Annotated in this window: 49 protein-coding genes (1 of these 49 cut by a window edge); 32 read left to right on the top strand and 17 right to left on the bottom strand. The window is 52.1% G+C overall.

The window, feature by feature from the left end; translation table 11 throughout:
* Nucleotides 1–192: 192 nt before the first annotated feature.
* A complete protein-coding gene (locus PsW74_RS03750) occupies nucleotides 193–1176 on the bottom strand; it encodes an aldo/keto reductase (RefSeq protein WP_063286283.1) in 984 nt (327 codons plus the stop codon).
* A gap of 46 nt (nucleotides 1177–1222) precedes the next feature.
* Between PsW74_RS03750 and PsW74_RS03745 the strand changes: the two genes are divergently transcribed.
* Nucleotides 1223–2173, top strand: a complete 951-nt coding sequence (locus PsW74_RS03745) for a LysR family transcriptional regulator (protein WP_063286478.1) — start codon at nucleotides 1223–1225, stop codon at nucleotides 2171–2173.
* 10 nt (nucleotides 2174–2183) lie between these two features.
* Here the strand turns inward: PsW74_RS03745 and PsW74_RS03740 are convergent, their stop codons facing one another.
* From PsW74_RS03740 to PsW74_RS03730, 3 genes are all read right to left on the bottom strand, one after another.
* Nucleotides 2184–3368, bottom strand: coding sequence for an FAD-binding oxidoreductase (locus PsW74_RS03740; RefSeq protein ID WP_063286284.1), 1185 nt, complete (start codon nucleotides 3366–3368; stop codon nucleotides 2184–2186).
* Nucleotides 3369–3543: 175 nt separating this feature from the next.
* Entirely contained in the window at nucleotides 3544–4743 is a 1200-nt protein-coding gene (locus PsW74_RS03735) for an acyl-CoA dehydrogenase (protein ID WP_057463143.1), read from the bottom strand.
* Between the two features lie 12 nt (nucleotides 4744–4755).
* On the bottom strand, nucleotides 4756–6294 hold the full coding sequence (locus tag PsW74_RS03730; protein WP_063286285.1) for an aldehyde dehydrogenase family protein: 1539 nt from the start codon (nucleotides 6292–6294) through the stop codon (nucleotides 4756–4758).
* 310 nt (nucleotides 6295–6604) lie between these two features.
* Between PsW74_RS03730 and PsW74_RS03725 the strand changes: the two genes are divergently transcribed.
* On the top strand, nucleotides 6605–7528 hold the full coding sequence (locus PsW74_RS03725; protein WP_063305815.1) for a LysR substrate-binding domain-containing protein: 924 nt from the start codon (nucleotides 6605–6607) through the stop codon (nucleotides 7526–7528).
* Between the two features lie 73 nt (nucleotides 7529–7601).
* Here the strand turns inward: PsW74_RS03725 and PsW74_RS03720 are convergent, their stop codons facing one another.
* The 3 genes from PsW74_RS03720 to PsW74_RS03710 all read right to left on the bottom strand — a co-directional run bounded on the left by PsW74_RS03720 (nucleotide 7602) and on the right by PsW74_RS03710 (nucleotide 10126).
* Entirely contained in the window at nucleotides 7602–8456 is an 855-nt protein-coding gene (locus tag PsW74_RS03720) for a hypothetical protein (RefSeq protein ID WP_063286287.1), read from the bottom strand.
* 88 nt (nucleotides 8457–8544) lie between these two features.
* Complete coding sequence (locus PsW74_RS03715; RefSeq protein WP_153041640.1) at nucleotides 8545–9192, bottom strand: NUDIX hydrolase; 648 nt, start codon at nucleotides 9190–9192, stop codon at nucleotides 8545–8547.
* A gap of 79 nt (nucleotides 9193–9271) precedes the next feature.
* The gene (locus PsW74_RS03710; protein ID WP_063286288.1) at nucleotides 9272–10126 is read right to left on the bottom strand and encodes a GNAT family N-acetyltransferase; all 855 of its coding nucleotides are present in this window, start codon (nucleotides 10124–10126) and stop codon (nucleotides 9272–9274) included.
* Between the two features lie 237 nt (nucleotides 10127–10363).
* On the opposite strand from PsW74_RS03710, the gene mtnA reads away from it, so the two are divergent.
* The 11 genes from mtnA to gyrB all read left to right on the top strand — a co-directional run bounded on the left by mtnA (nucleotide 10364) and on the right by gyrB (nucleotide 23100).
* On the top strand, nucleotides 10364–11470 hold the full coding sequence (gene mtnA / locus PsW74_RS03705) for an S-methyl-5-thioribose-1-phosphate isomerase (RefSeq protein WP_063286289.1): 1107 nt from the start codon (nucleotides 10364–10366) through the stop codon (nucleotides 11468–11470).
* A 90-nt stretch (nucleotides 11471–11560) separates the two neighbouring features.
* Entirely contained in the window at nucleotides 11561–12334 is a 774-nt protein-coding gene (locus tag PsW74_RS03700; protein ID WP_057463137.1) for an enoyl-CoA hydratase, read from the top strand.
* 178 nt (nucleotides 12335–12512) lie between these two features.
* Complete coding sequence (gene rpsT / locus PsW74_RS03695) at nucleotides 12513–12779, top strand: 30S ribosomal protein S20 (protein WP_057463136.1); 267 nt, start codon at nucleotides 12513–12515, stop codon at nucleotides 12777–12779.
* Nucleotides 12780–13458: 679 nt separating this feature from the next.
* Nucleotides 13459–13893: a rhodanese-like domain-containing protein gene (locus tag PsW74_RS03690; RefSeq protein WP_057463135.1), complete on the top strand. Its 435-nt coding sequence runs from the start codon at nucleotides 13459–13461 to the stop codon at nucleotides 13891–13893.
* Nucleotides 13894–14069: 176 nt separating this feature from the next.
* Nucleotides 14070–15536 carry a chromosomal replication initiator protein DnaA gene (gene dnaA / locus PsW74_RS03685; protein WP_057463134.1) on the top strand — a complete coding sequence of 489 codons (1467 nt, stop codon included), beginning with the start codon at nucleotides 14070–14072 and terminating at the stop codon, nucleotides 15534–15536.
* A 347-nt stretch (nucleotides 15537–15883) separates the two neighbouring features.
* Entirely contained in the window at nucleotides 15884–17002 is a 1119-nt protein-coding gene (dnaN, locus tag PsW74_RS03680) for a DNA polymerase III subunit beta (RefSeq protein WP_063286480.1), read from the top strand.
* Between the two features lie 120 nt (nucleotides 17003–17122).
* Nucleotides 17123–18253: a DNA replication/repair protein RecF gene (gene recF, locus PsW74_RS03675; RefSeq protein ID WP_063286290.1), complete on the top strand. Its 1131-nt coding sequence runs from the start codon at nucleotides 17123–17125 to the stop codon at nucleotides 18251–18253.
* A 167-nt stretch (nucleotides 18254–18420) separates the two neighbouring features.
* Nucleotides 18421–19053 (top strand): LysE family translocator, encoded by a 633-nt coding sequence (locus tag PsW74_RS03670; RefSeq protein ID WP_063286291.1) that lies wholly within the window; start codon nucleotides 18421–18423, stop codon nucleotides 19051–19053.
* 13 nt (nucleotides 19054–19066) lie between these two features.
* Entirely contained in the window at nucleotides 19067–19687 is a 621-nt protein-coding gene (locus tag PsW74_RS03665; RefSeq protein ID WP_063286292.1) for a LysE family translocator, read from the top strand.
* A 91-nt stretch (nucleotides 19688–19778) separates the two neighbouring features.
* Nucleotides 19779–20402, top strand: coding sequence for a LysE family translocator (locus tag PsW74_RS03660; RefSeq protein ID WP_063286293.1), 624 nt, complete (start codon nucleotides 19779–19781; stop codon nucleotides 20400–20402).
* A gap of 244 nt (nucleotides 20403–20646) precedes the next feature.
* On the top strand, nucleotides 20647–23100 hold the full coding sequence (gene gyrB / locus PsW74_RS03655) for a DNA topoisomerase (ATP-hydrolyzing) subunit B (protein WP_063286294.1): 2454 nt from the start codon (nucleotides 20647–20649) through the stop codon (nucleotides 23098–23100).
* Between the two features lie 90 nt (nucleotides 23101–23190).
* Here gyrB and PsW74_RS03650 read toward each other — a convergent pair whose 3' ends face one another.
* The 4 genes from PsW74_RS03650 to PsW74_RS03635 all read right to left on the bottom strand — a co-directional run bounded on the left by PsW74_RS03650 (nucleotide 23191) and on the right by PsW74_RS03635 (nucleotide 25679).
* On the bottom strand, nucleotides 23191–23907 hold the full coding sequence (locus PsW74_RS03650; protein WP_057463128.1) for a GntR family transcriptional regulator: 717 nt from the start codon (nucleotides 23905–23907) through the stop codon (nucleotides 23191–23193).
* 366 nt (nucleotides 23908–24273) lie between these two features.
* On the bottom strand, nucleotides 24274–24711 hold the full coding sequence (locus PsW74_RS03645) for a PaaI family thioesterase (protein WP_057463127.1): 438 nt from the start codon (nucleotides 24709–24711) through the stop codon (nucleotides 24274–24276).
* Between the two features lie 118 nt (nucleotides 24712–24829).
* Nucleotides 24830–25234 (bottom strand): MarR family transcriptional regulator, encoded by a 405-nt coding sequence (locus PsW74_RS03640; protein WP_057463126.1) that lies wholly within the window; start codon nucleotides 25232–25234, stop codon nucleotides 24830–24832.
* A gap of 121 nt (nucleotides 25235–25355) precedes the next feature.
* Nucleotides 25356–25679, bottom strand: a complete 324-nt coding sequence (locus PsW74_RS03635) for an antibiotic biosynthesis monooxygenase (protein WP_057463125.1) — start codon at nucleotides 25677–25679, stop codon at nucleotides 25356–25358.
* 412 nt (nucleotides 25680–26091) lie between these two features.
* On the opposite strand from PsW74_RS03635, the gene PsW74_RS03630 reads away from it, so the two are divergent.
* The 3 genes from PsW74_RS03630 to PsW74_RS03620 are packed head-to-tail and all read left to right on the top strand — an operon-like array spanning nucleotide 26092 to nucleotide 28944.
* The gene (locus PsW74_RS03630) at nucleotides 26092–27006 is read left to right on the top strand and encodes an ABC transporter substrate-binding protein (RefSeq protein WP_244271702.1); all 915 of its coding nucleotides are present in this window, start codon (nucleotides 26092–26094) and stop codon (nucleotides 27004–27006) included.
* Nucleotides 27007–27018: 12 nt separating this feature from the next.
* The gene (locus PsW74_RS03625) at nucleotides 27019–28122 is read left to right on the top strand and encodes an iron ABC transporter permease (protein WP_063286295.1); all 1104 of its coding nucleotides are present in this window, start codon (nucleotides 27019–27021) and stop codon (nucleotides 28120–28122) included.
* Between the two features lie 9 nt (nucleotides 28123–28131).
* Complete coding sequence (locus PsW74_RS03620) at nucleotides 28132–28944, top strand: heme ABC transporter ATP-binding protein (RefSeq protein ID WP_063286296.1); 813 nt, start codon at nucleotides 28132–28134, stop codon at nucleotides 28942–28944.
* 92 nt (nucleotides 28945–29036) lie between these two features.
* Here PsW74_RS03620 and PsW74_RS03615 read toward each other — a convergent pair whose 3' ends face one another.
* A complete protein-coding gene (locus PsW74_RS03615) occupies nucleotides 29037–29252 on the bottom strand; it encodes a hypothetical protein (RefSeq protein WP_063286297.1) in 216 nt (71 codons plus the stop codon).
* A gap of 625 nt (nucleotides 29253–29877) precedes the next feature.
* Here PsW74_RS03615 and PsW74_RS03610 point away from each other — a divergent pair.
* The 3 genes from PsW74_RS03610 to PsW74_RS03600 all read left to right on the top strand — a co-directional run bounded on the left by PsW74_RS03610 (nucleotide 29878) and on the right by PsW74_RS03600 (nucleotide 36631).
* Nucleotides 29878–33471 (top strand): hypothetical protein, encoded by a 3594-nt coding sequence (locus PsW74_RS03610; protein WP_063286298.1) that lies wholly within the window; start codon nucleotides 29878–29880, stop codon nucleotides 33469–33471.
* Between the two features lie 92 nt (nucleotides 33472–33563).
* Complete coding sequence (locus PsW74_RS03605) at nucleotides 33564–35318, top strand: type I secretion system permease/ATPase (protein WP_063286299.1); 1755 nt, start codon at nucleotides 33564–33566, stop codon at nucleotides 35316–35318.
* Complete coding sequence (locus PsW74_RS03600; protein ID WP_057463121.1) at nucleotides 35318–36631, top strand: HlyD family type I secretion periplasmic adaptor subunit; 1314 nt, start codon at nucleotides 35318–35320, stop codon at nucleotides 36629–36631. Before PsW74_RS03605 ends, PsW74_RS03600 begins: the two co-directional genes overlap by 1 nt.
* A 99-nt stretch (nucleotides 36632–36730) precedes the next feature.
* On the opposite strand, the gene betB is transcribed toward PsW74_RS03600, so the two are convergent.
* Genes betB through betI form a run of 3 tightly spaced genes read right to left on the bottom strand, consistent with a single transcriptional unit; the run spans nucleotide 36731 to nucleotide 40530 of the window.
* Nucleotides 36731–38194 (bottom strand): betaine-aldehyde dehydrogenase, encoded by a 1464-nt coding sequence (gene betB / locus PsW74_RS03595; protein WP_193775898.1) that lies wholly within the window; start codon nucleotides 38192–38194, stop codon nucleotides 36731–36733.
* Between the two features lie 48 nt (nucleotides 38195–38242).
* Nucleotides 38243–39892, bottom strand: a complete 1650-nt coding sequence (gene betA, locus PsW74_RS03590; protein ID WP_063286300.1) for a choline dehydrogenase — start codon at nucleotides 39890–39892, stop codon at nucleotides 38243–38245.
* A gap of 35 nt (nucleotides 39893–39927) precedes the next feature.
* Complete coding sequence (betI, locus tag PsW74_RS03585; protein WP_063286301.1) at nucleotides 39928–40530, bottom strand: transcriptional regulator BetI; 603 nt, start codon at nucleotides 40528–40530, stop codon at nucleotides 39928–39930.
* 272 nt (nucleotides 40531–40802) lie between these two features.
* Between betI and PsW74_RS03580 the strand changes: the two genes are divergently transcribed.
* The 5 genes from PsW74_RS03580 to PsW74_RS03560 all read left to right on the top strand — a co-directional run bounded on the left by PsW74_RS03580 (nucleotide 40803) and on the right by PsW74_RS03560 (nucleotide 46324).
* Entirely contained in the window at nucleotides 40803–41759 is a 957-nt protein-coding gene (locus PsW74_RS03580; protein WP_063286302.1) for a choline ABC transporter substrate-binding protein, read from the top strand.
* 206 nt (nucleotides 41760–41965) lie between these two features.
* Nucleotides 41966–42814, top strand: a complete 849-nt coding sequence (choW, locus tag PsW74_RS03575) for a choline ABC transporter permease subunit (RefSeq protein WP_057463116.1) — start codon at nucleotides 41966–41968, stop codon at nucleotides 42812–42814.
* The gene (gene choV, locus PsW74_RS03570; RefSeq protein ID WP_063286303.1) at nucleotides 42811–43854 is read left to right on the top strand and encodes a choline ABC transporter ATP-binding protein; all 1044 of its coding nucleotides are present in this window, start codon (nucleotides 42811–42813) and stop codon (nucleotides 43852–43854) included. The genes choW and choV overlap by 4 nt, the downstream gene beginning before the upstream one ends.
* A 200-nt stretch (nucleotides 43855–44054) precedes the next feature.
* Nucleotides 44055–45203: a DUF898 family protein gene (locus tag PsW74_RS03565; RefSeq protein ID WP_063286304.1), complete on the top strand. Its 1149-nt coding sequence runs from the start codon at nucleotides 44055–44057 to the stop codon at nucleotides 45201–45203.
* A gap of 2 nt (nucleotides 45204–45205) precedes the next feature.
* A complete protein-coding gene (locus PsW74_RS03560) occupies nucleotides 45206–46324 on the top strand; it encodes a M48 family metallopeptidase (RefSeq protein ID WP_063286305.1) in 1119 nt (372 codons plus the stop codon).
* A 41-nt stretch (nucleotides 46325–46365) separates the two neighbouring features.
* Here the strand turns inward: PsW74_RS03560 and PsW74_RS03555 are convergent, their stop codons facing one another.
* Nucleotides 46366–47328, bottom strand: a complete 963-nt coding sequence (locus PsW74_RS03555; protein ID WP_063286306.1) for a M14 family metallopeptidase — start codon at nucleotides 47326–47328, stop codon at nucleotides 46366–46368.
* A gap of 48 nt (nucleotides 47329–47376) precedes the next feature.
* Nucleotides 47377–48303 (bottom strand): LysR family transcriptional regulator, encoded by a 927-nt coding sequence (locus PsW74_RS03550; protein WP_063286307.1) that lies wholly within the window; start codon nucleotides 48301–48303, stop codon nucleotides 47377–47379.
* Nucleotides 48304–48500: 197 nt separating this feature from the next.
* Between PsW74_RS03550 and PsW74_RS03545 the strand changes: the two genes are divergently transcribed.
* The 8 genes from PsW74_RS03545 to PsW74_RS03510 form a co-directional block, all read left to right on the top strand.
* Nucleotides 48501–50084 (top strand): ABC transporter substrate-binding protein, encoded by a 1584-nt coding sequence (locus tag PsW74_RS03545; RefSeq protein WP_063286308.1) that lies wholly within the window; start codon nucleotides 48501–48503, stop codon nucleotides 50082–50084.
* Between the two features lie 115 nt (nucleotides 50085–50199).
* Nucleotides 50200–51177 (top strand): ABC transporter permease, encoded by a 978-nt coding sequence (locus PsW74_RS03540; RefSeq protein WP_063286309.1) that lies wholly within the window; start codon nucleotides 50200–50202, stop codon nucleotides 51175–51177.
* A 10-nt stretch (nucleotides 51178–51187) separates the two neighbouring features.
* Nucleotides 51188–52108 (top strand): ABC transporter permease, encoded by a 921-nt coding sequence (locus tag PsW74_RS03535; RefSeq protein ID WP_063286310.1) that lies wholly within the window; start codon nucleotides 51188–51190, stop codon nucleotides 52106–52108.
* Between the two features lie 7 nt (nucleotides 52109–52115).
* Complete coding sequence (locus PsW74_RS03530) at nucleotides 52116–53102, top strand: ABC transporter ATP-binding protein (RefSeq protein ID WP_063286311.1); 987 nt, start codon at nucleotides 52116–52118, stop codon at nucleotides 53100–53102.
* Nucleotides 53099–54103 carry an ABC transporter ATP-binding protein gene (locus PsW74_RS03525; RefSeq protein ID WP_063286312.1) on the top strand — a complete coding sequence of 335 codons (1005 nt, stop codon included), beginning with the start codon at nucleotides 53099–53101 and terminating at the stop codon, nucleotides 54101–54103. The genes PsW74_RS03530 and PsW74_RS03525 overlap by 4 nt, the downstream gene beginning before the upstream one ends.
* Before the next feature lie 29 nt (nucleotides 54104–54132).
* Nucleotides 54133–55002 (top strand): N-formylglutamate amidohydrolase, encoded by an 870-nt coding sequence (locus tag PsW74_RS03520; protein ID WP_208987814.1) that lies wholly within the window; start codon nucleotides 54133–54135, stop codon nucleotides 55000–55002.
* Between the two features lie 456 nt (nucleotides 55003–55458).
* Entirely contained in the window at nucleotides 55459–56481 is a 1023-nt protein-coding gene (locus PsW74_RS03515) for a substrate-binding domain-containing protein (protein ID WP_063286313.1), read from the top strand.
* A gap of 88 nt (nucleotides 56482–56569) precedes the next feature.
* A protein-coding gene (locus tag PsW74_RS03510) for a sugar ABC transporter ATP-binding protein (protein ID WP_063286314.1) crosses the window boundary here: on the top strand, nucleotides 56570–57671 show its 5' portion. 419 nt of this gene lie beyond the right edge of the window; the window shows 1102 of its 1521 coding nt (coding positions 1–1102); it begins with the start codon at nucleotides 56570–56572; the stop codon falls past the right edge of the window.

Genomic DNA, 57671 nt, shown 5'->3' with positions numbered 1-57671 from the left:
CCTCAAACCATGCGGTCACGTTTGAAGTTCGGTTCACCGGACCACCAGAAAGATGCGTTACCTCTTCTGATAGCCCCACCCAGCCCACGCCTCACTGACGGACGGTCCGCCAGCAGCCCGTTGCGTGGGCATGTCTCTCAGAATATGGGAGAAAACTGGGAGGGGAATAAGTTTTATAGATCACTCAGCTGCTTACGCATTAAGGCCTTTCATGCCCTCAGGCGTGTACCGCTCACCCACAACAGGAATGTGAGCAATTTCGGCTTCCAGTGCAAGTCCCTCTTCAGCGGTCAACTCAATCTCAGTGGCAGCAGCGTTCTCTTCCAGATACTTCAGTCTCTTCGTACCCGGAATTGGCACGATATCGTTTCCCTTTGCCAGCAACCAGGCAAGGGAGAGCTGGGCAGGCGTGCATTTCTTCTGGTGTGCGGCCGCTGTAATCACTTTCGCGATACCCTCGTTGATGAGCAGGGCTTCTTTCGAAAATCTCGGCAGATTGGCGCGAAAATCGCCCTCTTCAAACTCCGTTTTCGAGTTGAAACTGCCCGTCAAAAACCCTCTCCCCAATGGAGAATAAGGGACAAATCCAATGCCAAGCTCACGGCATGCAGGCAGGATTGTGCTTTCGACATCACGTGACCACAGCGAGTATTCTGTCTGTACAGCCGCAATTGGATGAACCGCATGAGCCCGGCGCAGTGTTGTCTCGTTGATCTCACAAAGCCCGATATTGCCGATCTTCCCTTCATCAACCAACCGCGAAAGCTCGCCCATCACATCCTCAACGGGTTGTTCCGGGTTCACACGATGAACGTAGTAAAGGTCAATGTAATCAAGGCCCAAGCGCTTCAGAGAAGATTCACAGGCCTGCCGCGCATATTGCCGACTATTCTCGATTGTCCGCTTGTATTCGCCGGGTTTCCGATTGATGCCGAATTTCGTTGCGATTTTGAGAGGCGCTTTCGTTTCCTTCAAAAAACGGCCAATCAACTCCTCATTGTGATGAGGGCCATACATGTCTGCCGTGTCAAAGAAATCTATGCCCAGTTCAACGGCTCGTGCCATCACCCCCAAGGACACGCTGTCATCGTGTGAGCCATAAAACTCACTCATCCCCATGCAGCCCAGACCAAGCGCTGAGACGTTAAGTTTAGATCCAAGTTGGCGCGTTTTCATCAGAAGCTTCCTTGTGTTGCTGCTGAATACTTGCCATGTTTCAAAAATGGAAAATACGAGTAGAAATGGAAAGCTGATTTCCGAATTTGGAAATGAAGTTCTGCGCGACCTTGTATGGGATGACACCAAAGCCTTTCTGGCTGTCGCCAGAACAGGAACACTCAGCGCGGCTGCTCAACACCTGCAGATCGGTGTGGCGACGCTGTCGAGAAAGATTGATCGTCTCGAAGAAACGCTGAAAATCCCTTTGTTCGTCAGGCACCAGTCCGGCTATCAGCTCACAGAGGATGGCCGTGAGTTGCTGGCAAAAGCAGAGGCGCTGGAAGCCGCAGCCGCAGCATTCTCCTCCGGCGCAAAGGCTCAGGCAGGCATTTCCGGAAAATTGCGCCTCGCCACAGCAGAAAATCTCGCCACTCACCTGATTTTGCCTGCACTGCCCGAGCTGCGCACCAGCTATCCGGACCTGCACATCGAAATTCTAACCGACGTAAGCTCAGTGAACCTGCACCGCCGTGATGCAGATCTTGCCATACGGATGGTGAAACCGGAAAGCGGCAACGTCACGCTTCGTCGCTTGGGAACGCTCGGCTTCGGCCTTTATGCAAGCAAAGAATATCTGCTCAAGCGGACCGAACTCGAAAAGCCTGAGAGCTATGAGGACGACGACTGCATATCCTGGAGTGAAGCGCAGGCCCACCTTGCCGCAGCACAATGGATTCGACGTGCTTTAAAAGGCCGCGAGCCCGCAGTTTTAACCTCATCACTCGCGACGCAAGTGGTCGCTGCCAAAGCCGGGCTCGGTCTGGCAGTCCTCCCTCACTTCCTTGCAGCAGAAGCCGGGCTTGTCTGCGTGGAAGCCAACATCGGCGTTGATCAACAAATTTATCTGGTCATGCACTCTGATCTCGCCCACTCCCCCCGAATGCGCGTCATGGCAGACTTCCTCGCCGACCTGATCATCAAAAATCGAGCCAGATTAAGCGGCCCACCTCAGTAGGCCGCTCTTCTTAAACCACATTCCGCTCAATCAGCGGATTGTTTGCGGTCAGGCGCTCAACACCAAGCTCGGAAAGGTCCAGCGTCTCATAGCGGCCTGTTACGATATGTTCGGCAAGACCGCGCCCCACCGCCGGGCTTTGCTGAAGGCCGTGACCGGAGAAGCCCAGCGCGATGTAGAAGTCTTCTATGCCGGGTACCGGACCGGTAAATGCGTTGTGATCAAACAGGTTCACATCATAATGTCCTGCCCACGCCGCACCGGGCTTGATGGCTTCAAATGCAGGAATACGATTGGCGAGTGTTGGCCAAAGGTGTTCCTCAAAGAAGGAATAATCGACATCATAGTCAAAGGAATCCGGGTCTTGCTCTTCATCTGGTGAGCTGCCGCAGATAAAGCCTGTCCCTTCAGGGCGCACATAGGTGCCATTTGGATCAACCAGCAACGGCAGGCCCGGAACCTCATCGCGGCATTCAAAGGTGAAAATCATGCGTTTTTTAGAGTGCACCGGAGCATCAAAGCCAGCTTCCATGCAAATCTGAGCACCACCTGACGCGCCTGCAGCATTCACCACAACACCAGCTTCCACCTGTTCTCCGTTGGAGAGCGTCAAAATCCAGCTGCCCCCCATGATCTTTTCAAGATGAACCACTTGATACGGCTCATAAGGCACGTTCAGGGAGCGCGCTTTGCGGCGGAAAGCCTGCATCAGGCCATATCCATCAAACCAGCCTTCGCCAGAAAGACCGTGACAGCCAGCAGAAAGATCAGAGACGTTGAGCCACGGAAATTTGGCTTTCAGCGCATCAGTATCCAAAAACCCAATGTCCGCACCCATCTTCTGTTGAAGTGCGTGGTTCTCTTCCAAAATGCTGCGCTTGTCTGGTGTTGCGAGAAAAAGATAACCGCCCTCAACCAGATCAATGCGTGGCTGTTCGCCATCAACTTCCAGAAGACTGCCAATATTGCGCAGGAAATCGATGCCATAGAGCGAAATGTCGATGTTCACGGCAGAGGAGAACTGTTGGCGAATAGAAGCGGCAGAAAGCGCCGAAGCGCAGTGTTGGTAAGACGGGTCTTTCTCAAAGACCGCAATGCTACCCTTGAAGTCGTCGCGTTGTGCAAGATGGTACGCCACCGATGACCCGATGACAGCCCCCCCAATAATAGCAACATCCACTGAAGCTATCGCCATAGTCACACCTGAATACTGAGAAATGGAAAAGAGTAAGAACCGACGCCCGAAACAATTAGGCGGGTATTTGCGAGCGCCGGTCTAAAAGGGAGGCGAAACGCCTCCCAAGAGCATCAAGCGTAATCTCAAAAAAGGCCTCCCAGCACTTTCATGAGACTACGATGCTGATCAGGGCTTAAAAGAAAGCCTGAAGGCCAGTCTGCGCACGACCCAGAATAAGGGCGTGAACGTCATGTGTACCTTCATAAGTGTTGACGGTCTCAAGGTTCTGAGCATGGCGCATCACCATGAATTCCTCAGAGATGCCGTTACCGCCGTGCATGTCACGTGCCTGACGCGCAATATCCAGCGCCTTGCCGCAGTTGTTGCGCTTCACGATGGAAATCATCTCAGGAGCAACGCGGCCTTCGTCAAACAGACGACCAACACGCAGGGAAGCCTGAAGGCCGAGAGTAATCTCGGTCTGCATGTCTGCCAGCTTCTTCTGGAACAGCTGTGTCTGTGCCAGAGGACGGTTGAACTGCTTGCGGTCCATGCCGTACTGGCGAGCACGCATCCAGCAATCTTCCGCAGCGCCCAGCGCACCCCAGGAGATGCCGTAGCGAGCGCGGTTCAGACAGCCGAACGGACCTTTCAGGCCAGAAACGTTAGGCAGCAGCGCGTCTTCACCCACTTCAACGTTGTCCATCACAATTTCACCGGTGATGGAAGCACGCAGAGACAGCTTGCCTTCGATCTTAGGGGCGGAAAGACCTTCCATACCCTTTTCAAGAACGAAACCACGGATCTGGTTGTCATGCGCTTCAGACTTCGCCCAAACCACAAACACGTCTGCGATTGGAGAGTTGGAAATCCACATCTTGGAACCTGTGATGCGGTACCCGCTCTCGGTCTTCACAGCGCGGGTGCGCATGCCAGCTGGGTCAGACCCTGCATCCGGCTCGGTCAGACCAAAACAGCCAACGTATTCGCCAGAAGCAAGCTTCGGCAGATACTTCATGCGCTGCTCTTCAGAGCCGTAGGCGTAGATTGGGTACATCACCAAAGAGGACTGCACACTCATCATGGAGCGGTAGCCACTGTCCACACGCTCAACCTCGCGGGCAACAAGGCCGTAAGCCACATAAGACGCACCTGAACCACCGTATTGCTCTGGAAGTGTCACACCAAGCAGGCCCTGCTCGCCCATCTCGTTAAAGATGGAGCGATCAGTCTTCTCTTCGCGGTAGGCTTCCATCACACGTGGCAGAAGCTTTTCTTGAGCGTAGGCACGCGCGCTTTCCATGATGAGGACTTCGTCTTCATTCAACTGGTCGCGCATGAGGAACGGGTCTTCCCAATTGAAGACGCCTCCGCCGGTTGGATCACTACTCATGCTCAAAATTCCTTATTCAACGTCAAACTTCACACCCTGCGCCAATGGAAGAGCGCCAGAGTAGTTGATGGTATTGGTCGCGCGGCGCATGTATGCCTTCCAGGCATCAGAGCCAGCTTCACGGCCACCACCAGTTTCTTTTTCACCACCAAATGCGCCGCCAATTTCAGCACCGGATGGGCCAATATTGACGTTTGCAATGCCGCAATCAGAGCCGACAACAGAAACGAAGGTTTCAGCTTCACCCATGTCTTTGGTGAAGACGGAAGAAGACAGACCAGCGCCAACACCGTTCTGAATTTCAATCGCTTCATCAAAGTCGCTGTAGCGAACGACGTAGAGGATCGGAGCAAAAGTCTCTTCCAGTACAGGACCAACCTGACCTGGCATTTCAACAACAGCAGGCTGAACGTAATAGGCATCCGGATACTCATCCGCCATCACGCGCTGGCCACCATGCACGGTGCCGCCGGCAGCTTTCGCAGCTTCCAGAGACTTCTGCATGTTGTCATAAGCGTCTTTGTCGATAAGCGGACCGATCAGCGTGCCTTCTTCGGTCGGAATGCCGATCTTCACAGAGGCATACGCCTTGATCAGACGTGGGATCAGCGCATCATAAACGCTGTCATGCGTGATCAGGCGGCGCAGAGTAGTACAACGCTGGCCACAAGTACCCATTGCAGAGAAGGCCACGCCGCGCAGGGTCAGGTCCAGATCAGCAGATGGAGTCACGATCGCTGCGTTGTTGCCACCCAGCTCAAGGATAGACTTGCCGAAGCGCTGTGCAACACGTGGACCAACCTGACGACCCATGCGAGTAGAACCGGTTGCGGAGATAACAGGCACGCGCTTGTCATCGACCAGCGTCTCACCGATTTCACGGCCACCCACGATGACTTCCAGCAAGCCCTTCGGCGCATCATCACCAAACTTGGCAACCGCACGCTCAAACAGCGCAGCACATGCCATTGCTGTCAGTGGTGACTTCTCAGATGGCTTCCAAACAACGGAGTCACCACAAACAAAGGCGAGTGCTGCGTTCCAGGACCAGACCGCGACTGGGAAGTTGAACGCGGAGATCACACCAATAACACCGGATGAGTGCCAGGTTTCCATCATACGGTGACCCGGACGCTCGGTCGCGATGGTCAGGCCGTACAGCTGACGGGAAAGCCCAACTGCAAAATCACAGATGTCGATCATTTCCTGAACTTCACCCAGACCTTCAGAGGTGATCTTGCCTGCTTCAAGGCTCACCAGTTTGCCGAGATCATCTTTATAAGTGCGAAGCTCTTCACCCAGCAGGCGAACCAGTTCGCCACGACGAGGGGCTGGCAGCTTGCGCCACTCTTTGAAAGCATCGTGAGCACGACCAATCGCAGCGGAGGTTTCCGCGGCGCTGTCTTCTTTGATCATCGCCAGCGTTTCACCGGAGTTTGGAGAAGTTGCAGCAAGTGTGCCACCTTCCAAAGCAGCGCGGGCAACACCCATACGCTCCATGAGTTCAATTGTTTCTTTTGCGAATTGCGCGGTATCCAGACCTACGGTCATTGAAGCCCCCAAAGAGTGAGAAACAGTCAGTTCGAAATTTGAGCAGAGTTTCTCTTGTCCTGTTCACTGGTAAAAGCTACGTCTTTTCCATTATTCATTCGCATATGGAATGACTGATAATTTCGCTTGGATCTTGCACTAGTGAGAAAACTGCTTAAAATCAGTAGGATAATAATGGGTATCGGCCTATTTGAGATTCTGTTTTAAGAAGGAGATGATGCCAGATAGAACGAAATTTAATCGTGTTGGGTGTGCCTAACCTCGCGATTTCAGGAGTTTCGAGCTGTTCACGGCATCATGAGAGGTCAGGATGAAGCGTGGTTTTATCCCCCCGATAGACTGTTTGATCGCATTCGAAAGCGCAGCGCGGCACGGCAGTTTCACGCGTGCAGCTGAAGAATTGTTCCTGACGCAAGGCGCAGTCAGCAAACAGGTGCGCCTTTTGGAAGGCCGCTTGGGTGTTGAGCTGTTCAAACGGATTCGCCAGCGCATTGTTCTGACGGATGCCGGGCGTATCTACCTGCATGACATCCGCGGCACGCTGGAAAAGATGACCAGCGCCACCCGTCAGGTGATGTCCTTTGCCGGCAGTGAGGATGTGCTCAACGTCGCCGTGCTCCCAACCTTCGGCACCCGTTGGCTCGCCCGCCGCCTCCCCCGTTTCCACGAGCGCTACCCGGAAGCCAGCTTCAACCTCTCCGTCCGTCTGCGCCCCTTCGATTTCTCGGTAGAACCGTTTGATGGAGCGATCCACTACGGAGAACCTGTCTGGGCAGGAGCCATCGCAGAGCCACTGTTTCAGGAAGAAGTCATTCCAGTCGCCTCCAGAGCATTCCGCGACAGACACAGCCTGCGCACACCGGAAGACCTGATTGACGTTATGCGCCTGCACCAGTCAACACGGCCAGATGCATGGCAAAAATGGTTCTCTCTGGCGGGTGTAGAAACAGATGGCGCCTTTCAGGGCCCGCGTTTCGATCAGTTCACCATGATCTCACAAGCCGCCGCCTCCGGTTTGGGTGTGGCTCTGGTACCAAAGTTCTTTATTGAGGAAGAGCTCGCCGCAGGCACACTGGTCCGCCTGTTTGACATCAGCCTGAAACTCTCCTCCGCCTACCACTTCGTCTACCCCGAAAACCGCACCCTGCGCCCAGTCGTAAAATCCTTCAAAGCATGGCTCCAGGAAGAAGCCCACGAACAGCAGTTGGACCGGGAGACATTGTTGCCGGGGTAAGGGTGAGTGGTTCAAATACTAGTAAAAGGGAAGCTTCTCTCCCTGCGCTATAGTTAGGCGACAAAGTGTGATTTTAAGAAGGTCCATCGCGTAAATAAGCAGGAGCCCCATATGCTTTAAAGATTGAAGCGCTATATTTGAACTCTCCTGATCGTTGAGCGAAAATTACAACATCAATTGCCCTGTCGTACATTTTTATATGACCGAACTGCTCATCTAGCAGGCAGACTGCAACTCCCCACAACGCTGCTGCTGGTATTTGGGTGAAGAACTTATTCAGGTAAAATCGTTCACCTTCTTCGCGTGTTTCGAAACCCAAAGCGCAAAAATCAGTATCGAGTAGAAATTCTAGAACAAAGCCAAAGTGCCATGCATAATTTGAAAAACTGTTTTTATGGTCTGTATAAAAGTGTACCCAACTACGCAGATTATTAGTTGAGTTCACCGTTTCTAAATATTGCCGCAAGGCCGAGTCAAAAGCGTTGTGGCCGTGAATAGTGCGAATGCCGCTACCTTGCAGTGTGCATTGATCCAAAATGTCAGCATTGTTTTTTTGGAGTTCAAAGAGATTATTCTCAAAAGCCATCTTTCGATTTGCTTTGTTCTGCTCGTTTAGTGCTTTTCTTTGCTCCTCAAGCATGTGCTTTGTGCCCTGCGCTTCTTGAAGAGCAGTCCGCAGTTCTATGCGTGCAATTCTCAAGGCTTCCTGCTGCTGCAAAATACCGAAAACTAGCCCTGCCAATGCGAACCCAGAAAAAAGTGCGTTTATCGCACCAAACTGGTCTCCAAATGTGCCTCGTTGTTCGAGAGGCAGATATGATCCAAGAGCAACTGTAAAAAACCAGAAAAAGATAACGCCAATAATTGCAAACTTCAGCCATTGCTTATGCGTTAGCCTTGCTACCTTTGGCTCACTCTCAAAATCCATTGATAAAATCCTTTTGCATTGTGCATGCTTGATATGGTCATTCCTTATCTGATTAGGATCAATGTGGGTAGCTGCTCAGAGGCTATCTTCAATCAAAAATAGTAGGATGATCGGGGTCCATAGCAAGTGAGTAAATGCGGTGGATTTGCTCTTTCGTGACGCGATGCGTGGAAAGTGGAGGGAGTTCCGTCATTGGAATAAATTGGACTGCGCTGGTTTCAGTGGTGCTTTGTTCCAGTGAACCACCAACAACCTCACAGAGAAAAAAGCACTTATATGAATGCGGTACCTGAGGCGGATGATCATGCTTGTGCTTATCAAAAAAGGCAAGTAACCGGGTGGCTTGCACCTTTAGCCCTGTCTCCTCAAATACCTCTTTCTCTATAGCTTCCTTGGGTGATTCATTGACTTCACACCACCCTCCGGGAAGTGTCCACCGCGCATCGCATCGCTCCTTCACGAGCAGTATTTCGCCCTCTTGTATAACGAGACCGCGAACGTCCATCTTGGGTGTTGCATAGTGGGTATCAACAGCGAGCCACTCTGCTATCTCATCGCTTGGTAGGCCAGAGGTAAGGCTCATCATCTCACCGGAGATACTTTTAAGCCGCTCGTAGCGTTCAATATCAAACGTGTCTTTTGAAAAGAGGAGCCCATTGTTGGCAATGGCGCCAACTTCTTCTGCATATCGAAGCAACTGGGAGATATTGTCTGATTGCTCTTTGGAAGCTGCCACGGGGTAATCCTTTTAAAAACTGGAAAGTGAAAAAGGGAGAACTAAAAGTGGCATTATGCCTTCAAACGAGTGGCTAGGGCTACCCCAGCTCATAGCTTGCAAAGCTGTAGATCTTGTCGAGGGGGAGGTTGGGGTCTTGGCCCTTATACATTCTGGCGGTAGCGAACACGGGTGATAGGTCGTAGCGCTCTGCCAGTTCCACGGCTTGTTCATTAGGCAAAGGCAGATCAATGTTGACCATCTGCCCTTTGGCGCTGCCAGCAAGGGCGCGGAACAGCAGATCAGCCCCTTCAGGAGTTTCAGCGGCCATTGGGCCAATACGATACCCATCACGAGCCGCACGGATAACGCCGTAACCGCGAACAATACCCTCTTCAACCAGATAGAGGCCCCGGCGCATAGGGTTCATTGGCTCCATCCAGCGTTCCAGAAAAGCGGAGCGTTCTGCGGGAAAGTAGTTGCGATCATATTCTATAATGCTCGGCAAAATGCCCTTGCCAATGATGGAAATACGCTGATCCATAGGCATAGTGACATCAGACAGACCGCTGTAACGCATATTCTGATGAACGAGCCTGAAGCCGGACTTCGCGTAATTGTCTTGCTCTTCCACTACGCCATCAAGGCCAATCGTCCGCCCTTCCAGCCGTTTCATGGCGGCATTCCATATAACGGCCCCGAGGCCTTGCCTGCGAAACTCCGGATGACAGATGTAAAAGCCGAGAAAGCCATAGGCCTCACCGTATTGAACGGCAGACACCATAGAAACCAGCTGATTGTTTAGATAGCAGCCAAGAAAACCGCCGGGATCCGCCGCATAATAGGATTGTGCATCATCTTCACCCGGATTCCAGCCCTCTTGGGCGGCCCAATCCAGCATGGTCAAAATGCCATCTTCATCCATAACGCGAATTTCAGTGTCCAGCGGAGCCATCGGAAGCCTCTTTCATCAACCCGGCAAAGTTATGTGTAAACTGACGTAAGAGAGTCAGCGTAGCGCAGTATGGTTAAAGAGGAGATGAAAGGCTTTCATCTAATTGGACCATGCAGAAACTGCGGACTGCAGAACTTTATGAGGAAAAGAAACCGGACGCGATAAAATGCAGATGGAGCCACGGAAAAATCCGATAATCTGACGCACAAACCGCATACATGGGTAGGAGACGTCGCGATGAAGGTTCATGGTAAAGCATACCGTTCCATTTGGCCGCTGGAAGCTGGAAAATCTGTCGGGATCATCGACCAGACCTGCCTCCCTCATCGTTTTGTCGAGGTTGAACTGCGTAATCTGGAAGATGCAGCGGTTTCCATCAAGGACATGTGGGTTCGAGGCGCCCCACTGATTGGCGCAACAGCTGCCTTTGGTGTTGCACTGGAAATGGCGCGGGACCCAAGCGATGCAGCACTAAGCAATGCGTGGCAGGTGCTCCATGCAACCCGCCCCACCGCAATCAACCTGCGTTGGGCGTTGAATGACATGCAAAGCCTGCTCTCAGAGCTGCCATTGGAGCAAAGAGCGGCAGCTGCGTGGAAGCGGGCCGTCGAGATTTCTGATGAAGACGTGGCCTGCAACGAATCCATCGGCAAGCACGGCCTTAAGCTGATTGAAGAGATCGCCGCGCAAAAGAGTCCGGGCGAGACCATCAACATCCTGACTCACTGCAATGCGGGCTGGCTGGCGACCGTGGACTGGGGGACAGCCACCTCTCCGATCTATCAGGCCCACAACAAAGGCATCAAGGTCCATGTCTGGGTTGATGAAACCCGTCCGCGCAATCAGGGCGCTGGCCTGACTGTATGGGAGCTGGGAGAGCACGGCGTGCCTCATACGTTGCTTGTCGACAATGCAGGTGGCCACCTCATGCAACATGGCATGGTGGATCTTTGCATCGTGGGAACAGACAGAACAACTGCACACGGCGATGTCTGCAACAAAATCGGCACCTACCTCAAAGCGCTGGCAGCCCATGACAATGGCGTCCCATTCTACGTGGCTCTGCCTTCCTCAACCATCGACTGGACCGTTGCTGATGGCCTGAAGGAAATTCCGATTGAAGAGCGCGGCGGCGAAGAGGTCGCGTGGATCTCGGGTGAAAACGCGGAGGGCAAGGTTGAGAAGGTGCGCATTTGCCCGCCAGAGACCCCTTTGTCCAACTTCGCGTTTGATGTGACGCCATCAAAGTACGTTACCGCCCTGATCACCGAGCGCGGTGCCTGTGCAGCTAGCAAAGAAGGGCTCGCAGCGCTGTTTCCAGAGCGGGCAAACACAGACGCCTGATAGAACTAAGACAAACGGATACCTTGCCGCTAAGCCATCACTCTTCAATGTTAGGGCAGAAATCCAAGTTGATTTTATTGGGAGGGACATATGTCCTACGAGAATATTCTGGTTGAGACACGCGGCAAGATTGGCCTGATTACGCTAAATCGCCCGAAAGTATTGAATGCATTGAACAGCGACCTGATCGCTGAGCTTGATGAAGCGCTGAACGTATTTGATCGTGACCCTGAAATTGGCGCGACAGTCATCACCGGCTCCGAGAAAGCCTTCGCGGCGGGCGCTGACATTAAAGTGATGGCAGAATACGACTATCCGCAGACCTATCTGATGGACTTCATCACCAGCTGGGATCAGATCGCGCAAAAGCGTAAACCAATCATCGCAGCGGTCGCAGGCTTCGCGCTGGGCGGCGGATGTGAGCTTGCCATGATGTGTGATTTCATTCTGGCAGCAGAATCTGCGCAATTCGGTCAGCCAGAGATCAAACTTGGCGTTATGCCAGGTGCAGGTGGTACACAGAGATTAACAAGGCTTGTTGGCAAGTCAAAAGCAATGGAAATGTGCTTGACAGGCCGTATGATGGATGCATCAGAGGCTGAGCGCGCTGGCCTGGTTTCTCGTGTTATCGCAAATGAAGATTTGGTTGCTGAAGCAATCAAAGCTGCTGAAAAGATTGCAAGTTTCTCGACTCCAATTGTTATGATGACGAAGGAAAGTGTAAACCGTTCTTACGAAGTAACACTTGCTGAAGGCATTCGTTTTGAGCGTCGTTTGTTCCATTCTATGTTTGCAACCAGCGATCAAAAAGAAGGTATGAAGGCATTCATTGAAAAGAGAAAACCTGAATTCGAAGACGGATAAGCCGTTTTTAGGCAGGTCTACACCTTTTTTCGTTGACGAGGCTCAGACTCCCAACTATAAGCGCTCCACAACCAGAGGCGGATTTTGTTCGTCACTGAATTCGTTTGATCGGGGCGGCTTTGGGCGGTCTCGTTCGCGATTTGAAAACAGTTCTTACTGACAGATCAGGACAGAGCCCATGGCCAACACTCCTTCGGCCAAGAAGGCGGCACGTAAAATTGCTCGCCAGACGGCCACTAATAAGGCTCGCCGTAGCCGCGTACGTACATACGTTCGTAAAGTGGAAGAAGCAATTGTCGCGGGTGACCAGACAGCTGCTAACGAAGCATTCAAAGTTGCACAGCCTGAGATCATGCGTGCATCTACTAAAGGCGTTATGCATGCGAACACTGCGTCTCGCAAAGTATCCCGCATGAATGCCCGCATTAAGGCACTCGGCGCCTAATCCAATTTTTTTGGACTAAAAAAGCCCGGTCGTATGGCCGGGCTTTTTTGTTAGCTGGATAAGCTTACCCTAGGATAAAACTGGGGCATTTTCACGGCGGATAGCCTGTGGACTAGTCTCGGAGCCTGTCAAGGAAAATCCTTAAAAAACAATGGATTGGCTCTAGGTTAAAATTGTCACAGTTGAAATAAGCAGATTCTTGGTGAGTCAAGAGATGGCCGGATAAATTTTTTTTATTCGCTTCCCGGGCCCACCATTAACCAAGCGCATATCGAGAAAGTTGTTGAGTTCACTGCTTTTTGCCGAACTTAGCCGTTGACGACATATGAGCTTGACCTTGCGTCACAGAAAGGGCATTTGCGTTTTGTAAACTTTCCGCTATTGCGGGACCAAAATCGGCTGTGTATGGTCAAGAAGAAGTCGGGTTGCTACCCGATCCCAGCATACAAGTTAGAAGAATCGAACCAGGGTCGGGCAAAGCTGGTCAGATGGCGTAAAGTCTAGGCGTTGCATTTTATAGTAATTGCAATTTAGACTACTAGAGTTATTGCGTCATTTTGCTGCTATTGTTGCTTTTCCTTCTGATTTTTCTTGAATTTCGATTTTGAGTCTTTTTATAGTGGCTTACTCATTTGGGTGAGCAAACGTAATGCGTCTAGGTTAGTAAATGGAAGTATCTATGCATGAGTCCTATGCAGGTGATCGAAGCGTAACGGAAGTTTTCGAGAGCCTTAAAGCTGATGGTTCTGCAATTCTTGTAGATGTAAGAACCAACGCTGAATGGACCTTCGTAGGCATTCCGGATCTTTCCAAATTGGAGAAGGAAGTCATCCTTGCTGAATGGCAGGGTTTCCCATCCAATGGCCCTCATGAGGGCTTTGCGAGTCAACTTTCTGACGCATTGACGCAAAAAGGACTTGACCAAAACGCTGCAATCTTCTTTTTGTGCCGCTCTGGAGTTCGGAGTAAGGCAGCAGCGATCGCGATGACAGCCCTTGGCTATAAAAACTGCTACAACGTGGCAGACGGCTTTGAAGGCGGTCATGATGCTGAAGGTCATCGAGGCTCGGTTTCTGGGTGGAAGGCTCAAGGTCTTCCGTGGAGCCAAGGATAGCTCCCAAGAAATATTAGAATTTAGCAACGGTGTGTGGGCGCCACACCGATGTGATGTTTTTGTCTAATGGCAACGAAATAAAAAAGCGTCTGGTTCAACAAAGCTCGAAATGAGCGCAATAGATTTGATGGTTGAGTATCTGTGGCGGAATACTCAACGGCTGCAAGGAGGCGAGCATGCACGTTCAGGAAGCTCCAGGGCCGGAGCAATGGGATCGCGTTAAGAAACGTCTACGTGTTGAGTTGGGTGAAGATGTATTCTCCAGCTGGTTTGCACGTGTAGACATGGAAGGGCACACCAACGGCACCGTTCGTTTGTCTGTTCCTACGCGGTTTTTGAAGCAATGGATTCAGTCTCATTATTCAGAGCGTCTGATGGGACTTTGGAAAAATGAATGTGATGACATTCATAAGATCGAGCTCACCGTTCGCGGTGCCGTTCGTCCCCGTCCTGCAGCGGCTAAGCCAGCTGCACGCCCAGCACTGGGTGGCAAGACTGATATGCGCCCAATTCAGGTAAATGATCCTGTTGGTCTGCGCGCAACGTCCCCAATGCCATCCATGATGGGCGGTCGAGGTGGTCGTTCCGACCTTTCCTCTAAAGACGTACTCGAGGGGGCATCCCTCGATCCGAAATACGTCTTCGAAAGTTTTGTTGAAGGTGAATCCAACGTTCTGGCTCTTGCAGCAGCAAAGCAAGTTGCAGGCGGCGGTGTCGTAACCTTTAACCCGCTTTACCTCCATGCTTCTGTAGGTCTTGGTAAGACCCACTTGATGCAGGCGATTGCAAATCAGGCCCGTATGGCTGGTCGCCGTGTTCTGTACCTCACCGCAGAGCATTTCATGTACCGCTTCGTTGCCGCGCTTCAGGCGCAGTCTGCAATGTCCTTCAAGGAAACTCTACGTTCTATCGATCTTCTTTTGATCGATGACATGCAGTTCCTTCACGGCAAGCAGGTGCAGCAGGAGTTCTGCCACACTCTTAATGCATTGATTGATGGTGCTCGTCAGGTTGTTGTTGCAGCTGACCGCGCTCCGGCTGAATTGGAAAGCCTGGATGATCGCGTTCGCTCCCGCCTGGCAGGTGGTTTGGTCGTAAATATCTCCGAACCAGATTTTCAGCTTCGTCGCGCTATCATTGAAGATCGTATGCGTGCTCAGCAGCGCTCATACCCGAACTTCACTGTGCCGGAGGCCGTTCTGGACTACGTTGCACGCAATGTAACCTCTTCAGGTCGTGATCTGGAAGGTGCTCTGAACCGTCTCGTTGCACATAACCAGCTGACAAACTCTCCGGTAACTCTGGAAATGGCTGAAATCACTCTGCGTGATCTCATCCGTGCAGCTGAACCACGCCGCGTTAAAATCGAAGACATTCAGCGCGTTGTGTCAAAACATTATAACGTCACAAAAGCAGATCTGCTTTCTGCACGCCGGACACGCACCATCGTGCGTCCTCGTCAAATCGCTATGTATCTCGCTAAGATGATGACCCCACGTTCTCTGCCAGAGATCGGTCGTCGCTTCGGCAATCGTGACCACACAACAGTACTCCATGCAGTTCGTAAAATCGAAGAGCTCTCCAAGGCAGATAACGGTCTTGCGCAGGAGCTGGAGCTGCTGAAGCGTATGCTGGACGCCTAGAGCGCATTCCATTTGATTGGCTTCAATCAAATGATCTGAATGAGCTCAAGGAAAGAACTTAGAGCACGATGCGTGAATGCAGCGTGCTCTGATAAGCGTCCTCTACACGGAGCCATCTGGACTCCATGCAGGAATTTGGTGATTATTGGGGCGCTGCTTGCAGCGCCCCTCTTGCATTTTGCGAGCTAAACGTGCAGTTTGAACGACCCTGCACGAGGTTAAACTCGGCATAGTGGGCAAGTGCAGACCAAGTGGGCCTCTGCACTGAAACTGGGCAATTTGTATTAGTAATTCGCGGAGTTCGCTGCACCGGCGCGATGCTCCGCCCAGAAGAATGGACGTTTCGCATGAAAGTGACACTTGAGCGGACCGAGCTTTTGAAGTCTCTGACCCACGTACACCGTGTGGTGGAACGGCGGAACACCATTCCGATCCTCTCCAACGTGATGCTGCAGGCTGAAGGTGGCAACCTCAAGCTTAAGGCAACCGATTTGGATCTTGAGGTCGTGGAAAGCATCGCGGCAATGGTCGAAACGCCAGGTGGAACCACAGTGCCAGCTCACATGATCTACGAGATCGTGCGCAAGTTGCCAGATGGTTCTCAGGTTGTTTTGGAAACGTCTGGTGATGACAGCACTATGGAAATTCGCGCCGGGCGCTCCCGCTTCGCGCTGCAGATCCTGCCAGTCACTGACTTCCCTGACCTGACTGCTGGTGAGTTCACTCACAGCTTCACCATGACCGCCGGCGGCATCCGCAAGTTGATCAACAGCACTCAGTTTGCGATCTCTACGGAAGAAACCCGCTACTACCTCAATGGTATCTACATGCACTCTCTGGATATCGGAGAAGGCCTGCGTTTCCGCGCTGTCGCAACTGACGGACACCGCCTCGCTCAGGCTGAGCTTGAGGCGCCGGAAGGCTCCGAGGGTATGCCTGGTATCATTGTACCGCGTAAAACCGTTGGCGAAATTCAGAAGCTGCTGGATGATCCGGAAGTTGAGATCAAAGTTGAGATCTCTGAAACCAAAATCCGTTTCACCATTGGTGATATCATCCTGACCTCAAAACTCATCGACGGAACCTTCCCGGATTATGAGCGCGTCATTCCAAAAGGAAACGACAAGGAACTGCGCGTTGATCGTGATGCCTTCAAGGAAGCAGTTGATCGCGTGTCCACCATCGCATCTGATCGTGGCCGTGCAGTCAAAATGTCCCTGAGCGAAGGCAAGATCGTTCTGACGGTCACCAACCCGGACTCTGGTTCTGCGACTGAAGAAGTTGCAGTTGAGTACGACAACGAAGAATTCGAGATCGGCTTCAACTCCAAGTACCTGTTGGATATAGCAGCTCAGTTGGAAGCAGATTCCGCTCTCTTTACGCTTGCAGATTCTGGTTCTCCGACCCTCGTTCGCGATGAAGGCAGTGATGAAGCGCTTTATGTGCTGATGCCAATGCGCGTATAAATGTTTTGCCCTCGGTCCTAAGCCGGGGGCATTTTTTCTTCTGCTACATATTCCCGAAAAATGGCGGCCAATTTTCGGATGAGAATATGCTCAAAATTCATGTAACCAAAGAGAGCCTGAATGTCGGATCCAGTGCCTGTGGCGCTTACTCGCCTCGCGCTAACGGATTTTCGAAACTACAACGCAACAAGCGTTGAGTTGAACAGCCGAATGGTCGCTTTTGTTGGCGATAACGGCGCAGGCAAAACCAATATTCTCGAAGCAATCTCCTTTCTCTCCGCTGGCCGTGGTCTCCGCCGCGCAACCCTTAGCGATATTGCCCGCGCCGATGGATCTGGCGGCTGGGCTGTCAGCGCGATCTTAGATGGAGAATTTGGTGAGACCCGCATCGGTACAGGTTTAACTGCCGGAGAACCGGGACGCCGCGTCCGCATTGACAGCGAAGAAGCTCGTTCTTCCGAAGCTCTCCTGGAATACCTTCGTGTGTTGTGGTTGGTCCCGTCCATGGATGGCCTGTTTACGGGCTCAGCCTCTGATCGACGCAAATTTCTCGATCGTCTGGTCCTCTCCCTCAATCCGTCTCATGGCAGAATGGTCGCAAGCTTTGAAAAAGCATTGCGCCAGCGAAACCGCCTGTTGTCTGAGGGCGGAACGCCCGAATATCTCGATGCCATCGAAGCGCAGGTTGCTGAACTGGGCACCGCTGTCGCTCTGGCGCGCAGTGAAACCGTGAGTTTGCTGGCCAAAACACTGGAAGCACAAAAGCAGCTTGGCCTCCCCTTCCCGTCCGCAGAAATCCACCTGCAAGGCGCGTTTGAAACCGCGACCATCGGCATGAGCGCATCAGATCGGGAAGATTGCTATCGGGATTTGCTGGTGGAAGGCCGCTTCCGCGACCGTGCCGCCGGACGTACTCTGGATGGTCCGCACCGCTCTGACCTTTACGTGGTTCATAGCGAAAAGCAAATGCCCGCCGCGCAAGCTTCAACTGGAGAGCAAAAAGCGCTTCTGATTGGCTTGGTTTTGGCACATGCAGACCTCACCTCATCGATCTCCGGCATGACCCCGATCCTGCTGCTGGATGAAGTTGCGGCCCATCTGGACCCCGGCCGCCGCGAAGCTCTCTTTACACGGCTGGAAGTTCTGGGTGGTCAGGTCTTCATGACTGGCACCGACGAAAACCTCTTCAAAGATCTGCCAAGTGCGGCACAGATTTTCGAGGTTGCAAACGGTGGTATTGCGCTAAGCTAAAAGTGTCATCATTGAGCTGGCTTGAAGGCAAGCCGCTTTTATCTCGCTTGTCAGCGAAATATCCTTGTGATTAGTCTTGGGCGGTATTCTGGAAAAGCAGAGACAAGCTTTCCGATGAGAATACGCGAACTGCGTTAAGCGCCTTATCTCTGACCTAAGTGATCCCCATGGACTTGCAAATTCTCCTCGTATTTGGGGCAACTCTGTTTGTTGTTGCCATCACACCTGGCCCTGCGATTACGGCACTGGTTTCGCGTACACTCGGTTTTGGGTTGCAAGGCACTCTCACATTTGTCTCTGGCATGCTGATTGGCAGCATGTGTCTGTTTATTCTGGCAATCCTGGGCCTGGCAAAACTGGCGAGTACTTATGTACTGGCGTTCACCATCGTTAAATATGCAGGCGCTGCCTATTTGCTGTTTCTGGCTTGGAAGCTCTGGCGTGCCAGTGGTCTGCAGACAGCGCAGGCAACTGAAGGCACCGCCGCCATAACGCCAAACACCAAAAGCAATGCCAAAACACTTGTCTCCGGCATGCTGATCACGCTTTCCAACCCTAAAGGCTTGCTGTTCTATGCGGCTTTGATGCCAAGCGTGGTGCCTATGGAAACCATCACGACCATTGGCTTGGTTGAGTTGATGTTTGTTACGCTTGCCGTGTTGTCACTGGTCTTTGCAATCTATATTGGTGTGACCGTACGGGCACGAAGCCTCCTGACCTCAGAAAAAGCCGTGACACGATTGAATAAGAGCGCGAGTGTTGCAATGTTTGGCACCGCTGCCGCAATCGTGGCGCGATAAGAAGAGCAATAAAATGGAATTGGCAGTTCTTTTGTTTTTTGCAGGAACCTTGTTCGCTGCAGCCATCACACCGGGTCCCGGTATCGCCGCTTTGCTTGCCCGAATTTTCGGACAAGGCATGCGTGGCACACCTATGTTCGTTGTGGGTATGATCTGTGGTGATCTGTTTTGGTTTACGCTCGCAATCATGGGGCTGGCAGCCATCGCGACCAATTATGCGATCATTTTCATGGCGCTCAAATGGGTTGGAGCCGCCTATCTGCTATACGTCGCCTGGGGGATGTGGAACTCAAAAGGCGTATCCCCAACGCAAGATGGTGATGCAGCTGTAGAGGCGTCCTCACGTTTTACAGCCTTGCTTGCTGGTCTCTCAATGAACCTGTCCAACCCAAAGGTCGTGATCTTTTATATGGCGCTGATGCCGAACATCGTGCCCATGGATAAGATCAACCTGCTGGCTTATTGGGAACTGGCAGCAACCATGGCCAGTGTGTTGTTCATCGTCTTCGGCATCTATGCCTATTTGGCGGTCTCTGCAAAGAAGCTGATTTCGTCGCAAAAAGCATTCCAGCGGCTGAACCGAAGTTCCAGCGTGGTAATGGTCGGCGTGGCAGCAACCATGGTGACCCGCTGAGCAATCTGCTCTTTGAGACGGCGCTTGCGGAAGACTGCGGCGCCGTAAACTGAAGAAGTGCTCGTCACCACGAAAGAACTGCCGCAGTTTTATGGATGTAACCAGCCTTGCCCTGTTTGGTGGCACGCTTTTCACACTAGCGATCATTCCCGGCCCTGCCGTTTTTGCAATCATCGCCCGCGCTATGAGCTTTGGCAGCAGCGGTGCAGTGCTGTTCTGTTTGGGGCTGTTGAGTGGTGACCTGCTCTGGTTCTCCATGGCTGCACTGGGATTAGCAGCAATTGCCAGCAGTTTTTCAGGAGCCTTCGTGGCTTTGCAGTGGTTAGGTGCTGCGTATCTAACCTATTTAGCCTGGGGCATCTGGAAGAGCGCAAATGCAGCTCCTTCCGAGGATTACAGCAACTCAATCCCACCACAATCTTCTGCGAAGACATCCTTGTTTGCTGGGCTATTGTTCAACCTGTCAAACCCCAAGGCAATCATGTTCTACCTCGCGCTTATGCCCAATTTGGTCAGCGTTGAGGAAATGAGCCTGCTGGGCTTTGTTGAACTCGCCGCTGTGCTGTCAGCCACCTTACTGATCATCAACGGTGCCTATTCATTTCTGGCAGTCAAACTTTGCCAGTTCTTGTGGTCAGAAAAGACGATGTACTTGATTAATCGAATGGCTTCTCTGGGACTTCTCGGCATCGCAGTCCTGATGATTACACGGTAGCAATAGCACCGATAAGTCGTTTCAATTTTCAGAAAATGCCAGGCACAAAAATGAAAACTTGGGGTGCTAATCGTGCAAGCAAATCCATGGGATGCACGCTAAGGAAATTATCCCCCCTTAAAAATAGTGTTTATGCAATATTTCCCTTGGTTTACGAGCGCTTAAACTCCCAGATTGCTTGAACCATTTGCCCAACCAATTATAACATGAACCCTAATGAAAACCGTTGTGTGAAGTGATTCGAATGAGCGAAACGTCGACCCCTGAAAATGGCGGACCTGAGCAGGAAAATGGCGCAGGTGAATACGGTGCAGATTCCATCAAAGTGCTGAAAGGCCTGGATGCTGTACGTAAACGCCCCGGCATGTATATCGGTGATACCGATGACGGCTCGGGCCTGCACCATATGGTCTATGAGGTTGTCGACAACTCCATCGATGAAGCGCTGGCCGGTCATGCTGATTATGTGACCGTTACGTTGAACGCTGATGGTTCTGTCTCGGTAACCGATAACGGACGCGGTATTCCGGTAGACATTCACTCTGAAGAGGGAATTTCTGCGGCTGAAGTTATTATGACCCAGCTCCACGCTGGTGGTAAGTTTGACAGCAACTCCTACAAGGTATCCGGCGGTCTGCACGGTGTGGGTGTTTCTGTGGTGAACGCACTGTCCACCACATTGGAGCTGCGTGTATTCCGCAATGACAAAGAGCACTTCCTTCGCTTCCATCACGGTGAGGCTGAAGCTCCTTTGAAAGTTGTCGGCGACGCTCCGGGTAAATCCGGTACTGAGGTGACCTTCACTCCATCTCCTCAAACCTTCACTAAAATTGAGTTTGATTACGACACCCTTGAGCACCGCCTGCGCGAGCTGGCTTTCCTCAACTCCGGTGCCCGTATCATCCTGACAGATAATCGTGGTGTTGAGCCTCGCGTTGAAGAGCTCTACTACGAAGGTGGTCTGGAAGCTTTCGTTCGTTATCTGGATCGTGCCAAGCACCCACTCATCGAAGAGCCTGTTACAATGATTGCCGAAAAAGACGGCATCACTGTAGAAGTGGCGATGTGGTGGAATTCCAGTTATCACGAAAACGTTCTGTGCTTCACAAACAACATCCCACAGCGTGATGGTGGTACGCACCTTGCTGGTTTCCGCGCAGCTCTGACACGTCAGTTGACCGGCTACGCAGATTCATCAGGGATCCTGAAGCGTGAGAAAGTAAACCCAACTGGCGAAGATTGCCGCGAAGGCCTGTCCTGCGTGCTTTCTGTGAAAGTGCCGGACCCTAAGTTCTCCTCCCAGACAAAAGACAAGCTGGTTTCTTCAGAAGTCCGTCCGGTGGTTGAGAACCTCGTTGGTGAAGCGCTTTCTACATGGCTGGAAGAAAACCCGGCTCCGGCAAAGTCCATTGTTTCCAAAGTGGTGGAAGCTGCGAGCGCTCGCGAAGCTGCTCGTAAAGCTCGCGAGCTCACACGCCGCAAAGGCGCGCTGGATATCGCGTCCCTACCCGGTAAGCTGGCCGATTGTCAGGAGCGCGATGCTTCTAAAGCTGAACTCTTCATAGTGGAGGGTGATTCCGCGGGTGGCTCTGCCAAACAGGGCCGTGACAGATCAAATCAGGCTGTGCTGCCGCTGAAGGGTAAGATCCTGAACGTCGAACGCGCACGTTTTGATAAAATGATCTCCTCGCAGGAAATCGGCACACTGATCACTGCATTGGGAACCGGTATCGGCAACGAGGAATTCAACCTCGAAAAGCTCCGCTACCATAAGATCATCATCATGACCGATGCGGACGTCGACGGTGCGCACATTCGTACGCTTCTGTTGACCTTCCTCTTCCGTCAGATGCCTGATCTGATTGAGAACGGCTACGTCTATATCGCTCAGCCTCCGCTTTATAAGGTTACGCGCGGCAAGTCCGAGCAGTACCTGAAAGATGAAGCGGCCTTTGAAGAATACCTGATCGGCAGTGGTCTGGATGAGACGTCACTCAGCCTTGCAAGCGGCGAAGTGCGTATGGGCGAAGACCTTCGCAGCGTCGTGAACGAGGCGCGTGAAATCTCCGACGTTCTCAACGGCCTGCATTCCCGCTACAACAAAGCTGTTGTCGAGCAGGCTGCAATCGCCGGTGCGCTGAACTCCGACAACCTGCACAACCACGAAAAAGCGCAGGAAGCTGCAGCTTACATTGCGCGTCGCCTGGACATTCTGGCCGACGAGTTTGAGCGTGGTTGGGAAGGTGAAGCAACTGAAGAGGGTGATCTCATCTTCAGCCGTGTTGTTCGCGGCGTGAAAGAAGTCACCACGATTGATGCTGCCCTACTGGCTTCTGCAGATGCGCGTCGCCTCGACAGCTACTTCAAGCATCTGGATGAGGTCTATCACAAGGCCGCATCTTTGGTGCGTAAAGACAAGTCTGTCGAAATTCGCGGCCCACAAGCCCTTCTGGAGGCTGTTTACGCGCAAGGGCGTCGTGGCATCTCCATGCAGCGCTATAAGGGACTGGGTGAGATGAACCCAGAACAGCTTTGGGAAACCACGCTGGACCCGAATGTACGCTCTTTGCTGCAGGTGAAGATCAAGGAAGCGGATGCCGCGGATGACATCTTTACCAAGCTGATGGGCGATGAAGTTGAGCCGCGCCGCGACTTCATTCAAACCAACGCTCTATCTGTTGCGAACCTCGACGTTTAAGCAACGCACAAGCGTAAGAAACAACAAAAGCCGGATGCTTCTGCACTCCGGCTTTTTCATGCCTTGCTCCAGCCTAAGGCTGGCGACGGTCTAAATGGAAAGACTAAGGAAGGTGTGCTCTGACATCCAGCGGTCAAACAGGAAGCTCACATGCCCACGCGCAGCGTTTGCAGCTTCTTCAGGCGTGCCATTGCAATGCGTTTCGATGATCGCAATATGCTTTTCATGAATGTCAGCACCATTGAGTGGAATGTCTCGGTGAGACAGCGTCACACGATGCATATGGAGCGCACAACGTTCCAGAATTGGCTCTAGTCCGCGCAAGTTTGCCTGACGGAACAGGGTTGCATGGAAGAGGCGGTCATAAGCGCTGCAAAGAAACACCTCGTTGTCATCGGCTGCCTGGCACATAGCATCTAGAATTTCAAAGAGCCGATCGCGCGTCTCGCCTGAAATGTTAGAGGCAATCATTCGTCCGGCTTGCTCTTCCAGCTGCATGCGGATTTTGACAATCTCGACAGCTTCAGCGCGGCTGATACCCGCAACGCGAGTACCTTTGTAATCGTGCCGTACCACTAGGCCGGACTGCTGAAGTTTAAGCAAGGCCTCACGTACAGTTCCCTGCGCGCAATCACACGCATCAGCTACCGTCTGTTCGGCAATTGCTTCACCAGGCTTAAGAGCACCAACGATGATCTGTTCTTCCAGATAAAGATAGACAGCGTCACTTTTACGATTGCTGGTGGATGACCAGGGAGAAATTCCAAAGCGAGAAACGAGCGAGCGGTCCGAGATCGAGTGCAGCATGACAGAAAGCGCTTTTTTTTGGATAGAGACGAATCCGAGAGCACATTACACTAAATAGCTTCGGATTTCTCATCACAGGAACACCATAAGCACGTATAGCGTGTAAACTATGTTACGTGCAATTGTAAAATATAGTTCCTTAGGGGTAGGGCGTATTGTTGCGCCCTTCATTGTAACTATTATTTAATCGAATAAAAAGACACAATTTCAAAGCTATAAATTCTAATTAATTGGCAGTTTTGAAGAGTTTCAACCAACGGAACAGGAAATACAGCAGACAAAAATAAATTAATTTAGCCAGCTAATTTGTCCACAAAAGAAGGAGCACATAGAGGCGATTATGTGCTCCTATCCAAAACTATGCGATCAGGATTCTGGTTTGATCATCACAGTTCCAGAAGCGTAGGCGTAAATTTTGCCTTCTTCGTCGACGATTTCTCCGGCAGAGATCCCGGTCTGGCGCGTCATGCTGACCACGCGGCCTTCAGCGTAAAGAACCTGCCCTACCTTAATGGGACGTATGTACTTGACGTTGAGTTCTGAGGTGCCGCGGAAATTGAAGGCGTCTTTGAGCTTAGTCTGAACCGCAAGAGAAAGAACGGAATCCAGCGCTGTTGCAGCATAACCGCCATGCACTGTACCGCCCGGATTGAGATGATCATTCGTTGGCATGCATTTAAAACGAACCAGGCCATCCTCAATGCAATCAAGGTCTACATTCATGGTTTCCGCCATTGGCGGACGATTGCCCGCTTTCTGCATGGCTTTCAGGAACTCCAGTCCTGACATCACTTTTACATCCATCTTTTCAATCCGTCCTATTGAAAATCTTTGAGATAAAGGCGTAATCCTGCAAGTGATTGCTGGTGTTCAATCAGATTACGCAATGAAAACAATGCTCAAATGAACTTGAGCGCCCAGCTTAAAGCCGGGTGAGAAGCGCCTTGAGATCGTCCCTCTCACGATCACTCAGCTCCGCAAGAAATCTGGCGTTTGCGTCTTCGGTTAAACTGTCAAGAATTTCAGAAACTTCCTGACCTTGCTTGGTGAGGAAAATATGCTGGGTCCGTCGGTCTTCCGGGCTTGCTTTGCGCTCCAGATACCCGGCGGGGCAAAGCCGGTCCAGCACACCGGTAAGTGTTGCATTGTCCAGTTCGGCAGCCTTGCCCAGTTGAGACGTTGTGCATCCGTCCTGAACAGCAAGGGCTTGCAACACAATGGATTGGACCGGTGTGAGGCCCAGTTCTTCCAGTTGCTTCTTGTAGAACCGCGCACCACTTCTGGCGCTGCGGGAAAGCAGATAAAAAATGCAATTATCTAAGCGCATCACAGACACTCCATAAATTTTGCATACAAATAGTTTGCACACAAAATATAGCGGCGCAATTGATACTTTGGACGGGGAGAAAGGAAGCTACAGCAAGTTGCAGCTTCCAGTCAGGAAGGCTTTAAGCGACTTCGCGGGTCTCGGTCAGGATGACTTCAAAGCCTTCAAAGTGTGGGCCGCCCAGATAGAAGTTCATGCGGGTGCCAGCGCCTTTATGGGCAGACGCAAACGCTTCAGACTTCGTCCAGCCGACAAAATTCTCATAGGTATCCCAAGTGGTATGGGATGCATAAAGGGTATGGTCTTCAGCTGTCTCGCCTTTGAGCATACGAAATTCGATGTAGCCGGGAACGGAGCTCAGGTGACGCTCACGATTTTTCCAAACGGTTTCAAACTCTTCTTCTTTGCCCCGCACCACGCGGAAACGGTTCATTGCGATGTACACGCCGGAACTCCTTAGCCAATTAGTACATGAGCCTTTCCAGTCAAAAGCTCAGCAAAGTTTCAGGTCTTCAGAGCCACTCTCAAAACACATACCACAATAGGAATGGGAGGGGTATGCGGAGGCTGGCTAGCGATTTAAACCGCTTGGCTGGCAAAATGGTCTTAACGATGCGCCATTTAAAGGCTCTCGATCCGCGTATGTAGAAAAATATGAATTTAATAGTCAAGTATTATTTCTTATATTTGCCTGTCTTCCTTCCTAGCTCAATTTAGAGATTGACCCGATATATAAATATGAGTATTTCACTCATGTTATTTTGAAAGATAGCGTTTTACAAACTGGGCGAATTTGGGAAGCCAGAAGCCACTCATGCCCGAAGGAATGAAATACCTCCTCTCAAATGGGTGCTACCATGCGTGTTCTAACCAGAGCCCTCGATTCATTTTCTCTCATGCTTCCTTATGTGGCAGCAGCGCTCCTGAGCTTGTTCTTTGGAATGTTCATCGGTCAGGTCCAAGCTGAGGGCACACAAAATGATCAGCGCATTATCTCGATTGGCTCATCTCTGACAGAAATTGTCTACGCACTGGAAGCTCAGGATCGGTTGGCCGCTGTCGACACCACTAGTCTCTATCCCGAGGAAGCAACAAAGCTTCCCAATGTCGGCTACATGAGAGCTCTCAGTGCAGAAGGTGTGCTCGCAACCAATCCAGATCATATCCTCATGATGGAAGGTTCAGGCCCATCAACAGCGGTTGATGTCCTCAAAGCGGCCTCTATCAAGCTGACGGAAGTGAAAGAGGTTTATTCCCCGGAAGGCATTCTTGAGAAGATTGATGTGGTCGGAACCGCATTGCAGCTTCCAGAGGAAACAAAAGCGCTGAAAGCAAAGGTCAAAGCAGATCTTGATGAGGCAATAGCCTACGCACATCAGCAAGCAAAACCGCTCAAAGTTGTCTTTGTCATCTCTGAAGGGGGTGGAAAACCGCTGGTTGCAGGCCGCGAAACAGGGGCTCATGCCGTAATCGGACTGGCTGGTGCAACCAACGTGTTTGCAAACCTGCGCGGCTACAAACCGGTCTCTAAAGAAGCGCTGATTGCAGCGGCTCCTGATGTTGTGATGATGATGTCTCGTCCGGGCTCAAGCGACCAATCAAAAATTCTCAAAGAACCAGGTTTCAACCTCACCCCTGCAGGCCTAAACGGCAATCTCATCGTCATGGACGGCGTCTATCTCCTCGGCTTTGGCCCTCGCACAGCGCAAGCCCTTCGAGATCTGAGCGATCGCTTTGTGAAAATCGCAGCTAAATCTGACGTAAAATCGTGAGGTCAGGCGGCCATGAGTGAGATGACACTGTCTGAGGCGTTCAAGTCACCAGTAACCCATGCAAGAACAAGCAGAGAAATCTGCCAGCAGTACGCTGTTAAGGCACTAACCCTGTTGCTTTTGGTTGTCTGCTTCGTGTCGTTGGTCGTGGGGCCAACAGAGGTTTCCGTCTCACACATATTCGGTGCAATTAATTACTGGCTCTTCGGTGATGAAACCGCACTCACGCTCCGAGACAAAGTCGTTCTGATGGACATTCGTATGCCAAGAACGGTACTTGGATGTCTTGTCGGCGCCTCTCTTGCTGCTTCCGGTGCGATGATGCAAGGCTTGTTCCGAAACCCCCTTGCTGATCCGGGTTTGGTGGGGGTTTCATCAGGTGCAGCCCTCGCCGCAGTCTGTGTGATCACTCTGTCTTCCGGTCTGCCTGCATGGATTTTGGATGGCTACTCGGTCTACCTCCTTCCATGGGGGGCTTTTGTCGGCGGAGCTGCAACAACCGCCCTGCTCTACAAAGTCGCAACCCGGCGAGGTCAAACCTCCATCGCGACCATGCTGCTGGCAGGCATCGCGCTTGGCGCATTATCTGGTGCTGTCACAGGGTTTCTCGTTTTCGGTAGCACAGACGAAGAACTCAGAGACCTGACATTCTGGGGCATGGGCGGACTGGGAAGTTCCACATGGCCAAGAGTTTGGTCCACACTTCCGTTTGCTCTGGCTGTGCTCGTTTCTCTCCCATTCATCGCAAAAGGTTTGAATGCATTTCTGTTGGGTGAGGCTGAAGCCTTTCATCTGGGGTTCAACACACAGCACCTCAAACGTTTGATTATTATTCTGGTTGCGGGTGCAACCGGAGCCTCTGTTGCGGCGGCTGGTGCAATTGGCTTTGTTGGGATTGTTGTGCCCCACGTCTTGAGACTGCTCATTGGACCAGACCACCGCTTCCTCCTGCCATCTTGCGCGTTGCTCGGTGCATCCTTATTGGTTGCCGCTGATGTTGTTGCCAGAACGGTGGTCGCGCCTGCTGAACTGCCAATCGGCATCATCACAGCAATCATTGGCGCACCTGTGTTCCTTTCCATCCTGCTTGGCCGCAAAAACCAAGTCCAATTGTGAGGATTCCAGATGCTTGAGGCAATAAACATCACGGTAAGCGTTGGCACAAAAAAACTTCTCCGAGACGTCTATTTCCGCAGTTGTCCGGGAGAACTGACAGTAATCATCGGCCCCAATGGCGCCGGCAAGTCGACGCTTCTCAAATGCCTGACGGGTGATTTGTCGCCATCGGAAGGCGACGTAATGCTGGATGGAACGTCTATCTGGTCAGTCCCCGCAGTCGAGCTTGCAAGCCGCCGCGCGGTGTTGCCTCAAAGCTCGCAGCTGTCCTTTCCGTTCTCGGTTGAAGAGGTTGTTATGCTGGGTCTGGTCTCCGGCAGTCACGGCCTAAGCGCAAAGCAACTACGTCCACGTGTTCTGGAAGCTCTGGATCGTGTCGGCCTCACGTCCTACCTGAACAGGTACTATCAGGAACTGTCTGGCGGCGAAAAACAGCGTGTTCATTTGGCCCGTGTGCTTTGTCAGGTTTGGGAACCAAAACAAAATGGCTGTGCCAACTATCTGTTTCTGGATGAACCGACCGCGAGTTTGGATCTAAAGCACCAGATCGACGTACTGGAGACAGGTCGTAACTACGCGAATGAAGGCGGCGGTGTTATCGCAGTCCTTCATGATATCGATCTGGCCTGCGTCTATGCCGACAAGATCTTTGTGCTGAACCACGGCAAGCTGGTTGCGCACGGCACGCCGCAGGATGTTGTAACAACCGACCTGCTCCGCTCGGTCTACCACCTTGATGACCGAATGCTGGAAACCAAGTGGGGCCATCTGGCAAAAGGCCAGAACCTCGGCAAATCCTGGTCAGAGCTACGTCCGTCCTAAGTACAGCATAATCATGCTTTGCGGCCTGTGTTCCTGTATGGGCAACCCAGACCGTTTACTGTTCTGACTATACAAAAGCAGCGTAAGCGCCCTTAAAGATCGTCCCGCCGCTTAAGGCGCTCTTTCTCGATCTTCTCTTCTTCTTCACGAATGAGATTAAGCGGGTGGAGGGAAAACTCACCTTTGATCGGTGCTTTGCGTCTGAGAACCCTGGAGCGGGCAGACCACCTGTTTTTTACGGCAAGAAACAAAAGGGCAATGGACGTAAAGCACAGAGCCAAAGCCATGCTGATAGCGATCGTGGCCATAGCTTCCTCCCAGAATGAACTAGTCACCATTCTCATTTTGGGGGCAAATGCCGGTCACTAAAATCAGCAATGTATGCGGGTAGAATTTTAGGGATTGTTTAGGCACTTTGAGTCGGAAGCCTGATAGTGCGTTCAGCACCTGTGATATCCGCATAATTCACAAGAATGTGTAGGTACATATCCTAAAGTAATACAAGCCAAATAAGGCAAATAAGGCACCTTAAACGCCAATAAAATACCAAAGATCTTTCTAAATCAATAGAATCGTTAAGCCGCGGAAATACTGAGAGAAAACAGAATCGTCAGATTCTAAAAACGGTATTCTGTAATGTAAAACATTGAATCGCAGAGATTTTTTTAAATTCGTCTGTAATAAATACTCCATTTTTCTTTCGAAATTTGGCCCCAATTTCCAGAAAAATCAGCCTCGTCGAACGCGGAAGCGATCAGATGCACTGCAAACAATGCGCTGTTGGAAACGCAAAGATCAAAATTGCAGTCAGATCGCATCAGCGTTCGTTTTTAACGAGAGCGGCTCGGTGAGCCTTCCGGACCTTAGCAATTCGGCTTGCTCCTTTAATTTCGGAGTTGTCTGGGACCTCTCAATAAAAACTGAGGGAATACAATGGACTATCGTGGCACATATGACGAATTCCGTGACGCATTGCGGGCTTTCGAATCCGGTTGGGATCGCGAAAGATACAACGACGGCAGAATTCAGGATTGGCAGCTCACTGAATGGGCAGGCGGTCCGGTGCAAGACTTCTTTCCAGAGTATGACAGTTGGGGGGATCTGAACGACGACCAATGGAGTGCGATGTCTTATCGCTCCACCAACTCACTTGGGTTCGTCGGCTACCAGTTCGGTGAAGCTCTGCTTATCGATCTGGGCTACTATGATGATGATGTCTTTTACGGCAACGGCGCATCCACTAACACTTGGGATGGCACCTGGACCGGTAAAAACGGCGTCGACTCACTAGAAGAGTTTATGACTCCTGAAGCACAGGAAGTTGCCATTCAGGAAGCATTTGGCTTCAATCTCCAGATTATCGAAAATGGATTGTCCAACAGCGGCCAGTCACTGGACGACTTTATTGGACAGGATTTCACCTACGAGCAGAACGGTCAGGAAGTCAGCGTAACCCTCACACTGACGGGTATTTTGGCTGCTGCCCACTTGCGTGGTGCATACGGTACACTTGCTCTCCTGCAGGGCGGCAACGTTTCTCAGGATGAATACGGTACCTCAATTCTGCAGTATGTTGAGCAGTTTGGCGGCTTTGAAAGCCCAACTGTTGATGAAGCAATCGACTACTTCCAGGATCGCCTGACTGGCGAAGAAGGCCTGAACGGCACTCTGCCAGGCGTTGGTGTTCCAAAAGAAGATGCCGATGTGGTTGTCACATGGTCCTATGGTGAACAGGAAGTCGTCAACGACTTCGATACAGAAGATGGCGTGATCTTCGTTGACTGGATCAGTGCTGACCAGCTCGAAGTAACCGAGACACCAGACGGTGTGCTCTTCTCTATTCCGTCCAATGGCGGGCAGACGCTGCTCCTGGCCGGGGTTGCACTTGCTGACCTGACACTGGCAAACTTCTCCATTCAGGATGCATCAGCAGCTGAATTGATCAGAGACCTTGTTGGCGGAAACACTCAGCCTGAAGAACCAACCGATCCTGTTGATCCGGTAGACCCTGTGGATCCGGTTGATCCCGTTGACCCGGTAGACCCTGTCGACCCGGTTGATCCAGGTGATGGTGACGATGGTCATGGTCATCCAGGCGATGGCGATGATGGACATGGTGGCCATACTGGCGACATGTATATGCTCGGTCTGGACAGTGAGTCTCAGGTCATCGCAGACTTCGATCCATCCTCTGACATGATCCATATTCTGGAAGGTGTGACTGGCGAACAGTTTGAAATCTTCGAGGAAAGCGGCGACGCGCTCGGACAAACAGTCCGCATCGTGATCACTGATCAGTTCGGTAACATCATGTCCACCACCATCTTCCAGGGTGTGACACTCTCCGATCTGTCTTTGGCAAACTTCTCTGTCGCAGACCAGTCTGCGTTCAACGAAGTTGTCTCTGCCATTGGTGAGACCGTTGAAGTGCCAGACCCAAGTCAGGGCGGCGGATACGAGCTTGTTTACGACAACGACGGTTCAAACCCACCAACAGTCACCGGCACGACCGATGAAGGTGGTTCCAAGTTCCGCGCTGACGTAAACGCAGACGATATCGTTGGCTTTGACCCTGATAGGGACGAGCTGGACTTCGGCGGAACATCTGTTCACGGCCTCATCGTGACCAAGTCTCCTGCTGGTGAAATTGTTCTCGACAGCCCGTGGAGCTCTTCTGCACAAATCGTGCAGGGCGTCACCTTCCAGGATGTCGACATCTCAGACTTCGGAGTGGTCGGTAATGAACACCTCCGTCAAGATCTTGGTGGCGTGGTCTCTTGGGAACAAGGCGTGGGCCCTCGCGAAGACGACACAGTCTACATCCGGTCTCATGAGTACGGCGTACACGAAGTTATCTCTGACTTTGACCCATCATCCATGAAGATCAGCTTCCTGTACTACGGTACACGTGAGCGTCTGAGCGTTGAAGAAACCGACGACGGCCTGCTGATCTCTACTCTGCCAAGTGGTCAGAGCTTCCTGTTCGAAGGCATTTCTCTTGATGATCTGGTTCCAGGTCAGCTGGAATTCCACTTCGATCAGGTTATGGAAGATAACCTTGAAGTTCCATTCGGCTTTGATCAGGGTGATGTGACCCTCGTTAGCCGTGAAGGCCTGTTGACTCCGGAAGCGCCAGCTGGCGACACAACGGATGGCCACCAGACCAGACCGGGTGACTTCGGACCAACTGATCCGGTTGACCCAGTCGACCCAACTGATCCAGATCCGGACCCAGTTGACCCGGTTGATCCAGTCGATCCGGTTGACCCAGTTGATCCGGGTACAGGCACTCCAGGTCAGGTTCCTGGTGATGGTGTGGTCGTGTTCACATGGGCTTGGGGTGAAAACAGCGTTATCGCCGACTTCAACCCAGCGGAACATAAGATCAGTATTGGTTGGATCAGTGCAGACCAGATCAGCTTCACAGAATCTGAAGACGGTCTCGTGATCTCCCTGCCTTCAAATGGTGGACAAACCCTCCTGCTGGAAGGTGTGTTCCTTGAGGATCTGAATGCCGATAACTTCGACATCAAAGATCCATCTACATTGCAGGAAATCCTTGATCTGCTCAGCGGTGAAGGTTCACAGCCACCTGTCGACCCAACTCCGGATCCAGATCCAACTCCGGACCCAGACCCAACCCCAGATCCTGACCCGGTCGATCCTGTAGATCCAGTGGATCCGGTTGACCCAGTTGATCCGGGCGATGGTTCACCTCGTGAGTTCACACTGGATTGGCAGTGGGGCAAGCAGGAAGAAGTCGCAAACTTCAATCCGGAACAGGATACCGTGAACATCGGTTGGATTGGCGGCGGCCAGTTCGAAGTGGAGCAGACCGACAATGGTGTGTTGTTCACTCTGCCGGGTAACGGTGGTCGGTCACTTCTGCTGGTTGGCATTGTCGTAGCTGATCTGACAGCAAACAGCATCATCGCAAATGATGCAGCTGCTCAGGCTAAGATTGATGACTTCCTGTCAAATGCTGACAATCTGGCAGATGTGGGAACTCAGTCCGAAGCTGAAAGTGTAGACTCTACCTACATTCCAGAGGCTCCTGAAGCATCAACCACTGCACAGGAAGCAGCTGCTTCCAATGACAGAGATGATGATGCGGTTGCCGCTTCTGCTCAGGAAGCTGAACAGGAAACTGGACCTCGTGAAGCTCAGAATGCTCCTGAACCAGCTCTTGCAGCTGCGGCCAATGGCAATGGAGCAATCGGAGGCGATACCGTTCAGATCAATTGGGATTGGGCGTCAGAAGAAGTCATCACAAACTTCGACCCTGCTACCGACACCATTGATTTCGGTAATCTGAATGCATCACAGGTTCAGATCACGGAAGAGAACAACAGTGTTGTGATCGAGGTTCTGGATAACGGTGGTCACACCTACACCTTGAACGGCATCAGCGTAGAAGACCTCTCTGCGGAGAACTTCGAAGCTGACGACTTCAACACCATCGTAACTGAAGAAGGCGGTGTTGTAGATCAGATGCATTCGGTCAATCAGGACGATAACTTGATCTGATCGATGAGCTAACGAAAAGAACTGCTCCCTCCCGGTCAATACCGGGAGGGGGTTTCTTGCTTTAATTCCCGAAGCAATTGAGAGAAAAGCTTATGCCCGGCAGCCAACGACAGAAAGAATCTGTAATCACCAGTGCATTTAGATCTCTAAGGTCCGCACTGGTTGGAATTGGTGGCGTCAGCATGCTGTTGAATATTTTGATGCTGACAGGACCACTCTTTATGCTGCAGGTCTATGACCGCGTGCTGGCGAGTGGGTCGGTCCCAACGCTTGTTGTTTTGGCAACCCTTGTTGGCGTCCTTTTCCTTTTCTATGGAATTCTGGAAACACTTCGCAGTCGTGTTTTGTCCCGTCTTGGGCAACGTGTAGATGCCCAGCTCTCTGGTGTTTCCTACGAAATCTCAACGAGTCTACCGCTTATTCTCGGCCCCAAAGGTGCAAAGATGCGACCGGTTCAGGATCTGGATCAGGTGCGCAGTTTCCTTTCAGGCCCAGGCCCTGCTGCCATCTTCGACTTGCCGTGGATGCCACTCTATTTCGGTATCGTGTACCTCTTCCATCCCTATCTTGGCATGATGGCAATCGGTGGCGCTTTGATCATCTGTGCGCTCGTTGGAGTGAATGAACTAACCTCCCGCAGACCTTCAAGTGAGGCTGCCGCCGAAACAAACCGCCGCTCTGCCATCGTTGAAGCCAGTCGTTCCAATGCTGAAGTCATTCAGGCTATGGGCATGATGGAGACGATGAAGAACAGATGGCACAAGGGCAATGATGCCTACCTGGTCAAGCAGCGAAAAGCGGGTGACCGAGCAGCCTTTTTCTCAACAGCTGTCAAAACCTTCCGCTTCATCTTGCAGTCCGCCATGCTTGGCATGGGCGCATGGCTGGTTATCCAGCAGGAGGTCACCTCTGGTGTCATGATCGCCTCTTCAATCATGTCTTCCCGTGCCTTGGCCCCTGTTGAGCAAGCAGTTTCCCAATGGAAAGGTTTTCTGGCTGCACGACAGGGCCTCGCCCGTTTGCGCAAGGTCGTCGAAAATAAAGATGACACCAACAACGTGATGGAACTGCCCCTTCCGCATCAGAAAGTTGATCTGGACAGTGTGGCATGTGGTCCGGTTGGTATCCGCCAGCCAATCGTGCAAGGCATCTCATTTAGTCTTGCAGCTGGCGAAGGCCTTGGCGTGATTGGTAAGTCCGGTTCTGGCAAGTCAACATTGTCCCGCTCGATTGTCGGCATCACCAATGCGCTGACAGGGTCAATCCGGTTTGATGGCTCAGAGCTGGATCAATGGACGTCGGAGCGCATCGGTGAATTTGTTGGCTTCTTGCCGCAGGACATTCAATTGTTTGATGGCACGGTTGCGGAGAACATTTCCCGCTTCAAGGAAGATGTAAATCCTGATGATGTCATCGAAGCTGCGAAAATTGCCAGTATCCATGAGTTCATCACAGGCCTGCCGGATGGTTACAACACGATTATCGGCAGTGGTGGCTATGCTTTATCTGGCGGCCAGCGTCAGCGCATCGCCCTCGCCCGTGCCATGTATGGTGAGCCTTTCCTCATCGTTCTGGATGAGCCTAACTCCAACCTGGATTCTGAAGGTGAAGCCTGTCTGACCCATGCAATCAAACTGATGCGGGGCCGGGGTAAGATCGTCATTGTTATTGCCCACCGCCCAAGTGCGATTGCGGCGGTTAATAAGGTACTCGTGCTCAATGATGGCCGACAAGCTGCCTTTGGTCCGCGAGATGAGGTTATGAAGCAACTTGTAACCCCGGTTCAAACTCAGCAAGTCCCGCAAAAAGCAGCAATTAAAGCTCCTGCCAAACGAGGAGCAGCATAATGTATAATCATTCTGAAAGTGACAAGCAGATCAAGGGTAGCATTAGATTCCATCTGATCTGCGCTGGTCTTCTGGTTGTTATCCTTGTTGGAGGCGTAGGTCTCTGGGGCGGCCTGATGGAAATCCGCGGCGCGATCATCGCGCCCGGTACCATCGTCGTTGAAACCAACACCAAGAATGTGCAGCACATGGAAGGCGGCATTGTCCGCTCCATCATGGTGACTGATGGGGATACCGTTGATGCGGGAGACACCCTGCTCCGCCTTGATGACACGGTGACCCGCGCCAACCTTGCTGTCGTGACCAAACAGCTCGACAATCTTTACTCGCAGGAAGCCCGTTTGATCGCAGAACGTGATGGAGAAGAAGAAATACTCTTCTCAACACGAGCCACAGATGATGCACATTCACAGGTACTGAACACCATTCAGGAAGGGCAACGCCGGATGATGGTCGCGAAGACCAAAAACCTGCGTGGCCGTCAGGACCAGATGCGTGCTCAAATTCAGCAGTATAGAAAGCAAATTGATGGACTGTCTCAGCAAAGAGATGCCAAAGAAATTGAAATCAGCTTGATCGACGGTGAATTGGAAGACCTCAACAAGTTGCTGGCCAAAAGACTGGTCACAGAGTCCCGTGTCACAGCCCTCAAGCGCGAAAAAACCAAGCTTCAGGGTGAATATGGGGACTTCATAGCTCAGGTCGCTAAGACAGAAGAAGCCATCGCAGAACGCAATATTCAGATCATGCAGATCGAAGAAGATGTGCTGACAAAGACACTGGAACAGCTTCAGCAAGTCCGGGCAGAGGTTGCCCAGCTTGAAGAAAAGAAGATCGCTGCACAGGACCAGCTGATGCGCATGGAAATCAAATCACCTCAGTCAGGCACAGTGCATGACCTGACCATTCACACCATCGGCGGTGTTATCGCTCCCGGTGAGGTGTTGATGCAAGTTGTGCCACGTGAAGACGTTCTGGTGATTGAAGCGCAGGTGCAGCCAATCGATGTGGATCAGTTGACGCCCAATCAGGAAGCAACGATCCGCCTGCCAAGCTTTGATCAACGCACAACACCTGAGCTCACAGCTCAGGTGAAGACGATCTCACCTGATCTTTTGGAAGACCCCAAAACCGGTCTCAGCTTCTACATGGCTGAGCTGACAATCTCAGAGGATCAGCTGGACAAACTGGGTGGTAAAAATCTGGTGCCGGGTATGCCGGTTGAGGCGTTCATTCAGACAGAAAACCGCACGGTGATCTCATACATCATGAAGCCAATGGTTGATCAGATCGCCCACGCAATGCGTGAGTAGGGACGCCGTGTATCGCCGAAAAGTGGAAACCGGTTTTCGGATAAAGATACGCGAACAAAAGCCCCTACTCTGCTCATTCAAAATGATGGTTGAGGCTGTTTACCATCCAGCCTCAACATCACCCATCTCTACATAGATGCTCTTGACCTGAGAGTACTGATCCAGCGCCCACTGACCATTCTCACGTCCAATACCGGAGTTCTTGAAGCCACCAAATGGCATCTCGACCGGGGTCAGATTGTAGTTGTTGATCCAGCAAGTGCCAGCTTCCAACTGATCAATCACACGGTAAGCACGCTGAATGTCTTTCGTGAACACAGCAGCAGCCAAACCAAACTCGGTGTTGTTGGCGCGGCGGATCACATCAGCTTCATCATCAAAGTCCAGCACACACATCACAGGACCAAAGATCTCTTCGCAAGCAATGCGCATGTCGTCTTTGACCTCAGTGAAGATGGTTGGCTCAACAAACAGTCCACGACCAAGGCCTGCCACCTGCGGACGTCCACCACCAGCATAGAGAACTGCACCTTCGCTCTGGCCAATCGCGATGTAGTCCATCACTTTCTCAAGCTGAGCTTTGGAGACGAGCGGGCCAAGCTGTGTGTCTTCATTCAGCGGATCACCAATAAGGATCTTCTCGGTCCGCTCTTTCAGACGCTTCAGGAACTCATCCTTGATGGAAGAGTGCACGAACACGCGTGTGCCGTTGGAGCAAATCTGACCGGTGGAATAGAAGTTCGCGTTCATCGCCGCAGCAACGGCATTGTCGATGTCACTGTCTTCAAATATCACCACCGGAGATTTGCCACCTAGCTCAAGGCTCATGTGCTTCAGCTGAGAAGCTGCTTTTTCAGCAACCTTCATACCGGTTGGCACGGAACCCGTCAGGGAAACCTTGGCAATTTCAGGATGGGAAACCAGAGAAGCAGCTGCTTCACGGTTTGCCTGCACCACGTTGAACACACCATCCGGCAAGCCAGCTTCACGGAAGATCTCGGCCAGCTTGAGCGCAGAAAGGCAAGTCACTTCAGATGGTTTGAAGATCATCGCATTACCAGCAGCCAGCGCCGGAGCAGCTTTCCATGCAGCAATCTGGATTGGGTAGTTCCAGGCGCCAATGCCAAGGCAAATGCCCAGTGGCTCGCGCTTGGTCAAGGCATAAGAGCCACCCAGATCAATGTGTTCGCCGTTAGAGGTAGCTGCAACGCTTGCAAAATATTCCAGCGCTTCAGCACCGGAAGCAGCATCAGCCACCAGAGTTTCCTGCAGCGGCTTACCCGTATCAAGCGTTTCCAGCTCGGAAAGCTCACGGTTACGCTCACGCATCAGGTCAGCAGCCTTACGCAGAACGCGGGAGCGCTCAGCAGGTGCCATGGAACGCCAGATCGCAAAGCCCGTCCGTGCGGATGCAACAGCTTTGGTGATGATTGCCGGTGTTGCGGAATGAACCCGTGCAATCACCTCCTGCGTTGCTGGGTAAAGGCTGAGGATCTCCTCACCCATCGTATCTTCAACGTAAGTGCCGCCAATAAAGTGAGAGCCACCAGGCTGCGCACGCAGGGATGCATTTGTCAGGTTATCTGTTTTCGTCATTTCTTAATCCAACACTTACCGTTGTTCGTTCTGCCAGTTCGGGTGAACCCACGCCTGCTTATCACTGGCAGGAAGCATACCTTTTCCGAGAATATGGTCTGCCGCCTTCTCACCAACCATGATGGAAGGTGCATTGAGGTTTCCGTTCGTAATCTGCGGGAAGATGGAGCTATCCGCAACGCGCAAACCGTCAACACCAATCACACGACATTCGCTGTCAACCACAGCACTTTCGTCATTCGTGTCACCCATCTTACAGGTGCCACACGGATGGAACGCGCTCTCGACATGTTCTTTGATGAAAGCATTCAGTTGATCGTCGCTTTCAACGTCTTTGCCTGGTTGAATTTCCTTGCCGCGGAACGGATCAAACGCCTGCTGAGCAAAAAGCTCACGTGTCAGGCGAATGCACTGGCGGAAATCTTCCCAATCGTCTTCATGGCTCATGTAGTTGAACAGCACGTTCGGCTTGTCCATTGGGTCCGCAGATTGCAGCGTCACCGCACCGCGAGACTTGGAGCGCATCGGGCCCACATGAACCTGATAGCCATGGCCTTCAGCTGCCGCCTGTCCGTCATAGCGTACCGCAAATGGCAGGAAGTGGAACTGAATGTCAGGGTACATCACGCCCGCTTTGGAGCGAATGAAGCCGCAGGTCTCAAAGTGGTTGGTGGTGCCCAGGCCAGATTTCGCCAACTGCCACTGAGCTCCGATCACGCCTTTGGAGATCAGATTCCAGTGCTTGTAGAGCGTAATCGGCTGAGTACACGCCTGCTGAATATAGAGCTCCAGATGATCCTGAAGGTTCGCACCAACACCCTTACGATCTGCAATCACATCAATGCCCAGAGCGGACAGAGCAGCTGCATCACCAATGCCGGAATGCATCAGAAGCTTTGGAGAGTTGATGGAAGATGCAGAAACGACCACTTCGCGGGAGCATTTGACCTGATGTACCTGCCCGCTACGTACATACTCAACGCCAACAGCACGTTTGCCTTCCATGAGAATGCGATTAACGTGCGCGCCGGAGATGATCTCCAGATTTTCACGGCCTTTGATGGGCCAGAGATAGGCATTGGAGGCGGACCAGCGACGGCCATTGTGCACCGTCATCTCCATATCGCCAAAGCCTTCCTGACGATAACCGTTGTAGTCGTCAGTTTTGGCGTAACCAGCCTCTTCACCAGCCTGCACAAAGGCATCGTAAAGCGGGCTCCAGCGTGTACCGCGAGAGACGTAGAGCGGGCCGGACTTTCCGCGCCAGTCTCCGTCGACCTCGGTGTTCTCAAGGCGCTGGAAGTAAGGCAAAACGTCTTGGTAACCCCAGCCTTTCGCTCCCATCTCCTCCCAGCTGTCAAAGTCGCAGGCATTACCGCGCACATAGACCATGCCGTTGATGGAGGAAGAGCCGCCAATCACCTTACCACGTGGCAAAGCAAGCTTACGCCCATCCAGATGCGGCTCGTGCGCGCTCTCATAGCCCCAATCGTAGCGGGACATGTTCATGGGATAGGACAAGGCAGCGGGCATCTGGATAAACGGACCGATATCCGTACCACCAAACTCCAGCAAAACCACCTTGTTTTGGGGATCTTCAGAAAGACGGTTTGCCAGGGCGCATCCAGCAGAGCCGGCGCCTACAATAATGAAATCTGCAGTCATTGTATTCTCTTGGGCTTGAAGCCGTATTCCAGTTATTATTGTGTAGTTTCTGTCGTTTCAAAGCTGTCGAAACATTTCTTCACGTAGTCCTGAACCAGCATTGTTGCCGGTGACCCGTCAGGTCGGTTTGTCGTTAGCACGCATTGCAGCCAGAGCCCGTCAATCATCGCAGCTGTACCTTCTGCCGCTGTAATCGCCGTCTCTCGATCTGTGACGCGGTGGTATTCCGCAGTGAGGTTCGAGATCAGCCGTCGGTGGTAGATCTGAAGCAACCGGCGTGTTCCCGGTTCCGTTCGTGCCACCACATAAAACGCAAACCACGCCGAGATAACGGAGGGCTGAAACTGCTCATCGCTGAAGTTGGTATGGATGATCGCATCGATCCGCTCCATAGGGGTTTTCGTCTTCAGCAAGCGCTTGCGGGATTGCTTGCTCAAGTCCGTCAGCAAAAAGCTTATGGTCGCGTTGAAGACAGCTGCTTTCGAGCCAAAGTAGTGATGTGGCAGGCCCGTCGAAACGCCGGCATTCTTGGCAATATCTGCCATTGTTGTCGCTGCGTACCCCTTTTCATGGATCGCTTTGATCGTTGCCATAATTATCGAGGTTTTGCGTTCCTCTTCCATTCCGACCTTAGGCATTTGTGCCGAACTCACTCCAAGATTATTTTTATTGAACGTTCAATCAATAAAAATAGTTCTTAGAACATTTCGGAGCTTTTGAAAAGTATTGCACTCAGATTTATCGTAATTAATATCTGACGGAGAGGTTGCCTTTAGTCCATCGGGTGTTTATTAGCTTTAGTGAACGAAGGAATTTGAAAATTTAATTGTCGTCTAGGTAGTGTTTAGGACATGTTTTCTGCACAATTCTACGGCTCTATTAAATAAATATCGAAATTGGGGAGATTTACATGAGTGTTGCTAGTGGCCTGATAAAGAAACTTTCTACTTCTGCTTCAGTACTATTACTAATCACTGGGTCAGCTCTCGCCGCAGAAGCGGAAGCCTGTAAAACCGTACGCTTCTCTGACGTGGGCTGGACAGACATCACCGCAACCACCGCCACAGCAACGTCTGTGCTGGACGCGCTCGGTTACGAAACAGACGTAAAAGTACTTTCCGTTCCAGTCACTTATGCGTCTCTCGCAAACAACGATATTGATGTATTCCTTGGCAACTGGATGCCGACAATGGAAGCTGATATTGCGAAATATCGCGAAGCTGGCACCGTTGATACTGTTCAAACCAACCTGACTGGCGCCAAGTATACTTTGGCTGTTCCTAAGTATACCTATGACAAGGGTTTGAAGGACTTTGCGGACATCGCAAAATTCTCTGGAGACCTTGATGGCGAGATCTACGGCATTGAAGCAGGCAACGATGGTAACCGTCTGATCCTCGATATGATCGAGAAAAACGCGTTCGGCCTCAACAAAATCGACCTCGTCGAATCATCTGAAGCTGGCATGCTGTCCCAGGTCGCGCGTAAAACTCGCAAGAACCAGGACATCGTCTTCCTCGGTTGGGCTCCGCACCCAATGAACTCCAATTTTGAGCTGGAGTACCTCACCGGTGGTGACGAGTTCTTCGGTCCAAACTTCGGTGGCGCTGACGTTCTGACCAACACCCGCGCAGGTTACTCTGCTGAGTGTGCGAACATGGGCAAATTCCTTCAGAACCTCACCTTCTCCCTGCAGATGGAGAACGAGATCATGAACGGTATTCTGAACGACGGTGAAGAGCCAACAGACGCAGCAAAAGCATGGATCAAGAAGAACCCTGAGGCTCTTGATAAATGGCTTGCTGGCGTAACTACTTTTGACGGTAAAGACGGTCTTGCTGCTGCAAAGACTGCATTCGGCCTCTAAGGGTCATTACCGAGCATGAATTGAGAGGCGGATGCGATACACTCGCAGTCCGCCTCTTAGCGCATTATTCCAGAACACTCCGGCACCTGGAATAACCATTGCGCACTGGGGCAAGCTGCTTGTCGGTACCAATAATTTTGTATCCTGCCCTACAAATGAAATGACGTTAACGCGTTGACACACAATAACAAAATCTGAGGTTTCCCGTGGAGTGGCTAACAGAGCACAAACTACCCATCGGCAAATGGGCCAAGTGGGGAGTTGACTGGCTCACCGACAATGCAAGTGGCTTTTTCGATGCGATTTCCGTTGCAATCGAATGGCTCATCGACAGTGTACTATGGGTTCTACAAGCCCCTCACCCGCTCGGCATTGTGGTCATTGCCACAGCTTTGGCCTTTGTGGTCAGAAGATCCTTCGTCTTTTCAGCGTTTGTTGCGGTGAGCCTGCTGCTCATCATCAATCAGGGCTATTGGGATGAAACCACAGAAACGCTGGCGCTGATCCTCAGCTCCACCTTTATCTGTATGTTGATTGGTATTCCTGTCGGCGTTTACTCCGCGCATCACCCTAAGTTCTTCTCATGGGTACGGCCTGTGCTGGATTTGATGCAGACAATTCCAACGTTTGTCTACCTGATCCCCGCCCTGATCCTGTTCGGACTGGGTGTCGTTCCAGGTCTGATTTCAACTGTCGTCTTCGCCCTGCCCGCATCCATTCGCCTAACCCAGATTGGTGTTGCCTCCACGCCGCAACATCTGCTGGAAGCTGGTGAAGCTTTTGGCGCGACCTATTGGCAGAAGCTCTTTAAGATTGAGCTGCCATATGCGCTGCCAAACATCATGGCTGGCCTGACGCAAACCATCATGTTGTCACTGTCCATGGTTGTGATCGCCGCCCTTGTTGGTGCGGATGGCCTTGGTGTTCCAACACTTCGTGCGTTGAACACAGTGAACATCGCTAAAGGATTTGAGGTTGGTATTGCAATCGTGCTGATTGCTATTGTGCTTGACCGTTTCTTCAAAAGCTCAGAAGAAAAGGGCAGCAAAAAATGACCAATCCTGTTGTTTCCTTCAAAAACCTTTCCATTGTTTTCGGCGATCAGCCCGACGCTGCCCTGCCCTTAATTGATGCCGGCAAAAGCCGCGCTGAAATTCAGGATCAAACCGGCCAGCTGGTTGGGGTTGCCAACGCGACCTTCGACATCCAGCAGGGCGAACTTCTCGTTCTCATGGGCCTGTCCGGTTCTGGTAAGTCCACCCTGCTCCGCGCCATCAACGGCCTGAACAAGGTTTGCCGCGGCGAAGTGCTCGTTGCTGACGATGGCGAGCAGGTCAACCCAACCACCTGCTCTACCTCGCGCCTGCGCAAACTGCGCCGCGAACGTGTTGCCATGGTATTCCAGCAGTTCGGCCTGCTGCCTTGGCGCACCGTGCGAGACAATGTTGGCTTCGGTCTGGAACTATCTGGCATTCCTAAGACCCAGCGTCTGGAACGTGTCGAAGAACAGTTGGAACTTGTTGGTCTTGGCGGCTGGGGCGACAAATACGTGCATGAGCTTTCCGGCGGCATGCAGCAGCGTGTTGGTCTGGCGCGCGCCTTTGCAACAGATGCTCCAATCTTGCTGATGGATGAGCCGTTCTCTGCGCTCGATCCTCTCATTCGCAGCCGTTTGCAGGATGAGTTGCTGGAGCTGCAGGAAAGACTACACAGAACCATCGTGTTCGTGAGCCATGATCTTGATGAGGCCGCCAAAATCGGCAACCGCATCGCCATCATGGAAGGTGGTCATGTGGTGCAGATCGGCACTCCGCAGGAAATCGTGAAGAAACCAGCGGATGAGTACGTTGAGTCCTTTGTCGCGCACATGAACCCACTCAACGTTCTGCACGCTGAAGACATCATGACTGATCTCTCGCAGATGAGTGCTGATGTGATCGTGAGCGTTGAAGAGATGCCAAAGTGCACAGCAAAGCAGATGATCCGCGAAGTGATTGAGATGAAACGCCACAGCGCTGGTCCAATCGCGGTTTATCGCGGAGACCGCCCGGTCGGTATCATTCGCGAACAGGAAATCATGGACTGCTTCGTTTAGGACGCAGAATATTCATCGATTCTACACAGGCGCATCTGCAAAGATGCGCCTGTTTTTGTTAACCCAAGAAATCCTCAGGCATTCACGGCCTAAGAGTTGCTTTAGAAGAATAGGGCTCACTCAACCCTCGGGTGTTTGCATAATTTGACGAGTGGAATTACAGAGAAAGACGTTTTTATTTAAAAAATTTGGATCGTGCCATGACTATTGAAGTTGCTCAGGAAAATCCGGGTTCACCAAAGCGGAGTTATATTCTCTTTTCTGGTGGTTCGTTCTTCGCGCGGGTTATGAAGTGGGTCACCCTGACGGTTATCACGCTGGGTATCTATCGTTTCTGGGCGATGACTGGACTGCGCAGATCTCTCTGGTCTGCGACCCATTTGGAAGGCGATCATCTTCGCTACCATGGCACGGGCAAAGAACTCTTTATTGGTTTTCTGATTGCTCTGGCGATCCTAATACCGTTCTATGCGCTTGGTTTCGGCCTTCAGTTCATGGGCCTGATTGCAACAATCATTGGCTTTGCCATTATGTTTGTAGTCGGTTTTCTGCTCACGCCCTACGCCTTGTTCCGCCGCCGCCGATACCTGCTGACTCGCACAAGCTGGCGCGGCATTCGCTTCCACATGCAAGGCTCTGCGTGGCGTTATGTGGGCGCATGGCTCTTCTGGACCATCCTGTCAGTCATTACTCTGGGCATTGCTCTACCATGGCGTATGGCAAAGCTGGACAGAATGCTGGCAGAAGTCAGTTATTTTGGAAATCAGCAGTTTAGCTATTCTGCAACTCCAAAAAATTACTTTGATGCGCTGTTGCCAGCTTATGCGCTGGTTGTTGTCTTGTTCATTCCAATTGCGCTGATTGGTCCATCTGTATTTGCGGCTGCAATAATTGCTCCTATGCTCACATTTTTCACGTGGCCTTACATCGCGGCTGATATCTTCCGTCTGCAAGTCAACTCCACAAAGATTGGCGACGCTGGCTTTGAGAGCCATATCGGGGCTTCCAAATTCTATGGCGCCTACATCATTCATGCTGTGATTGTTGGGGTTGGTGTTGCTATTGTTGGAGCAATCGGCACCTTGCTAACCTTAACTATTGGGGTCCAAATAGAGCCGGAGAGCGGCTTTTTCAGTCTGGCTTTCCTGCCAGTTTTTGCTCTTTATTATGGAGTGCTTCTGTTCGCCAATATGATGGTCCTTCAAGTCATGTTGTTTGAGTGGAAGATGAGCAGTATGGTGGTCATCAACGCCCACAGCGTAAAGGATGCGATTGCTGCTGGTGATTTGGAAAATGCAGTCGGCATGGGGCTTGCTGATACGCTTGATGCAGGGTTTGAAGTGATCTGACCATGAAGTTACTGCTTGGAAACGCTGAGTTTTTTGACGGCACTTCTGCTGCTGTACGCAACTGTCAGATCTGGTTTGACTACGATGAGATGGTCCTGACAGATCTGGCGGGCGATCAGGAATATGCGCGCTGGTTCGCGGCAAAGCTGCTCTGTGATTGGACATCTCAAACCGTCATGGTGGTAGAGCTGAACAAGCCAACAAGCACCGCTTACGTCAAAATCACGAATACAGAGACCGCGCAATCCGTTGAGCGCAAAATTCGTTTGGTAGCAGGCCTTCCAAAGCGCGAAAACACAAAGAAAATCGTGTTTGGCAGCTTGGCATCCATCGCCCTAATCGCGGTCGCTCTGATCTTTTTCCTACCTGTCTTCTCAAAGTACGCGGTTCACAACGTGCCGAAATCGTGGGAAGCAGAGCTTGGCAAGAGCGTTGAAGAAACACTGATCCCGGCCTTGAGTGAAGAGAAAATCTGTAAAGCCTCAACGGGTCAGGCTGCCTTGGAGCAGATGGCAAAGCGCCTCACAAAGGGCATGGACTTGCCGTTTGACCCGGTGATGACAGTGGTTGAAAGCAAAATACCCAACGCTTTCGCCCTTCCCGGCGGCAGGATCACCATTCTCTCCAAAACGTTGGAAGTGGTTGACAGTCCTGACGAACTGGCCGCCGTGCTGGCGCATGAGCTTGGCCATGTCAAACACCGTCACTCCATGCAGCAGCTGATAAACGTGGCGGGCACGGGAATCGTCTTTTCCATGTTCATCGGAGACTTCACCGGCGGCAGTATCGTTGCCAGTGTCGGGGAGTCTATGCTCGACAGCTCTTACTCCAGAGACATGGAGCGTGAAGCCGACCTTTTCGCTGTTCAGATGCTGGAAAACGCAGGCGTAGATTCCACCGGGCTTGCGAGCTTCCTTGAAAAGATCGCAGCAGAGCACAGTGAAGCCAATGCTCTCACACAGGCTCTGGGCTTCCTCTCCAGCCATCCGCCAACACAAGAGCGCGTGGATACGCTGAATGAGCTTGCCGACCCTGAGGCAAAGAAAACGCCCGTTCTCAGTGAATGGCAATGGGAAAGCTTGAAGAATATCTGCTCTGAAACCGCAGAGTTAAGCGCTTAAATTGCATGGCTGGGAACCAAACTCCCAGCCATAAAACGACATTAATCCAACAACCTGCCCAATCGCACGGCAGTCTTCCCAACCAGCAACCGGCGACTTGGCATAATCAGCACGCAGTTGTCATGCGGTGTTGCAACTGGCGTGTCTCCATCCGTCGCAATCACAGTTCCTTTCTCGGCAATCACCTCCATCCCGTGGTAATCATCGCTGAAACGGAAATCTTTATGCTGAACCGTAACAGGTGCCACGATTTCTATTGTTTTTTGCGGAACCAGTGGCGGCTGTTCTGCAAGAAACACCTCACTAAAATCAGAAGGTACACACTCTGTTGCACGTAGGAAGCGAATACACGCCGCAATAGCACGAGGCCCAGCCGCAGCTTCCCAATGTTGCCCTGCCTCCAGCAACAGCGCAGCCTTGGGGCTCATTGCGTCGCCAAAGCCGTCATAATCACGCAGCCGCTTGCCTTCCTCATGGCCGGAATCGCAGATAATCCACTCAGGATCAGCCACTTGCTTGGCTAACGCACGGCCTTTCTCCTGATCCCCAGCCAGCATAAGCGGCGGATTCTTGTGCTGCATGCTATGCAAGTCCAGCAGGTAATCTACGGTATCGACAACAGGACGCACTTCGCGTGCTCGTTCCAGCTCGCGCGTCACTTCTGGGCCATTCAGCGAGCAATTTTGCCAAACGCGGTTGAAATCCTGATCCAGATAACGCGAAGCAGTTGGGTCATTCCGGTCAAACGAGTTGTAAGCCGCCACATTCATAAAAGCGAAGCTCAGCTTGCCGCGCACAGGCCGAACTTCCTGCTTAAACAGCCAGTCCAAAGCAACAGCGCCACACGGCTCATTGCCATGCACCAGCGCAGAAATCATCACATGAGGGCCAGCAGTGCCGGAATCAAATGTGGTGATCCAATCCACTCCGGTATTGCCGACTTTGTAGGGCAGGATATCGGGGAAATCGATTTCGATAGGGTAAGCTGTACTTTCAATAATCATGGCAATGGTCCTTGAAAAGTATAGGTCACACCAGCCAAACAACCATATCTAGGCTGGTGTTGAATATGGGTCCTCAATCTCAAAGGCGCGCGTGAACTCAATGAATTTTCTGGCGATTGGAGTGCTCGGTGTCGTTGCAGGCAATATGAAGGCGTTGAGGTAGGAGATACGCGGCTTAAACGGCAGAAAAACCAGCGTTTCTGGATGGTTTCGCGCCACGGGAAACGGGTTGAGGACGCTGACACCAACACCTGCATGCACCAGCTCACTCACGGAGACGGCGGTAGAAGATTCGGCAACAATATTAGGCCGAATTCCCCGTTCCGCAAACATGCGCTCCAAAATCGCCCGCACGGGAAACCGACGGGTGAGGGCGACGAAGTCCTGCCCGTCAAAGTCCTCGGGCTCAATAAACGCTTTTCTGGCAAGGGGATGATCCCGATGCAAAACCGCATGCGCAATGGCAGAGCGCAGCGGTTCCAGGGTCAATCCAGCGTGTTTGGATAACCCGTCGGTAATCCCCAAATCGGCATGCCCTTCAGCCACATGATTGCGAACATCCGAGGATGTACCAATCTCCAATTCAACCTTCTGCCCCGGATAAGCCTTGATGAAAGCAGCCATCACGCCAAGCAGAAAACGGTGTGAGATTGTTGGCGGCGCAGCAAGGCGCAGCGGCTTGCTGCTGTGCTGAGAAACGAATGTCTCGTTCTCAATCCCCGCCAGCATCTCAAAAACTGGCTCAAGCTTCTCGTTCAGTGCCAAAGCATCAGAGGTTGGCACAAGCCGACCGCTCTCCCGATTAAACAGCGTTTTGCCGAGACGTTCCTCCAGATGCTTGATGGCGCGGCTCACTGCTGGCTGCGAAATACCAAGGCGAGCAGCGGCGGCAGTTGTTTTGCGAACGCTGATGACAGCGCGTAAAACTTCAAACTCTCGCAGGCTGAGACGGGGACGTGTTGGGGTATCTGACATAGTTCTATGCGTTTTGATTATAAAATTTTGAATGACAATGTTGAAAACACATACTACGGTTTAAGTCAACCGCGAAGCTCTACCGGTGATTTGCCCGTTTTGGCAGAAGCACACTCATATAAAGAAGCAGCGGCATTGTTACTGGGCGAATGAATTTTAATCGCCAGAGGGAACGAAAATTTGAGGGGGGAGCAGCAATGATTAAGCTGCACAAATGGCTTGCTGGGACAGCAAGTGCCATGTTGCTTATGGGTGGAATAGCGTCTGCTGAAGACCTGACGATCGGCTTGTCATCAGAACCAAGCGCGATTGACCCGCACTACCACAATCTGGGCCCGAACAATATGATCGCCTATCATATGTTCGACCGCCTTATTCACCAAAACGAAAAACAGCAGCTGCAGCCTGGCCTCGCAACCAGCTGGAAGCCAATTAACGCCACCACATGGGAACTGAAACTGCGTGAGGGCGTGGTGTTCCATGATGGTAATCCGTTTAATGCGGATGATGTGGTGTTCTCATTTGAGCGCGCACCAAATGTGCCAAACTCACCATCCAGCTTTGCCACATACACCAAAGGCAAAACGGTCAAAAAGATTGATGACTACACAGTCCATATAGTGACTGAAAAGCCTTATCCGCTTGTTCCTAATGACATTTCAACCGTCAGCATCATCTCTGTAGAAGCCGGAACGGATGCAACAACCGAGATGTACAACTCCGGCAAGGCAACTGTTGGCTCCGGCCCATACAAATATGCGGAGTACGTGCCAGGTGACCGCATCGTTTTGGAAGCAAACCCTGATTACTGGGGCGCAAAGCCAAAGTGGGACAAGGTAACCTTCAAGCCCATCAAATCCGGCCCATCTCGTGTGGCTGCTTTGTTGGCGGGTGATGTTGATTTGATCAACGGCGTCCCAACAACAGACATTGAAGTGCTGAGCAGCAACGACAAAGTCTCGTTGTGGCAGGGCCCATCCAACCGCGTCATCTACTTGCATCTGGATCATGACCGCGATGACAGCCCATTCGTGAAAGCCATGGGCGGCGCGGCCATCAAAAACCCGCTGAAGGATCAGCGCGTTCGTGAAGCGATCTCAAAAGCCATCAGCCGTGATCTGATTGTTGAACGTGTGATGGAAGGTGTTGCTGTCAAAGCAGGCCAGCTTCTGCCGGATGGCTTCTTTGGTGTCAGCGAAAACCTGAAGCCGGTCGAATACGACGCAAAAGGCGCGAAAGAGCTGCTGGCAGCTGCTGGTGTTGGTGATGGCTTTGAGTTGCGCATCCACGGCCCCAATGATCGTTACATCAACGATGCCAAGATCGTGGAAGCCATCGCACAGATGCTCAACCGCGTTGGCATCAAAACTGATGTGGAGACCATGCCGCGGTCTGTCTACTTCAAGCGCGCATCTCGTGGTGGACCAAATAACACGCCAGAGTTCTCAATGGTTCTCGTAGGGTGGGGCGCTGGTTCTGGCGAAGCATCGTCGCCACTGCGTTCTCTCATCCATACCTACGACAAGAGCCAGGGCTTCGGCTCTTCCAACCGTGGTCGCTACTCCAATGCTGAAGTAGACGCCATGATTGAAGAAGCTCTGGCAACTGTCGATGATGAAAAGCGTCAGGACCTGCTCGCCAAAGCAACCGAGATCGCCATCAACGATCAGGCGATCATTCCGCTGCACTATCAGGTGAATACGTGGGCGACCCGCAAGGGCCTTGAGTACCTGCCTCGCACGGATGAATACACCCTGTCCTGGGGCGTATCCGCTGAGTAATCGCATGCAAACAAAAGACCGGCATAGCGCTTATGCCGGTCTTTTTCTTTTCTAAGGCCAGCACTCACCTTAATTATTTCAATGGGTTGGCTTTACCTGCGAAAGATTTAAAGACATGTCTGTCTTCGTTCTCAGGCGCCTGATGCAAAGTGGCATAGTCATGATTGCTATGTCCGTCATTGTGTTCTTTGGCGTGAATGTGGTGGGGGACCCCATCGATATGCTGGTCGCACCGGATGCGGATCAGGCCGAGATTGAGCGCGTCATCCGCGACTTCGGCCTCGATAAGCCCGTGTGGCAGCAATACACGGTCTTCGTCAGCAATGCTTTTAAAGGAGATCTGGGCACCTCTTTTATCTTTGGTGAGTCTGCGCTCAAGCTCATTGTTGAGCGTATGCCTGCCACGCTGGAGCTCGCCTTCATGGCGCTCCTCATGGCGATTGTCATCGGAATTCCGCTCGGCCTCTATGCAGGGCTGCGTCCCAACGCCATTTCCTCACGCCTCATCATGAGCGGCTCAATTCTGGGTTTTTCGCTGCCCACATTCTGGGTTGGCATCATGATGATCATGCTTTTCGCCGTGATGCTAGACTGGGTGCCCGCCACAGGGCGTGGAGACACCATCTCGGTGCTCGGCATGCAGATCTCGTTCCTCACCGCAGATGGCTTCTCTCACATTGTTCTCCCGGCACTCAATCTCGCGCTCTTAAAAATCTCACTGGTGATCCGCCTGACACGGGCAGGGGTGCGGGAAGTGATGCATATGGATTTCATTAAATTCGCTCGCGCCAAAGGTCTGTCTGCCAACCGCATTGTTATGGTGCACCTGTTCAAGAACATCATGATCCCCGTGGTTACTGTCCTTGGCTTGGAATTCGGCTCTCTCATTGCTTTTTCGGTAGTTACAGAAACCATCTTCGCATGGCCCGGCATGGGTAAACTGCTCATTGATGCCATTCAGCAGCTCGATCGCCCGATCATCGTGGCTTACCTGATGATTATCGTGGTGCTCTTCGTTGTCATCAACCTGATTGTTGACATCCTCTATTCCATTTTGGACCCACGCGTGCGGCTTCAGGATGCGGCGAACTAAGGGGCATCTCATGACCATAGAAACAAGCCTCAAACCACCGCGAAAGCAGCTCTTCTCTGGCGATACCCCCATGAGCCGCTTCCTCTCAGAGTTTGTTGAGAGCAAAGTCGCTGTCGCCGCTGCGCTCCTGCTGTTCACAATCATCATGGCGGCACTGTTCGCCCCATGGATCACCCCGCAAAACCCTTACGACCTGGCGCAAGTCAGCGTGCTGGATGCCCGCATGGAGCCGGGAGAGCAAAGCTTTGACGGATACACCTTCTGGCTTGGCACAGATGGGGCAGGGCGCGATCTGTTCTCCGCAATCCTCTACGGCCTGCGCATCTCACTCTCTGTTGGTGTCACCAGCGGTGTCATCGCTCTCATCATCGGCATGTCCGTCGGCCTAATCGCAGCTTATGTTGGAGGTCGCACAGAAACCTTCGTCATGCGCATTGTGGACCTGCAGCTCTCCTTCCCAGCCTCTCTGGTTGCTTTGATGTTGCTGGCACTGATGGGCAAAGGCGTCGACAAAATCATCCTCGCCCTCGTTGTCGCGCAATGGGCCTATTACGCCCGAACGGTGAGGGGAACAGCCCTTGTTGAGCGTGGCAAAGAGTACGTGGAAGCTGTCACGTGCCTTGGCCTCAGTCATGCCCGCGTGCTCTTCCTGCACATCATGCCAAACTGCCTGCCGCCACTCATCGTGGTAGGAACGGTTCAGACCGCCCACGCCATTGCGCTGGAAGCAACTCTGTCGTTCCTCGGCGTTGGTCTGCCTCAGACAGAACCATCCCTCGGCCTGCTCATCGCGAATGGCTTTGAGTATGTGATCAGTGGCAAATACTGGATCTCAATCTTCCCCGGCATAGCCCTGCTCATCACTGTGGTTTCAATCAATCTGGTCGGTGATCAGTTGCGTGATGTCCTCAACCCGCGCCTGAGGAAGTGAGGACAATATGAACACGCCAAACACACTTACAGTCAAAAACCTCAAAACCCACTTCTTCACCAAGGCAGGTGTGGTTAAAGCCGTTGATGATGTCAGCTTCTCCGTCAAATCCGGTGAAATCCTGGGCCTCGTTGGTGAAAGCGGCTCCGGCAAAACCGTCACGGGTTTCTCGCTCATCGGTCTGGTAGATGAGCCGGGCAGGGTGGTCGGCGGCTCAATCCTCCTCAATGGGGATGATCTGGCTAGAAAAAACGAAAAGCAGTGGCGTGAGCTAAGAGGCAAGAAGATCGCCATGATCTTTCAGGACCCCATGATGACCCTCAACCCTGTTCTGCGCATCGATACGCAGATGATTGAGGCCATTCAGGCCCACGAGGACATCTCAAAACAAGCCGCACGACAGCGTTGCCGAGAGGCACTGGTTCGTGTCGGCATCGCTTCTCCGGATGAGCGCCTCGCGTCCTACCCGCACCAGTTCTCAGGCGGCATGCGCCAACGCGTTGCCATAGCCATCGCATTGCTGCACGAGCCGGATCTGATCATTGCGGATGAACCAACAACAGCGTTGGACGTTACCATTCAGGCGCAAATCCTCTATGAGGTCCGCAAGCTGTGCTCAGAGACCGGCATGTCCCTCATCTGGATCACGCATGATCTGGCTGTCATCAGCGGTTTGGCAGACAGGATCGCCGTTATGTACGCTGGGCGCATTGTAGAGCAGGGCAGCATTGATGAAGTGCTGGACGCACCACTGCACCCCTACACCAAGGGCCTCATTGAATCTGTCCCAAGCCGCAACAAACGCGGCGCCAAGCTCTACCAGATCCCCGGTATGACACCATCTTTGCTCAACCTTCCCGCTGGCTGCGCTTTTTCCAGTCGTTGCTCGGCAAAGCAGAGTGACTGTCTGGTCGCTACACCAGAAATCACGCGGTTAGGAGAGGAAAGGCAAGTCCGTTGCTTCCATCCTGTAAAGCAGGAGGAGATGGCATGACACTTCTGGAAACTCCGGTCATTGAACTGCAAGGCGTTTCCAAGCGCTTCACCAAAAAACTGGACCTTGCTGAAAAAACACTTCGTTTCTTCGGTTCCAGCCTTAAGGAGCAGGTGGTCCACGCCGTTGATGATGTCTCGCTCAGCATTGCACCGGGCGAAGTGGTTGGTCTTGTTGGCGAAAGCGGCTGCGGAAAATCTACGCTGGGCCGCGTCGTGGCAGGCATCCATGAGGCCAGCAACGGCACCGTTCAGTTCCATGGAGACAACGTCAAACAGCTCTCCGGTGCGGATGCCAAAAATGCCCAACTGAAGGTGCAGATGATCTTTCAGGACCCCATGTCCTCCCTCAATCCGCGCAAACGGGTGACTGAGATCATCGGGGAAGCCCCGCGTGTCCATGGCTTGGTCTCAAAAGCAGAGCTCTCCGACTATGTGGACCAGATGCTTCTCCGCGTCGGCTTAGATCCAGATTTCAAAACCCGCTACCCGCATCAGTTCTCCGGCGGACAGCGTCAACGCATCGGCATCGCCCGCGCCTTGGCCGTAAACCCGGAATTCCTTGTCTGTGATGAGTCCATTGCAGCGCTGGATGTGTCCATTCAGGCGCAGGTCATCAACCTTTTCATGGACTTGCGGGCGCAGCTCGGCCTCACCTATCTGTTCATCAGTCATGATCTCGGCGTGGTGGAACACCTCTCCGACCGTGTGGTGATCATGTATCTGGGCCGCGTAGTTGAGATCGCAAAAACGGATGAACTCTTCTCCAAGCCCAACCACCCCTACACACAGGCCTTACTGCGCGAAGTCCCGCGTATTGATGCCCGCAAGCAGGTGTATGAGCCGATCAAAGGCGAAATCCCGTCACCTCTTGCACCACCAGGCGGATGTCATTTCCATCCGCGCTGTCCATTTGCCACCAAACGGTGCGCAAAGCAGCAACCAACCTTGAGGGAAATTGCTCCCGGTCATGTCTCTGCCTGTCACCTCAATGATGCCTAGTTAAATCAAAAATATTTGAGAGAAACACATTGCCCCAATCCATCGAAAACGTGCTGAACATCCATCGACCCGCAGAGCTGACCAACCCGCTGGTGGTGGACTCTCCTCATTCAGGAGAGATCTACCCGGCGGACTTCCGCCCCTGTGTGCCCGCCAGCCGCTACAAATGTGCAGAGGACAGATACGTCCACGAACTCTTTGAAAAGGCAGCTGAAACTGGCGGTGTCTACCTCGAGGCACTCTTTCCCCGCATCTACATCGACCCAAACCGTCGTGCTGACAACATTGACTCGACCACCATCAAAGGCTGGACACGAGCTGCAAAGCCCGATTTCCGCAGCGACCTCGGCAAAGGCCTCATCTGGACGGAAGCCCCGCCTACCAGCGGCCCGCTATATGATCGTGAGTTGAGCGCTGCGGAGATCGAAAACCGCATAGACGCCTATTACACGCCCTACTACGACGCACTCACGCGGCTGATGGAACAAGCCCATGCGCGTTTCGGTGTGGCCTATCACCTGGACTGCCACAGCATGCAGGCGGTCTCCACCGTCATGCACGAAACTGGAGCAGGCGAGAAGCGGCCAGACATCACCCTCAGTGATCGGGATGGTACCACCTGCGACCGCGAATACATCTACACCGCTTGGGAGATCCTCACGAGCCTTGGCTATGAGGTGAAGATCAATGATCCCTACAAAGGCGCAGAATTGGTCATCCACACAGGCCGCCCCGCCCAGAACTGGCACTCAATCCAGATCGAAGTCAGCCGCGGCCTCTACATGAGCGAAGTAACACTCGAAAAATACCCAAATTTCACCACTCTCCAACAAGACCTGGGAACCTTCCTGAATCGCCTCTCCGAGTTCACAAAACAAAAAATCCAGCAGCCCGTTTAGGCACGGGACCACACTTCAACATCGCCCTGAATGCCAAAACCGCGCCTCTGTGCCTCTTTGCAAAAAGGTGCAGAGACGCATACATCACCTCAAGATTGTGCAACTGAGACGCGTTCAGAATATTACGCTCTGCGTAATTACACATATAAATTCTCTTATTCATTTCAATAAGTAACCAGAACAGTTCTTCTCCATTAAAACAGCAGTTAAGAGCTGTAAAATTCAATAATAGATGAGAGATATTCCTCTGCTGAACTATCGATGAGTTGAAAAGAAATATATTTCAGCATCGGAAATATGTTGACCCTCTTGATTGTCTTCGTCATTTTTTCTTCACGAACTGACTATTGTTCGCGTTCCGCTGGAGGAGCTAGTGCTGAATATTTTCGGTCTGGTGCGGAATACTAATCATTTCGGCGGCTCATAAATTTGTCGCCGGCCTTTTGGGAGGGGAATATGAAAAAGTTTATTGCCGGAATAAGCCTTGCAGCTGTTCTTGGCGCTGCAGCACCAGTGACCGCAGGACAAGACAATCCATTCCAGTGTGAAGAAGGTGAAACCTACGTCATGAACGTGATGGTTTCCGGAGTTGAGTACTGGTTCCCGGTCTATGAAATGTTCAAGCAAGCTGCACAGCAAATGGGCTGTAAGACCGTCTACACCGGCACGCCGGAATACGACGTCAACAAGCAGCTCGCCAGCTTTGAACAGGCATTGGCTAAACAGCCTGCAGGTGTTCTGCTTCATCCGATGAACTCAGACCCGTTCATTGAACCAATCAATCGCGCAACGGAAATGGGAATTCCGGTTGTGACGTTTGCTGCGGACTCTCCAAACTCCAAGCGTGTTTCTTACATCACCTCAAACAATGAGAGTGAAGGTAAATATGCAGCTGATGCTGTCGCTGAAGCGATGGATGGTAAAGGCAAATACGCTGTTTTGGAAAACCCAGGTCAGGACAACCATGATGTGCGTGTGAAAAGCTTTATCGCCCGCATGGAAGCAAAATGGCCAGATATGAAGCTCGCAACCCGCGCAGCCTCCAATCAGGACCCGACGAAGGCCTACAACGCAGTGCAAGCTATGGCGCAGGCGCATCCTGATCTCGGCGCGATCTTCATGCCAGAAGCAAACTCGGCTCTGGGGGCAGCTCAGGCAGCAAAAGAACTCGGCGGCAAGATCAAGATCATGCATGCGGATGTGAATGCAAAGATGCTGGACCTGATCAAGGCTGGTGAAGTGTTTGGTGCAGTGAACCCAAATCAGGGCGTTCAGGGCTACATGGGCTTCATGATGCTGTGGTTGGCGAACCATAGCGATCTCATTGATCCGATGAACGATTACAAAAAATCTGACTTCAACCCAATGGGTGTGCCGTACCTCGACAATGGCTTCTCCATCGTGACAGCCGCAAATGCCGATGACTTCTACTGGGACAAATACCTGAAGCGTCGCGGCACCAAAGGCATCAACGAGTAAGCCTGAACATGGAGCCTCACGCTCTTAGTGATACCGGAGTGTGAGGCTTCACACCAGTTCAACAACGGACTGGATCGGGGAGGGGAATATGAGCGAGCAGCCAATTCTGGAACTGCGCAACATCAGCAAGTCATTTGGAGCAGTCAAAGCGCTGCAAGGCGTTTCGTTTGAACTGCGAACTGGTGAAATCCACGCGCTGGCAGGAGAAAACGGGGCAGGCAAGTCCACTATGATGAACATCATTGATGGGATCCTGCAACCCAGCGAAGGTGAGATCATCCTGCGGGGTGAAGCTGTCAGCGTCGATGGCCCTGCAGATGCGCAAAAGCGAGGCATTGGGCTGGTCCATCAGGAAATTGCGCTGTGTCCGGATGTCTCGGTTGCTGAAAATATCTTTATGGCCGCAACAAATGCGCGCCGCTCTTTGTTCATGGACTACGCAGAGCTTAAGAAAAAAGCAGCAGAAATCCTTGCCCGCCTTTCGCCCGTTGATCCCAATGTAAACGTGGAGAAGATCTCTATCTCCAATCAGCAGATTGTTGAGATCGCCAAGGCGCTGACGTTGGACTGCGAAATCCTCATTCTTGATGAGCCAACAGCCGCGCTCACAGAAACAGAATCCGTTGCGCTCTTCAAAATCATGCAGAAGCTGAAAGAAGAAGGCATCAGCATCATCTATATCAGCCACCGCATGGCCGAAATCTTTGAGCAATGTGATCGTGTCACTGTGTTGCGCGACGGCAAGTTCATCTGCACGGACAATGTTGCGGACATCACACCCGATGATCTGATTGGCAAGCTCGTTGGACGTGATCTTGGAGACCTCTACCCACCCAAAGCAGAGAATATCGATGCATCTGCAACGCCTTTGTTGCGGGTGAAAGACCTGACCGATCCGGAACGCTTTCGCAATATTAGCTTTGATCTTCGCCCCGGCGAAATTCTTGGTGTAGGCGGCCTGATCGGCTCCGGCAGAAGCGAAATTCTGCAAGGCATATGCGGTCTATATCATCATGACTCTGGCGTGGTGGAACTGGGCGGCGAGACCTTCTGCATCAACTCCTATCAGGAGAGCATCAGGAAGGGTATCGTTTATCTTTCAGAAGACCGTAAAGGAGAAGGTATCTTTTTGGATCTCTCCATCGCTCAGAACGTGTCAGCGCTAGATGTGGATCAAGTCTCCACAGCAA

Source organism: Pseudovibrio sp. W74, assembly GCF_001623085.1.
Lineage (GTDB): Bacteria > Pseudomonadota > Alphaproteobacteria > Rhizobiales > Stappiaceae > Pseudovibrio.
This window is presented reverse-complemented; position numbering and strand designations above follow the sequence as displayed.

What these genes read in the sequence shown, in the direction of transcription:
- PsW74_RS03535 (WP_063286310.1), top strand. Translation starts at nt 51,188, where the DNA reads ATGACCATAGAAACAAGCCTCAAACCACCGCGAAAGCAGCTCTTCTCT.
- PsW74_RS03720 (WP_063286287.1), bottom strand. Translation starts at nt 8,456, where the DNA reads ATGGATTTTGAGAGTGAGCCAAAGGTAGCAAGGCTAACGCATAAGCAA.
- choV (WP_063286303.1), top strand. Translation starts at nt 42,811, where the DNA reads ATGACCAATCCTGTTGTTTCCTTCAAAAACCTTTCCATTGTTTTCGGC.
- gyrB (WP_063286294.1), top strand. Translation starts at nt 20,647, where the DNA reads ATGAGCGAAACGTCGACCCCTGAAAATGGCGGACCTGAGCAGGAAAAT.
- dnaN (WP_063286480.1), top strand. Translation starts at nt 15,884, where the DNA reads ATGAAAGTGACACTTGAGCGGACCGAGCTTTTGAAGTCTCTGACCCAC.
- PsW74_RS03725 (WP_063305815.1), top strand. Translation starts at nt 6,605, where the DNA reads ATGAAGCGTGGTTTTATCCCCCCGATAGACTGTTTGATCGCATTCGAA.
- mtnA (WP_063286289.1), top strand. Translation starts at nt 10,364, where the DNA reads ATGAAGGTTCATGGTAAAGCATACCGTTCCATTTGGCCGCTGGAAGCT.
- PsW74_RS03555 (WP_063286306.1), bottom strand. Translation starts at nt 47,328, where the DNA reads ATGATTATTGAAAGTACAGCTTACCCTATCGAAATCGATTTCCCCGAT.
- PsW74_RS03565 (WP_063286304.1), top strand. Translation starts at nt 44,055, where the DNA reads ATGACTATTGAAGTTGCTCAGGAAAATCCGGGTTCACCAAAGCGGAGT.
- PsW74_RS03710 (WP_063286288.1), bottom strand. Translation starts at nt 10,126, where the DNA reads ATGGCTCCGCTGGACACTGAAATTCGCGTTATGGATGAAGATGGCATT.
- PsW74_RS03750 (WP_063286283.1), bottom strand. Translation starts at nt 1,176, where the DNA reads ATGAAAACGCGCCAACTTGGATCTAAACTTAACGTCTCAGCGCTTGGT.
- PsW74_RS03660 (WP_063286293.1), top strand. Translation starts at nt 19,779, where the DNA reads ATGGATGTAACCAGCCTTGCCCTGTTTGGTGGCACGCTTTTCACACTA.
- PsW74_RS03730 (WP_063286285.1), bottom strand. Translation starts at nt 6,294, where the DNA reads ATGACCGTAGGTCTGGATACCGCGCAATTCGCAAAAGAAACAATTGAA.
- PsW74_RS03600 (WP_057463121.1), top strand. Translation starts at nt 35,318, where the DNA reads ATGTATAATCATTCTGAAAGTGACAAGCAGATCAAGGGTAGCATTAGA.
- PsW74_RS03630 (WP_244271702.1), top strand. Translation starts at nt 26,092, where the DNA reads ATGCGTGTTCTAACCAGAGCCCTCGATTCATTTTCTCTCATGCTTCCT.
- PsW74_RS03745 (WP_063286478.1), top strand. Translation starts at nt 1,223, where the DNA reads ATGGAAAATACGAGTAGAAATGGAAAGCTGATTTCCGAATTTGGAAAT.
- dnaA (WP_057463134.1), top strand. Translation starts at nt 14,070, where the DNA reads ATGCACGTTCAGGAAGCTCCAGGGCCGGAGCAATGGGATCGCGTTAAG.
- PsW74_RS03580 (WP_063286302.1), top strand. Translation starts at nt 40,803, where the DNA reads ATGAGTGTTGCTAGTGGCCTGATAAAGAAACTTTCTACTTCTGCTTCA.
- PsW74_RS03545 (WP_063286308.1), top strand. Translation starts at nt 48,501, where the DNA reads ATGATTAAGCTGCACAAATGGCTTGCTGGGACAGCAAGTGCCATGTTG.
- PsW74_RS03740 (WP_063286284.1), bottom strand. Translation starts at nt 3,368, where the DNA reads ATGGCGATAGCTTCAGTGGATGTTGCTATTATTGGGGGGGCTGTCATC.
- PsW74_RS03650 (WP_057463128.1), bottom strand. Translation starts at nt 23,907, where the DNA reads ATGCTGCACTCGATCTCGGACCGCTCGCTCGTTTCTCGCTTTGGAATT.
- PsW74_RS03540 (WP_063286309.1), top strand. Translation starts at nt 50,200, where the DNA reads ATGTCTGTCTTCGTTCTCAGGCGCCTGATGCAAAGTGGCATAGTCATG.
- PsW74_RS03625 (WP_063286295.1), top strand. Translation starts at nt 27,019, where the DNA reads ATGAGTGAGATGACACTGTCTGAGGCGTTCAAGTCACCAGTAACCCAT.
- PsW74_RS03665 (WP_063286292.1), top strand. Translation starts at nt 19,067, where the DNA reads ATGGAATTGGCAGTTCTTTTGTTTTTTGCAGGAACCTTGTTCGCTGCA.
- betI (WP_063286301.1), bottom strand. Translation starts at nt 40,530, where the DNA reads ATGCCTAAGGTCGGAATGGAAGAGGAACGCAAAACCTCGATAATTATG.
- PsW74_RS03525 (WP_063286312.1), top strand. Translation starts at nt 53,099, where the DNA reads ATGACACTTCTGGAAACTCCGGTCATTGAACTGCAAGGCGTTTCCAAG.
- PsW74_RS03620 (WP_063286296.1), top strand. Translation starts at nt 28,132, where the DNA reads ATGCTTGAGGCAATAAACATCACGGTAAGCGTTGGCACAAAAAAACTT.
- recF (WP_063286290.1), top strand. Translation starts at nt 17,123, where the DNA reads ATGTCGGATCCAGTGCCTGTGGCGCTTACTCGCCTCGCGCTAACGGAT.
- PsW74_RS03700 (WP_057463137.1), top strand. Translation starts at nt 11,561, where the DNA reads ATGTCCTACGAGAATATTCTGGTTGAGACACGCGGCAAGATTGGCCTG.
- PsW74_RS03610 (WP_063286298.1), top strand. Translation starts at nt 29,878, where the DNA reads ATGGACTATCGTGGCACATATGACGAATTCCGTGACGCATTGCGGGCT.
- PsW74_RS03690 (WP_057463135.1), top strand. Translation starts at nt 13,459, where the DNA reads ATGCATGAGTCCTATGCAGGTGATCGAAGCGTAACGGAAGTTTTCGAG.
- betA (WP_063286300.1), bottom strand. Translation starts at nt 39,892, where the DNA reads ATGACTGCAGATTTCATTATTGTAGGCGCCGGCTCTGCTGGATGCGCC.
- PsW74_RS03670 (WP_063286291.1), top strand. Translation starts at nt 18,421, where the DNA reads ATGGACTTGCAAATTCTCCTCGTATTTGGGGCAACTCTGTTTGTTGTT.
- PsW74_RS03645 (WP_057463127.1), bottom strand. Translation starts at nt 24,711, where the DNA reads ATGGATGTAAAAGTGATGTCAGGACTGGAGTTCCTGAAAGCCATGCAG.
- rpsT (WP_057463136.1), top strand. Translation starts at nt 12,513, where the DNA reads ATGGCCAACACTCCTTCGGCCAAGAAGGCGGCACGTAAAATTGCTCGC.
- PsW74_RS03550 (WP_063286307.1), bottom strand. Translation starts at nt 48,303, where the DNA reads ATGTCAGATACCCCAACACGTCCCCGTCTCAGCCTGCGAGAGTTTGAA.
- PsW74_RS03560 (WP_063286305.1), top strand. Translation starts at nt 45,206, where the DNA reads ATGAAGTTACTGCTTGGAAACGCTGAGTTTTTTGACGGCACTTCTGCT.
- PsW74_RS03735 (WP_057463143.1), bottom strand. Translation starts at nt 4,743, where the DNA reads ATGAGTAGTGATCCAACCGGCGGAGGCGTCTTCAATTGGGAAGACCCG.
- PsW74_RS03530 (WP_063286311.1), top strand. Translation starts at nt 52,116, where the DNA reads ATGAACACGCCAAACACACTTACAGTCAAAAACCTCAAAACCCACTTC.
- PsW74_RS03615 (WP_063286297.1), bottom strand. Translation starts at nt 29,252, where the DNA reads ATGGCCACGATCGCTATCAGCATGGCTTTGGCTCTGTGCTTTACGTCC.
- PsW74_RS03605 (WP_063286299.1), top strand. Translation starts at nt 33,564, where the DNA reads ATGCCCGGCAGCCAACGACAGAAAGAATCTGTAATCACCAGTGCATTT.
- PsW74_RS03640 (WP_057463126.1), bottom strand. Translation starts at nt 25,234, where the DNA reads ATGCGCTTAGATAATTGCATTTTTTATCTGCTTTCCCGCAGCGCCAGA.
- PsW74_RS03515 (WP_063286313.1), top strand. Translation starts at nt 55,459, where the DNA reads ATGAAAAAGTTTATTGCCGGAATAAGCCTTGCAGCTGTTCTTGGCGCT.